Origin of the sequence: Pseudomonas sp. EZ-C24, assembly GCF_014525325.1 — a bacterium.
In the GTDB taxonomy this organism is placed as follows: Bacteria; Pseudomonadota; Gammaproteobacteria; order Pseudomonadales; family Pseudomonadaceae; genus Aquipseudomonas; species Aquipseudomonas shirazensis.
The window spans coordinates 114,132-170,840 of the sequence record NZ_JACDIU010000008.1 but is presented as its reverse complement, the minus strand read 5'-3'; the positions used below and the strand labels follow the sequence as shown (position 1 = coordinate 170,840).

The 56,709-nt window shown below is 63.0% G+C and carries 53 protein-coding genes and 1 pseudogene (2 of these 54 running past the window's edge); 23 read left to right on the top strand and 31 right to left on the bottom strand.

Going from position 1 to position 56,709, the window contains the following annotated elements; all coding sequences use genetic code 11:
* On the bottom strand, positions 1-774 hold the 5' portion of the coding sequence (locus IDM28_RS05575) for a Na+/H+ antiporter (protein WP_150570843.1). Its footprint begins 873 nt before the window's first position; 774 of the gene's 1,647 nt are visible here — the first part of the coding sequence; the start codon lies at positions 772-774; its stop codon lies beyond the left edge, outside the window.
* Between the two features lie 270 nt (positions 775-1,044).
* Here IDM28_RS05575 and IDM28_RS05570 point away from each other — a divergent pair, with 270 nt between their 5' ends.
* The 4 genes from IDM28_RS05570 to IDM28_RS05555 all read left to right on the top strand — a co-directional run bounded on the left by IDM28_RS05570 (position 1,045) and on the right by IDM28_RS05555 (position 4,159).
* Positions 1,045-1,392, top strand: a complete 348-nt coding sequence (locus IDM28_RS05570; protein WP_188035522.1) for an ArsC family reductase — start codon at positions 1,045-1,047, stop codon at positions 1,390-1,392.
* Positions 1,393-1,435: 43 nt separating this feature from the next.
* Positions 1,436-2,470 carry a 2,3,4,5-tetrahydropyridine-2,6-dicarboxylate N-succinyltransferase gene (gene dapD, locus IDM28_RS05565; protein WP_101317221.1) on the top strand — a complete coding sequence of 345 codons (1,035 nt, stop codon included), beginning with the start codon at positions 1,436-1,438 and terminating at the stop codon, positions 2,468-2,470.
* 76 nt (positions 2,471-2,546) lie between these two features.
* The gene (locus IDM28_RS05560; RefSeq protein ID WP_188035521.1) at positions 2,547-3,752 is read left to right on the top strand and encodes a cysteine desulfurase; all 1,206 of its coding nucleotides are present in this window, start codon (positions 2,547-2,549) and stop codon (positions 3,750-3,752) included.
* On the top strand, positions 3,749-4,159 hold the full coding sequence (locus IDM28_RS05555) for a SufE family protein (RefSeq protein ID WP_150570841.1): 411 nt from the start codon (positions 3,749-3,751) through the stop codon (positions 4,157-4,159). Before IDM28_RS05560 ends, IDM28_RS05555 begins: the two co-directional genes overlap by 4 nt.
* A 15-nt stretch (positions 4,160-4,174) precedes the next feature.
* On the opposite strand, the gene tcdA is transcribed toward IDM28_RS05555, so the two are convergent.
* Positions 4,175-4,996, bottom strand: a complete 822-nt coding sequence (gene tcdA / locus IDM28_RS05550) for a tRNA cyclic N6-threonylcarbamoyladenosine(37) synthase TcdA (RefSeq protein ID WP_150570840.1) — start codon at positions 4,994-4,996, stop codon at positions 4,175-4,177.
* A gap of 255 nt (positions 4,997-5,251) precedes the next feature.
* Here tcdA and IDM28_RS05545 point away from each other — a divergent pair, with 255 nt between their 5' ends.
* The 4 genes from IDM28_RS05545 (at position 5,252) to IDM28_RS05530 (ending at position 10,305) form a co-directional block, all read left to right on the top strand.
* On the top strand, positions 5,252-7,843 hold the full coding sequence (locus tag IDM28_RS05545) for a glycosyltransferase (RefSeq protein ID WP_188035520.1): 2,592 nt from the start codon (positions 5,252-5,254) through the stop codon (positions 7,841-7,843).
* 103 nt (positions 7,844-7,946) lie between these two features.
* Positions 7,947-9,098 carry a succinyl-diaminopimelate desuccinylase gene (dapE, locus tag IDM28_RS05540; RefSeq protein WP_188035519.1) on the top strand — a complete coding sequence of 384 codons (1,152 nt, stop codon included), beginning with the start codon at positions 7,947-7,949 and terminating at the stop codon, positions 9,096-9,098.
* On the top strand, positions 9,098-9,910 hold the full coding sequence (locus IDM28_RS05535; protein WP_101317209.1) for a putative RNA methyltransferase: 813 nt from the start codon (positions 9,098-9,100) through the stop codon (positions 9,908-9,910). The genes dapE and IDM28_RS05535 overlap by 1 nt, the downstream gene beginning before the upstream one ends.
* A 17-nt stretch (positions 9,911-9,927) precedes the next feature.
* A complete protein-coding gene (locus IDM28_RS05530; RefSeq protein WP_101317207.1) occupies positions 9,928-10,305 on the top strand; it encodes a hypothetical protein in 378 nt (125 codons plus the stop codon).
* An 86-nt stretch (positions 10,306-10,391) separates the two neighbouring features.
* On the opposite strand, the gene IDM28_RS05525 is transcribed toward IDM28_RS05530, so the two are convergent.
* Positions 10,392-10,601 carry a cold-shock protein gene (locus IDM28_RS05525; protein ID WP_101317205.1) on the bottom strand — a complete coding sequence of 70 codons (210 nt, stop codon included), beginning with the start codon at positions 10,599-10,601 and terminating at the stop codon, positions 10,392-10,394.
* Between the two features lie 231 nt (positions 10,602-10,832).
* On the opposite strand from IDM28_RS05525, the gene plsB reads away from it, so the two are divergent.
* The 3 genes from plsB (at position 10,833) to IDM28_RS05510 (ending at position 14,544) form a co-directional block, all read left to right on the top strand.
* Positions 10,833-13,322, top strand: coding sequence for a glycerol-3-phosphate 1-O-acyltransferase PlsB (plsB, locus tag IDM28_RS05520; RefSeq protein ID WP_181106103.1), 2,490 nt, complete (start codon positions 10,833-10,835; stop codon positions 13,320-13,322).
* Positions 13,323-13,420: 98 nt separating this feature from the next.
* Positions 13,421-13,819, top strand: a complete 399-nt coding sequence (locus tag IDM28_RS05515) for a YbaY family lipoprotein (protein ID WP_188035518.1) — start codon at positions 13,421-13,423, stop codon at positions 13,817-13,819.
* A gap of 35 nt (positions 13,820-13,854) precedes the next feature.
* A complete protein-coding gene (locus IDM28_RS05510) occupies positions 13,855-14,544 on the top strand; it encodes a DUF4197 domain-containing protein (protein WP_101317199.1) in 690 nt (229 codons plus the stop codon).
* A 54-nt stretch (positions 14,545-14,598) separates the two neighbouring features.
* Here IDM28_RS05510 and IDM28_RS05505 read toward each other — a convergent pair whose 3' ends face one another.
* From IDM28_RS05505 to IDM28_RS05485, 5 genes are all read right to left on the bottom strand, one after another.
* Complete coding sequence (locus IDM28_RS05505) at positions 14,599-17,652, bottom strand: efflux RND transporter permease subunit (protein WP_188035517.1); 3,054 nt, start codon at positions 17,650-17,652, stop codon at positions 14,599-14,601.
* Between the two features lie 6 nt (positions 17,653-17,658).
* The gene (locus IDM28_RS05500) at positions 17,659-18,759 is read right to left on the bottom strand and encodes an efflux RND transporter periplasmic adaptor subunit (protein WP_101317195.1); all 1,101 of its coding nucleotides are present in this window, start codon (positions 18,757-18,759) and stop codon (positions 17,659-17,661) included.
* Positions 18,760-19,151: 392 nt separating this feature from the next.
* Positions 19,152-20,213, bottom strand: coding sequence for an NAD(P)/FAD-dependent oxidoreductase (locus tag IDM28_RS05495; RefSeq protein ID WP_188035516.1), 1,062 nt, complete (start codon positions 20,211-20,213; stop codon positions 19,152-19,154).
* 170 nt (positions 20,214-20,383) lie between these two features.
* Entirely contained in the window at positions 20,384-21,709 is a 1,326-nt protein-coding gene (locus IDM28_RS05490; RefSeq protein ID WP_181088563.1) for an MFS transporter, read from the bottom strand.
* Positions 21,710-21,787: 78 nt separating this feature from the next.
* Positions 21,788-22,765 (bottom strand): hydroxyacid dehydrogenase, encoded by a 978-nt coding sequence (locus tag IDM28_RS05485; RefSeq protein WP_150571542.1) that lies wholly within the window; start codon positions 22,763-22,765, stop codon positions 21,788-21,790.
* A gap of 232 nt (positions 22,766-22,997) precedes the next feature.
* Between IDM28_RS05485 and IDM28_RS05480 the strand changes: the two genes are divergently transcribed.
* The 4 genes from IDM28_RS05480 (at position 22,998) to IDM28_RS05465 (ending at position 26,675) form a co-directional block, all read left to right on the top strand.
* Positions 22,998-23,675 carry an RraA family protein gene (locus IDM28_RS05480; protein ID WP_188035515.1) on the top strand — a complete coding sequence of 226 codons (678 nt, stop codon included), beginning with the start codon at positions 22,998-23,000 and terminating at the stop codon, positions 23,673-23,675.
* Positions 23,676-23,806: 131 nt separating this feature from the next.
* Positions 23,807-24,988 (top strand): MFS transporter, encoded by a 1,182-nt coding sequence (locus IDM28_RS05475; protein ID WP_188035551.1) that lies wholly within the window; start codon positions 23,807-23,809, stop codon positions 24,986-24,988.
* 279 nt (positions 24,989-25,267) lie between these two features.
* Positions 25,268-25,969, top strand: coding sequence for an IclR family transcriptional regulator (locus IDM28_RS05470; RefSeq protein ID WP_188035514.1), 702 nt, complete (start codon positions 25,268-25,270; stop codon positions 25,967-25,969).
* A gap of 64 nt (positions 25,970-26,033) precedes the next feature.
* Positions 26,034-26,675, top strand: coding sequence for a TetR/AcrR family transcriptional regulator (locus IDM28_RS05465; RefSeq protein ID WP_150571539.1), 642 nt, complete (start codon positions 26,034-26,036; stop codon positions 26,673-26,675).
* On the opposite strand, the gene IDM28_RS05460 is transcribed toward IDM28_RS05465, so the two are convergent.
* Positions 26,672-27,454, bottom strand: coding sequence for a class I SAM-dependent methyltransferase (locus tag IDM28_RS05460; RefSeq protein WP_188035513.1), 783 nt, complete (start codon positions 27,452-27,454; stop codon positions 26,672-26,674). The two genes, IDM28_RS05465 and IDM28_RS05460, sit on opposite strands and share 4 nt — an antisense overlap.
* 94 nt (positions 27,455-27,548) lie before the next feature.
* Here IDM28_RS05460 and IDM28_RS05455 point away from each other — a divergent pair, with 94 nt between their 5' ends.
* A complete protein-coding gene (locus IDM28_RS05455) occupies positions 27,549-28,169 on the top strand; it encodes an energy transducer TonB (RefSeq protein ID WP_188035512.1) in 621 nt (206 codons plus the stop codon).
* On the opposite strand, the gene IDM28_RS05450 is transcribed toward IDM28_RS05455, so the two are convergent.
* The 7 genes from IDM28_RS05450 to ppc all read right to left on the bottom strand — a co-directional run bounded on the left by IDM28_RS05450 (position 28,166) and on the right by ppc (position 35,310).
* Entirely contained in the window at positions 28,166-28,855 is a 690-nt protein-coding gene (locus IDM28_RS05450; RefSeq protein WP_188035511.1) for an extensin family protein, read from the bottom strand. The two genes, IDM28_RS05455 and IDM28_RS05450, sit on opposite strands and share 4 nt — an antisense overlap.
* Positions 28,856-28,861: 6 nt before the next feature.
* A complete protein-coding gene (locus tag IDM28_RS05445; RefSeq protein WP_101317183.1) occupies positions 28,862-29,692 on the bottom strand; it encodes an oxaloacetate decarboxylase in 831 nt (276 codons plus the stop codon).
* A 30-nt stretch (positions 29,693-29,722) separates the two neighbouring features.
* Positions 29,723-30,592: a DUF72 domain-containing protein gene (locus tag IDM28_RS05440; RefSeq protein ID WP_188035510.1), complete on the bottom strand. Its 870-nt coding sequence runs from the start codon at positions 30,590-30,592 to the stop codon at positions 29,723-29,725.
* A 3-nt stretch (positions 30,593-30,595) separates the two neighbouring features.
* Positions 30,596-30,883 (bottom strand): hypothetical protein, encoded by a 288-nt coding sequence (locus IDM28_RS05435; protein ID WP_101317179.1) that lies wholly within the window; start codon positions 30,881-30,883, stop codon positions 30,596-30,598.
* 131 nt (positions 30,884-31,014) lie between these two features.
* The gene (tsaB, locus tag IDM28_RS05430; protein WP_181088571.1) at positions 31,015-31,689 is read right to left on the bottom strand and encodes a tRNA (adenosine(37)-N6)-threonylcarbamoyltransferase complex dimerization subunit type 1 TsaB; all 675 of its coding nucleotides are present in this window, start codon (positions 31,687-31,689) and stop codon (positions 31,015-31,017) included.
* An 87-nt stretch (positions 31,690-31,776) separates the two neighbouring features.
* Positions 31,777-32,424 (bottom strand): adenylate kinase, encoded by a 648-nt coding sequence (gene adk, locus IDM28_RS05425; RefSeq protein ID WP_101317175.1) that lies wholly within the window; start codon positions 32,422-32,424, stop codon positions 31,777-31,779.
* A 258-nt stretch (positions 32,425-32,682) separates the two neighbouring features.
* Complete coding sequence (gene ppc / locus IDM28_RS05420) at positions 32,683-35,310, bottom strand: phosphoenolpyruvate carboxylase (protein WP_188035509.1); 2,628 nt, start codon at positions 35,308-35,310, stop codon at positions 32,683-32,685.
* 177 nt (positions 35,311-35,487) lie between these two features.
* Here ppc and IDM28_RS05415 point away from each other — a divergent pair, with 177 nt between their 5' ends.
* From IDM28_RS05415 to IDM28_RS05405, 3 genes are all read left to right on the top strand, one after another.
* Positions 35,488-35,832 (top strand): pilin assembly protein, encoded by a 345-nt coding sequence (locus tag IDM28_RS05415; protein WP_101317170.1) that lies wholly within the window; start codon positions 35,488-35,490, stop codon positions 35,830-35,832.
* A gap of 282 nt (positions 35,833-36,114) precedes the next feature.
* A complete protein-coding gene (locus tag IDM28_RS05410; protein ID WP_101317168.1) occupies positions 36,115-36,528 on the top strand; it encodes a DUF4398 domain-containing protein in 414 nt (137 codons plus the stop codon).
* 48 nt (positions 36,529-36,576) lie between these two features.
* On the top strand, positions 36,577-37,362 hold the full coding sequence (locus IDM28_RS05405) for an OmpA family protein (protein WP_101317166.1): 786 nt from the start codon (positions 36,577-36,579) through the stop codon (positions 37,360-37,362).
* Positions 37,363-37,503: 141 nt separating this feature from the next.
* Here IDM28_RS05405 and IDM28_RS05400 read toward each other — a convergent pair whose 3' ends face one another.
* The 15 genes from IDM28_RS05400 to IDM28_RS05330 all read right to left on the bottom strand — a co-directional run bounded on the left by IDM28_RS05400 (position 37,504) and on the right by IDM28_RS05330 (position 53,461).
* A complete protein-coding gene (locus IDM28_RS05400) occupies positions 37,504-37,830 on the bottom strand; it encodes a hypothetical protein (protein WP_101317164.1) in 327 nt (108 codons plus the stop codon).
* Positions 37,827-38,738, bottom strand: a complete 912-nt coding sequence (locus IDM28_RS05395; RefSeq protein ID WP_181106149.1) for an alpha/beta hydrolase — start codon at positions 38,736-38,738, stop codon at positions 37,827-37,829. Before IDM28_RS05395 ends, IDM28_RS05400 begins: the two co-directional genes overlap by 4 nt.
* On the bottom strand, positions 38,710-39,987 hold the full coding sequence (locus IDM28_RS05390; protein WP_101317158.1) for a flavohemoglobin expression-modulating QEGLA motif protein: 1,278 nt from the start codon (positions 39,985-39,987) through the stop codon (positions 38,710-38,712). The genes IDM28_RS05395 and IDM28_RS05390 overlap by 29 nt, the downstream gene beginning before the upstream one ends.
* Before the next feature lie 22 nt (positions 39,988-40,009).
* The gene (locus tag IDM28_RS05385; RefSeq protein WP_101317156.1) at positions 40,010-40,561 is read right to left on the bottom strand and encodes a hypothetical protein; all 552 of its coding nucleotides are present in this window, start codon (positions 40,559-40,561) and stop codon (positions 40,010-40,012) included.
* A gap of 45 nt (positions 40,562-40,606) precedes the next feature.
* Positions 40,607-41,311: a TetR/AcrR family transcriptional regulator gene (locus IDM28_RS05380; RefSeq protein ID WP_101322957.1), complete on the bottom strand. Its 705-nt coding sequence runs from the start codon at positions 41,309-41,311 to the stop codon at positions 40,607-40,609.
* 123 nt (positions 41,312-41,434) lie between these two features.
* A complete protein-coding gene (lysS, locus tag IDM28_RS05375; RefSeq protein ID WP_101317154.1) occupies positions 41,435-42,937 on the bottom strand; it encodes a lysine--tRNA ligase in 1,503 nt (500 codons plus the stop codon).
* Positions 42,938-43,011: 74 nt separating this feature from the next.
* Positions 43,012-44,107, bottom strand: a protein-coding gene (gene prfB / locus IDM28_RS05370; RefSeq protein ID WP_101317151.1) for a peptide chain release factor 2 whose coding sequence is annotated in 2 segments (ribosomal slippage) — positions 43,012-44,034 and positions 44,036-44,107 — 1,095 coding nt in all. Because the reading frame shifts where the segments join, the coding sequence is not laid out codon by codon here.
* Between the two features lie 96 nt (positions 44,108-44,203).
* Positions 44,204-45,208 carry a PleD family two-component system response regulator gene (locus IDM28_RS05365; protein WP_188035508.1) on the bottom strand — a complete coding sequence of 335 codons (1,005 nt, stop codon included), beginning with the start codon at positions 45,206-45,208 and terminating at the stop codon, positions 44,204-44,206.
* A 51-nt stretch (positions 45,209-45,259) separates the two neighbouring features.
* A complete protein-coding gene (locus IDM28_RS05360; protein ID WP_150571532.1) occupies positions 45,260-46,273 on the bottom strand; it encodes a chemotaxis response regulator protein-glutamate methylesterase in 1,014 nt (337 codons plus the stop codon).
* Complete coding sequence (locus IDM28_RS05355) at positions 46,270-48,567, bottom strand: hybrid sensor histidine kinase/response regulator (protein WP_150571531.1); 2,298 nt, start codon at positions 48,565-48,567, stop codon at positions 46,270-46,272. The genes IDM28_RS05360 and IDM28_RS05355 overlap by 4 nt, the downstream gene beginning before the upstream one ends.
* Entirely contained in the window at positions 48,564-49,229 is a 666-nt protein-coding gene (locus IDM28_RS05350; RefSeq protein WP_150571530.1) for a chemotaxis protein CheW, read from the bottom strand. The genes IDM28_RS05355 and IDM28_RS05350 overlap by 4 nt, the downstream gene beginning before the upstream one ends.
* Positions 49,226-50,491, bottom strand: a complete 1,266-nt coding sequence (locus IDM28_RS05345; protein ID WP_188035507.1) for a CheR family methyltransferase — start codon at positions 50,489-50,491, stop codon at positions 49,226-49,228. Before IDM28_RS05345 ends, IDM28_RS05350 begins: the two co-directional genes overlap by 4 nt.
* Positions 50,488-51,009, bottom strand: a complete 522-nt coding sequence (locus tag IDM28_RS05340; RefSeq protein ID WP_375139946.1) for a chemotaxis protein CheW — start codon at positions 51,007-51,009, stop codon at positions 50,488-50,490. Before IDM28_RS05340 ends, IDM28_RS05345 begins: the two co-directional genes overlap by 4 nt.
* A gap of 5 nt (positions 51,010-51,014) precedes the next feature.
* A complete protein-coding gene (locus IDM28_RS05335; RefSeq protein WP_101317135.1) occupies positions 51,015-52,637 on the bottom strand; it encodes a methyl-accepting chemotaxis protein in 1,623 nt (540 codons plus the stop codon).
* 128 nt (positions 52,638-52,765) lie between these two features.
* The gene (locus IDM28_RS05330; protein WP_150571022.1) at positions 52,766-53,461 is read right to left on the bottom strand and encodes a tellurite resistance TerB family protein; all 696 of its coding nucleotides are present in this window, start codon (positions 53,459-53,461) and stop codon (positions 52,766-52,768) included.
* A 308-nt stretch (positions 53,462-53,769) separates the two neighbouring features.
* Here IDM28_RS05330 and IDM28_RS05325 point away from each other — a divergent pair, with 308 nt between their 5' ends.
* From IDM28_RS05325 to IDM28_RS24150, 4 genes and pseudogenes are all read left to right on the top strand, one after another.
* Entirely contained in the window at positions 53,770-54,654 is an 885-nt protein-coding gene (locus IDM28_RS05325; protein WP_150571023.1) for a hypothetical protein, read from the top strand.
* Positions 54,605-55,660 carry a sensor domain-containing diguanylate cyclase gene (locus tag IDM28_RS05320; RefSeq protein WP_150571024.1) on the top strand — a complete coding sequence of 352 codons (1,056 nt, stop codon included), beginning with the start codon at positions 54,605-54,607 and terminating at the stop codon, positions 55,658-55,660. The genes IDM28_RS05325 and IDM28_RS05320 overlap by 50 nt, the downstream gene beginning before the upstream one ends.
* Positions 55,661-55,678: 18 nt before the next feature.
* Positions 55,679-56,392, top strand: a pseudogene (locus IDM28_RS24155) (PAS domain S-box protein); the annotation flags it as partial.
* A 105-nt stretch (positions 56,393-56,497) separates the two neighbouring features.
* Positions 56,498-56,709 carry the 5' end (the start) of a methyl-accepting chemotaxis protein gene (locus IDM28_RS24150; protein ID WP_401180142.1) on the top strand. It continues 235 nt past the right edge of the window, so only the first 212 of its 447 coding nucleotides appear in the window; it begins with the start codon at positions 56,498-56,500; its stop codon lies beyond the right edge, outside the window.

The window sequence follows — 56,709 nt, the reverse complement described above, 5'->3', positions numbered from 1 at the left end:
GCGCGGCAGCAGATCCAGCCAGCTCTGCATCATGCCTGCGGCTACCGCCGAAAGGATGCCCGACACACCAAGACGCTCGGCCAGCACATAGGCCGCGAACGGCAGCAACAGCATGAACACCACATGGGTGGCCGGATCATCCCAGCCGCGGGTGATCATCCACGCGCGTAGCCGCCCTACCAGCCAGCTCAACGCCACGCCGACGGCCAGCCCTCCCAAGGCCACCAGTACGAACGACAAGCTCGCGTCGGTGAGCGAAAACACCCCGGTAATCGCCGCAGCCAGGGCGAACTTGAAGGTCACCAGGCCCGAGGCATCATTGAGCAAGGCTTCGCCCTGAAGCATGTGCATCAACGGCGTCGGCAGTCGGTCCTGGGCAATGGCCGAGACGGCCACTGCATCGGTCGGCGACAGCACGGCGGCGAGGGCAAACGCCACCGGCAGCGGAATGCTCGGCAGCAGCCAATGAATGAAGTAACCCGCGCCGACCACGGTAAACAGCACCAGCCCAACGGCCAGGGCGATGACCGGGCCGCGCATGCGCCACAGCTCCCGCTTGGGGATACGCCAGCCATCGGCGAACAGCAGCGGCGGCAGGAACAGGAACAGGAACAGCTCCGGCTCCAATGCCACATGCAAGCCCAGGCTGGGCCACGCCAATAGTGCGCCTGCCGCGATCTGTACCAACGGCAACGGCAGTGGGATCAAGCGCCCGACCAGCTTGGACACGCTTACCAGCGTCAGCAGGATGAGGACGGTATAGGCTGACTGCATCGGTAAAAATCCTGTCAAATTGGAGAAGCGCTCACAGCGCTAGGACCGCAATTGAAACAATATGTTAGCGGGGAATTAAGACCACCTGCCGCTGCACGATAGTCGCAGGCTGCCGCAGAATGTGTAACAGCGTGCTACTCAACGCGCTTAACCGCGGGCATTCGGCAGCCAGCCGTGGCGCCAGCCCCAGCGATGTCGCATAATCCGCCGACTAAACAACGGGAGATATTGGGGAGGTTTTGGGTGAACCCGCCGGACCCTTTGAATTCAATGGCTTACACTCTCTACGGCATCAAGGCCTGCGACACCATGAAAAAGGCGCGTAGCTGGCTTGAAGAACACGCCATCGACTACGCCTTTCACGACTATAAAAGCCAAGGCATCGACCGTGACAGCCTGATCCGCTGGTGCAACGAGCACGGCTGGCAGGTTGTGCTCAACCGTGCCGGCACCACGTTCCGCAAACTCGACGATGCCAGCAAAGCCGACATTGACCAGGTCAAGGCCGTCGAATTGATGCTGGCCCAGCCGTCGATGATCAAGCGCCCGGTGCTCGACCTTGGCGAACGCACCCTGGTCGGCTTCAAGCCGGATCTGTACGCCGCTGCGCTGGGCTGAGCCCAACAGCGCTGCCACCCCCCTATTCGCAAGAGGTAATCGCATGTCCACTACTCTGTTCAGCCTGGCCTTCGGTGTCGGCACCCAAAACCGTCAGGGCACTTGGCTGGAAGTGTTCTACGCACAACCACTGCTCAACCCGAGCGCCGAACTGATCGCTGCCATCGCCCCGGTGCTGGGCTATGAAGGCGGCAACCAGGCCATCGCGTTCAGCAATGCCCAGGCCGGCCAGCTGGCCGATGCGGTCAAGTCGGTCGACGCTACCCAGTACGCGCTGCTGACCCGCCTGGCAGAAAGCCACAAGCCGCTGGTCGCCACCCTGCTGGCCGAAGACAGCGCACTGACCTCGACGCCTGAGGCCTACCTCAAGCTGCACCTGCTCTCGCACCGCCTGGTCAAGCCGCACGGCCTGAGCCTGGCCGGCATTTTCCCGCTGCTGCCGAACGTAGCCTGGACCAACCGTGGCGCGGTCGACCTGGCTGAGCTTGCCGAACTGCAACTGGAAGCACGTCTGAAGGGCGAGCTGCTGGAAGTGTTCTCGGTCGACAAGTTCCCGAAAATGACCGACTACGTGGTCCCGGCCGGCGTGCGTATCGCCGATGCGGCGCGCGTGCGTCTGGGCGCCTATGTTGGCGAAAGCACCACCATCATGCACGAAGGCTTCGTCAACTTTAACGCCGGCACCGAAGGCCCAGGCATGATCGAAGGCCGCGTCTCGGCGGGCGTCTTCGTCGGCAAGGGTTCGGACCTGGGCGGCGGTTGTTCGACCATGGGCACCTTGTCCGGTGGCGGCAACATCGTCATCAAGGTCGGCGAAGGCTGCCTGATCGGCGCCAACGCCGGTATCGGTATCCCGCTGGGCGACCGCAACACCGTTGAAGCTGGCCTGTACATCACGGCCGGCACCAAGGTGAACCTGCTCGACGAGAACAACGAACTGGTCAAGGTGGTCAAGGCCCGTGATCTGGCCGGCCAGACCGACCTGCTGTTCCGTCGCAACTCGCTCAACGGCGCAGTCGAGTGCAAGACGCACAAGTCGGCAATCGAGCTGAACGAGGCGCTGCACGCGCACAACTGAGAACCATCAGGTTCGAAGTGATAAGATCGGGTCTGGCGTAAAGCCAGGCCCGATTTTCATTGCAGGTCCCGCAAACATGTTTCAGCCCTCCCCCTGGCGCGCCGACTTCCCCGCGATCGCCGCCTTGCAACGCCAGCACCAGACCTACCTGGACAGCGCCGCCACTACCCAGAAGCCACAGGCGCTGCTGGGTGCATTGAGCCATTACTACAGCCATGGCGCCGCCAATGTGCACCGCGCGCAACACCTGCCGGCAGCACTGGCCACTCAAGCGTTCGAGGCCAGCCGCGACAAAGTGGCTGCCTGGCTGAATGCCGCTGATGCGCAACAGATCATCTTCAGCCACGGCGCGACCTCAGCGCTGAACCTGCTCGCCTATGGCCTTGAGCACGGCTTCAATGCCGGCGACGAGATCGCCATCAGTGCGCTGGAGCACCACGCCAACCTGTTGCCCTGGCAGCAACTGGCGCAGCGGCGCAATCTGCGCCTGGTGATATTGCCGGTGAACTCGCAAGGCCAGATTGACCTTGACCAGGCACTGCAGCTGATCGGCCCACGTACACGCTTGCTGGCGGTCAGCCAGCTGTCGAATGTGCTCGGCACCTGGCAACCGCTGCCAGCCCTGCTCGCCCATGCCCGCGCCCAAGGCGCGTTGACCGTTGTCGATGGCGCTCAGGGCGTGGTGCATGGACGCCACGACGTGCAACAACTGGGCTGCGACTTCTACGTGTTCTCCAGCCACAAACTGTACGGCCCGGAAGGCGTCGGCGTGCTCTACGGCCGGCATCGCGCGCTGCAGCAGTTGCGCCATTGGCAGTTTGGCGGCGAGATGGTCCAACTGGCGGATTACCACAGCGCCAGTTTTCGTCCTGCGCCGCTCGGCTTCGAAGCCGGCACGCCACCGATTGCCGGCGTGATTGGCCTGGGCGCCACGCTGGACTATCTGGCCAGCCTTGATGCCAACGCGGTCGAGCGCCACGAAGCAAGCCTGCACCAGCACCTGCTGCGCGGTCTGGCTGATCGCGAGGGCGTTCGCGTACTGGGCGCACCACAGACCGCGCTGGTCAGCTTTGTCGTCGACGGCGTACACAACGCCGACATCGCCCATGTACTGACCGAGCAAGGCATCGCCGTGCGCGCCGGTCATCACTGTGCAATGCCCCTGCTCAAAGGTCTCGGCCTTGAGGGCGCGATCCGCGTGTCGCTGGGGCTGTATAACGACAGTGACGATCTGGCGCGCCTTTTCGAAGCGCTGGATCAAGGCCTGGAGCTGCTGCGATGAGCCTGCCCGAACAAGCTCGCGAGGCATTGGCGTGCTTCACCGAAGCCCGTGGCTGGGAGCAGCGCGCACGCTTGCTGATGCAGTGGGGCGAGCGCCTGGCGCCACTGGATGACACCGAGAAAACCGAAAGCAACCGTGTCCACGGCTGTGAAAGCCTGGTCTGGTTGGTGGCCGTAGTCGATGATGGCCAATGGCGTTTCAAGGCCACCAGCGATGCGCGTCTGTTACGCGGTTTGCTGGCGCTGTTGCTGGCGCGGGTACAAGGGCTGGCCAGCGCCGAGCTGGCCCAGCTCGACCTGCGCGGCTGGTTCAGCGAGCTGGGGCTTGAACGCCAATTGTCGCCGTCGCGCAGCAACGGCCTGCATGCGGTACTGCAGCGTATGGCGCAGCTCGCCAGCGAAGCCTGAAGCGCTGACCGCTGCTTACAGATCAGCCGCCGGCGCGACCACCCGTTCCGACGGCCGGCGCGCACCGGCCACCAGTTTTTCGATGGCTTTGCTCGCCGCCACCATGCCGAACGTGGCGGTGACCATCATCACCGCGCCAAAGCCGCCGGAGCAATCCAGGCGCACGCCCTCACCGACAAAGCTCTTTTGCAGGCAAACGCTGCCGTCACCCTTGGGATAACGCAGCTGCTCGCTGGAGAACACGCACGGCACGCCGTAATTGCGCGAGGTGTTGCGCGAGAAGTTGTAGTCGCGGCGCAGGGTCGAGCGCACGCGTGAGGCCAACGGGTCGTTGAAGGTCTTGTTCAGGTCGCCGATCTGGATCTGCGTGGGGTCGATCTGGCCGCCGGCGCCACCGGTGGTGACCACGGCGATCTTGCGCCGCCGGCACCAGGCAATCAACGCCGCCTTGGCCATCACGCTGTCGATGCAATCGATGACGCAGTCCATCTGCTCGGTGATGTGCTCGGCCATGCTGTCACGGGTGACGAAGTCTGCCACTGCATGGACTGTGCAGGCCGGGTTGATTGCCAGCAGACGCTCGGCCATGACCTCGACTTTAGCCCGCCCTACCTGGCCTTCCAGCGCATGCGCCTGGCGGTTGGTGTTGCTCACGCAGACATCATCGAGGTCAAACAGGCTGATTTCGCCAACACCGCTGCGCGCCAGCGCCTCGGCCACCCATGAGCCGACCCCGCCGATGCCGACCACCGCCACATGGGCGTCGCGCAGGCGTTGCAGGCCTTGGTCGCCGTACAAACGGGCAACGCCGGCGAAGCGTGGATCTTCTGTGCTCATGCTCGCTATCCGCAAAAAACCGGCGCGCATTATATGCCAGCTGGCGGGTTGCCGGGCCGCACGGCGCTGTTAGTTGGTAAAAAACCTACCAATCCTGCTTTAATATCCGATCAGAGAGTCAGACTTGGACGACAACCGAGTGGGACCAGAGCTTCACCCTCTGCGCCGAATGGCACTGCTGCTTTCTTGTCCAAGCGTAGAACGCAGCCCCAGCTGGCACCCGCCCACTCCCCTCTTCGGAACCTACAATCGCTTATGTCATCACGCAAATTCGGCCTCAACCTGGTAGTGGTGCTGGTCATCGCCGCGCTGTTCACCGGGTTCTGGGCGCTGATCAACCGCCCGGTGTCCGCGCCGGCCTGGCCGGAGCAGATTTCCGGCTTCTCCTACTCGCCGTTTCGCCTGGGTGAAAGCCCGCAAAAGGGCCAATACCCGAGCGAGGAGGAGATGCGCCAGGACCTCGAGCAGTTGAGCAAACTGACCGACAGTATCCGTATCTATACCGTCGAAGGCACCCAGGCCGAAGTCCCGCGGCTGGCTGAGGAATTCGGCCTGCGCGTCACCCTGGGTATCTGGATCAGCCCGGACCTTGAGCGCAACGAGCGCGAGATCAGCAAGGCCATCGAGCTGGCCAACAGCTCGCGCAGCGTGGTGCGGGTGGTGGTTGGCAACGAGGCGTTGTTCCGCAAAGAGGTCACCCCCGAGGCGCTGATCCAGTACCTGGATCGGGTCCGCGCGGCGGTCAAGGTGCCGGTGACCACCAGTGAACAGTGGCATATCTGGAAAGAAAACCCGGAGCTTGCCCCCCACGTCGACCTGATCGCCGCGCACATCCTGCCGTACTGGGAATTTGTGCCGATGCAGGATTCGGTCGAGTTCGTGCTTGATCGCGCCCGTGAGCTCAAGCAGCAGTTCCCGCGCAAACCGCTGCTGCTGTCGGAGGTTGGCTGGCCGAGCAACGGCCGCATGCGCGGCGGCGCCGATGCCACCCAGGCCGACCAGGCCATCTACCTGCGCACGCTGGTCAACACGCTGAACCGACGCGGCTACAACTACTTCGTCATCGAGGCCTACGACCAACCGTGGAAGGCCAGCGACGAAGGTTCGGTGGGCGCCTACTGGGGCGTGTTCAACGCCGAGCGCCAACAGAAATTCAACTTCGAAGGGCCGGTGGTGGCGATTCCGCAGTGGCGCGCCCTTGCGGTCGCTTCGGTGGTGCTGGCGATGCTTGCCCTGACCATCCTGCTGATCGATGGCTCGGCGCTACGCCAACGCGGGCGCACCTTCCTCACCTTCATTACCTTCCTCTGTGGCTCGGTGCTGGTGTGGATCGCCTACGACTACAGCCAGCAATACAGCACCTGGTTCAGCCTGATCGTCGGTTTCCTGCTGGCGCTGGGGGCGATTGGTGTGTTCATCGTGTTGATGACCGAAGCCCATGAACTGGCCGAAACGGTGTGGACGGCCAAGCGCCGTCGCGAATTCCTGCCGGTGCAGGGCGACAGCGCCTACCGGCCGAAAGTGTCGGTGCACGTGCCCTGCTACAACGAGCCACCGGAGATGGTCAAACAGACCCTCGACGCCCTCGCCGCGCTCGACTACCCCGACTATGAAGTGCTGGTGATCGACAACAACACCAAGGACCCGGCCGTGTGGGAGCCGCTCAAGGCCCACTGCGAGCTGCTCGGTGAGCGCTTCAAGTTCTTCCACGTTGCGCCGCTGGCCGGCTTCAAGGGTGGCGCACTCAACTACCTGTTGCCGCACACGGCAAAGGACGCCGAAGTGATCGCCGTGATCGACTCGGACTACTGCGTCGACCGCAACTGGCTCAAGCACATGGTGCCGCACTTCGCCGACCCGAAGATCGCTGTGGTGCAGTCGCCGCAGGACTACCGCGACCAGCACGAAAGCGCCTTCAAGAAGCTCTGCTACAGCGAATACAAAGGCTTCTTCCACATCGGCATGGTCACCCGCAACGACCGTGACGCGATCATCCAGCACGGCACCATGACCATGACCCGGCGCTCGGTGCTGGAAGAACTCGGCTGGGCCGACTGGTGCATCTGCGAAGACGCCGAGCTGGGCTTGCGCGTGTTCGAAAAAGGCTTGTCTGCCGCCTACGCGCACAACAGCTACGGCAAGGGCCTGATGCCCGACACCTTCATCGACTTCAAGAAGCAGCGCTTCCGCTGGGCCTACGGCGCGATCCAGATCATCAAGCACCACGCCCGCGCCCTGCTGCAGGGCAAGGGCAGTGAACTGACCCGCGGCCAGCGCTATCACTTCCTCGCCGGCTGGTTGCCGTGGGTCGCCGATGGCATGAACATCTTCTTCACCGTCGGTGCGCTGCTGTGGTCGGCGGCGATGATCATCGTCCCGCACCGGGTCGATCCACCGCTGATGATCTTTGCCATCCCGCCGTTGGCGCTGTTCTTCTTCAAGGTCGGCAAGATCCTGTTCCTCTACCGTCGTGCGGTCGGCGTCAACCTCAAGGACGCCTTCGCTGCCGCCCTGGCCGGGCTGGCGCTGTCGCATACGATTGCCAAGGCCGTGCTGTACGGTTTCTTCACCAGCAGCATGCCGTTCTTCCGCACGCCGAAGAACGCCGACAGCCATGGTTTGCTGGTGGCGATTTCCGAGGCGCGCGAAGAGCTGTTCATCATGCTCTTGCTGTGGGGCGCTGCCGCTGGCATCTACCTGGTGCAGGGCTTGCCGAGTTCGGACATGCGCTTCTGGGTAGCCATGCTGCTGGTGCAATCGCTGCCGTACCTGGCCGCGCTGATCATGGCCTTCCTGTCGTCGCTGCCCAAACCGGCAAGCGATGCAGCACAAGCCTCGACTGCCTGACCACAAAGGCCACCCGCTGGCACCCTGAAGGTGCCCGGCGGGCGCATTTGATATAAGATAACGCGCCTGTTTTTTCGTCCTTGCCTTGCCCCCGGAGTTCCCCATGACGGCCCCCGCCGAGCTCTCGCCTACCCTTCAACTGGCCTGCGACCTGATCCGTCGTCCCTCGGTGACCCCGGTCGATGCCGACTGCCAGACCCAGATGATGAACCGCCTGGGCGCTGTCGGCTTCCAGCTTGAACCGATGCGCATCGAAGACGTCGACAACTTCTGGGCCACCCATGGCAGCAAGGACGGCCCGGTGTTGTGTTTTGCCGGCCACACCGACGTGGTCCCGACCGGCCCGGTGCAGCAGTGGCAACATGAGCCGTTCCAGGCACTGATCGATGCCGACGGCATGCTCTGCGGCCGCGGCGCTGCCGACATGAAGGGCAGCCTGGCATCGATGGTGGTGGCCAGCGAGCGCTTTGTGCACGACTACCCCAACCACCGCGGCAAGGTCGCCTTCCTCATCACCAGCGACGAAGAAGGCCCCGCCCATCACGGCACCAAAGCCGTCGTCGAGCGCCTGGTCGCACGCAACGAGCGCCTCGACTGGTGCATCGTCGGCGAGCCATCGAGCACCAATTTGCTCGGTGACGTGGTCAAGAACGGCCGCCGCGGTTCGCTCGGTGCCAAGCTGACCGTACGCGGCAAGCAGGGCCACGTTGCCTATCCGCACCTGGCGCGCAACCCGATCCACCTGGCCGCGGCAGCGCTGGCCGAACTGGCAGCAGAGCATTGGGACGAAGGCAATGCGTTCTTCCCGCCGACCAGCTTCCAGATCTCCAACCTCAATTCCGGTACCGGCGCGACCAACGTCGTGCCTGGCGACCTGACTGCGCTGTTCAACTTCCGTTTCTCCACCGAGTCGACCGTCGAGGGCCTGCAGGCGCGGGTGGCGGCGATTCTCGACAAGCATCAGCTGGACTGGTCGATCGATTGGGCGCTGTCGGGCCTGCCGTTCCTCACCGAGCCAGGTGAACTGCTCGACGCGGTAGCGGCCAGCATCAAGGCCGTCACCGACCGCGATACCCAGCCATCGACCAGCGGCGGCACCTCCGACGGCCGCTTCATCGCCACCATGGGTACTCAGGTGGTCGAGCTCGGCCCGGTCAACGCCACTATCCACCAGGTCGACGAGCGCATCCTGGCCAGCGATCTCGACCTGCTGACCGAGATCTACTACCAGACCCTGGTGCGGTTGCTCGCCTGATGCTCATCTGCCCTCTTTGCCAGGCGGCCCTGGCAGCGCTGGACAACGGTGTCGCGTGCAGCGCCGGCCATCGCTTCGACCGTGCTCGCCAGGGTTATCTGAACCTGTTGCCGGTGCAGCACAAGAACAGCCGTGATCCAGGTGACAATCAGGCGATGGTCGAGGCCCGCCGTGACTTTCTCGACGGTGGCCACTATGCCCCGGTCGCCGAGCGCCTGGCGCAGCTGGCTGCCGAGCGCCAGCCCGGCGCCTGGCTGGATATCGGCTGCGGCGAAGGCTATTACACCGCGCAGCTCGCCAATGCCCTGCCGGCGGCCCAGGGTTACGCCCTGGATATTTCCCGTGAAGCGGTTAAACGCGCCTGCAAGCGCGCGCCGCAGGTGACCTGGATGGTCGCCAGCATGGCCCGCGTGCCCCTGGCCGATGCCAGCTGCCAGTTCATCGCCAGCGTTTTCAGCCCGCTCGACTGGCAGGAGGCCTTGCGCCTGCTCAGCCCCGGCGGCGGCCTGATGCGGGTCGGCCCGACCAGCGGTCACCTGATGGAGCTGCGCGAGGTGCTTTACGATGAAGTGCGTCCGTATGCTGACGACAAGCACCTGGCACTGGTGCCAGCGGGAATGGTCCATGCTCACAGCGAAACCCTCGAGTTTCGCCTCAGCCTGGCCGCACCCAAGGCTCGCGCCGACCTGCTGGCGATGACCCCGCACGGCTGGCGAGCAAGCGCTGAAAAGCGCGCACTGGTGATCGACCAGGCCGCGCCGTTCGAGGTAACCGTTTCCATGCGTTATGACTATTTCCTGCGCCAATCCTGAGCACACCGGAGCCCTTTATGCGTCAACCTGATATCGAGATTTACCTGAAGGACACCGACGTCGACCACAAGCAGATTGCCCAGTGGTTGGTCGAGGCCTTGGGCCCGTGCACCGAATGGACCCAGAAAGGCCTGACCTGGAAATGCCAGGCCGGTAACATCCCGGTGACCTGGTTACCGAAGGCTGTAGGGAAATGGAACAGCCTCTACCTGGAAAGCGACCAGACCCCGTGGGAGGACGACATTGCCTGCGCACGCGCAGCCTTTGCCGCACTCAACGTCGAAGTGCGTTGTGCACCGGGCAGCTGGAGCGAAGAACACGGGGAAGAGGATGCCGACCGTTGGGTCCGCATCAGCGCCGATGGTGAAGAGGAAATCACCTGGCGCACGCAGTAATACTGCGAGAGGGATGTAACACGAGCAATCGCATCAGGCTGCAAGTTCCACGGACAACTTGCAGCTTGAGGCTTGCCAACCAGCGCTTACAGGCCCACTACATCCTCGGCCTGGAGACCTTTCTGGCCTTGGGTGAGGTTGTATTCAACCTGCTGCCCTTCAACCAGCGAGCGATGCCCTTCACCACGAATCGCCCGATAGTGGACGAATACATCGGCCCCATCTTCGCGCTGAATGAAGCCATAACCCTTGGCATCGTTGAACCACTTTACATTCCCAGTCTCACGAGACGACATCTGAACTACTCCAGTTTTTTTATTGTGAAGATCGCCTTGCAGGCACTGGGCTTCCCCGTGCCGACGCCGCTTGCTGAAATATCCTGCAAGGGGCGGACCGAGTATATGACAGAGAACAAAGAAAATTCATGACAGGCCTGTTCAATGCAGTTTTTTGCTGAACTTGCGCAGATACGGCAGACTCACTGACTGCAAATCGATCCGAAATTCTTCCCAGGGCCCACACATCACATGACCCGTTCCCCCCTGCGCCGCTTGATCTTCGGCGCCCTGCGCCGCGTGCTTTACCTGTGGGTACGCTCCGAGACCATCAATCAGTCATCGCTGACCCTAAAGCTCGACCGCAGCCGCCCGGTGTTCTATGCCCTGCCCTCGCCGTCGCTGACCGACCTGGCGGTGCTCGACCGCGAATGCACCAAAGCGGGGCTGCCGCGGCCAGTGTTGCCCGTTGTGGTTGGCCCGCTGCACGAGCCTGCGGCGTTTTTCTATCTGACCCCGGAGCCGGACTGGCTCGGCCGCCACGACAAACGCGGCGCGCCGCCGACCCTGGAGCGGCTGGTCGAAGCAGTCAGCCAGCATGCCGAAGAAGACGCACAGATCATCCCGGTCAGCGTGTTCTGGGGGCAGACCCCGGCCAGTGAATCGAGCCCATGGAAGCTGCTGTTTGCCGACAGCTGGGCGGTAACCGGACGCCTGCGTCGCCTGCTCACCATCATCATGCTCGGGCGCAAGACCCGCGTGCAGTTCTCGGCGCCGATCCACCTGCGCGAGCTGGTCGAGCACAACAAGGGCCATGCGCGTACCGTGCGTATGGCCCAGCGCCTGATGCGCGTGCACTTTCGCAACCTCAAGAGCGCGGTCATCGGCCCGGACATTTCGCACCGGCGCAACCTGGTCAAAGGCCTGATCCACGACCAGCAGGTGCGTCAGGCCATCGCCGAGGAGGCAGAACGCGAGCAGATTCCGCTGGCGAAAGCCGAGGCGCGAGCGCTGCGCTACGGCAACGAAATTGCCTCGGACTACACCTACACCGCGATCCGCTTTCTTGAAGTGGTGCTGAGCTGGTTCTGGAACAAGATCTACGACGGCATCAAGGTCAACAACATCGAGCAGGTGCAAGGCATCGCTCCCGGTCACGAGGTGATCTATGTGCCCTGCCACCGCAGCCACATCGACTACCTGCTGCTGTCCTACCTGCTGTTTCGCAACGGCCTGACGCCACCGCACGTAGCCGCGGGCATCAACCTCAACATGCCGGTCATCGGCAGCCTGCTGCGCCGTGGCGGGGCGTTCTTCATGCGCCGTACGTTCAAGGGCAACCCGCTGTACACCGCGGTGTTCAACGAATACTTGCACACGCTGTTCACCAAGGGCTTCCCGGTCGAATACTTCGTCGAAGGCGGCCGCTCGCGCACCGGGCGCATGCTGCAGCCACGTACCGGCATGCTGGCGATTACCCTGCGCAGTTTCCTGCGCTCGTCGCGCACACCGATCGTGTTCGTGCCGGTGTACATCGGCTATGAGCGGGTGCTCGAAGGCCGCACCTACCTGGGCGAGCTGCGTGGGGCGAGCAAGAAAAAAGAATCCATCTTCGACATCTTCAAGGTCATCGGCGCGCTCAAACAGCGCTACGGCCAGGTGTCGGTCAACTTCGGCGAGCCGATCCGCCTGGCCAGCTTCCTCGATGAGCAGCGCCCAGGCTGGCGCGAAGAGGATCACGGCGAGCAGTTTCGTCCGGCCTGGTTGAACGACACCACCCACCGCCTGGGCGAAACCGTGGCCCGCCATCTCAACGAAGCCGCGGCGGTCAATCCGGTCAACCTGGTCGCGCTGGCATTGCTCTCGACCAGCCGTCACGCGCTCGACGAAAGCGCCCTGGTGCGGGTGCTCGACCTATACCTGAGCTTGCTGCGTGAAGTGCCCTATTCGGCGCATACCACCCTGCCTGAGGGCGATGGCATGGCCTTGATCAGCCACGTCAAAGGCATGAACCTGCTGTCCGAGCAGAACGATGCCATGGGCCGCATCCTCTATCTGGATGAAGCCAACGCGGTGCTGATGACCTATTACCGCAACAACGTACTGCACATCTTTGCCCTGCCGGCGCTGCTGGCGAGCTTCTTCCAGAGCAGCTCACGGATCAGCCGCGAGCTGATCGGCCAGTACGTCAAGGCGCTGTATCCGTACCTGCAAGCCGAGCTGTTCCTGCGCTGGACGCCCGAGCAACTCGACGAAACCATCGATCACTGGCTCGACGCGCTGGTTGCCCAAGGCCTGCTGCGGGTGGAAAAAGGCGTCTACCTGCGCCCGGCACCGAGTTCGCGTGCGTTCGTATTGCTGACGCTGCTCTCGCGGACCATCACCCAAGCCCTGCAGCGCTATTACATGGCGACCTCACTGTTGGTCAACAACGGCCAGCAGACCCTGACCGCCGAGGAACTGGAAGACCTCTGCGTGATGATGGCCCAGCGGCTGTCGATCCTGCATGGCCTGAATGCTCCGGAGTTCTTCGACAAGAGCCTGTTCCGCCACTTCATCCAGACCTTGCTCCAGCAAGGCGTGCTGCGGCCCGCCGGCAACGGCAAGCTCAGCCATCACGACAAGCTCGGCGAGCTGGCCGAGGGTGTGGCCAAGCGCGTGCTGTCGGCCGAGCTGCGCCTGTCGATTCGCCAGGTGGCGCTGCACCGCGAAATAGAAGGTGTGGAGCAAATCCCCACCTGAGTGCAAACCCTTGGCCGCGACTGCCGCGACCTTGGCAGGAAAATCCGCTACAGTCCCCGGGGTTGGTCACAAGCCGACCCCAGGACTACGGAGAATCCATGAAAAAGCTCTTTATGCTGTGCTGCGCCTCTCTGTTTGCAGCCTGCTCCAGCAACAGCCCGGCACCACAGGCCAGCCTTGATGGCGAAGTGTTCTACCTGCAGCGCATTGCCCTGCCGCCAGCCGCTACCCTCAGCGTCAGCTTGCAGGATGTATCGCTGATGGATGCCCCAGCCGTGACCCTGGCCAGCCAGGCCGGCCCGATCCAAGGCAACGTGCCGCTGCCGTTCCACCTGAGCTATGACCCTGCTCAGGTCAAACCGGGACACCGCTACGCGGTCAGTGCCCGCATCGAGTATCAAGGCCAACTATTGTTCATCAGCACCGAACAGCACAGCGTCGCGCTCGACGGCAGCGACCAGCAGCCGCTGCGGATCAAAGTCGACCCGGCTCGCTGAGCCCTGCACCTATTCACTGTCATAAGGAATAATCCATGATTCGCTCCTCCCTGCGCTTCGGCGGCCTCTGCGCTGGCCTGCTGTTGTCCGCCAGTGCGCTGGCCCTGTCGCTCGGCGACCTCAGCCAGCAGGACGCTACCGGCGGCCTGAAAGACGCCCTCACCCAAGGCGCCCAAGTGGCGATCAAGCAACTCGGCACCCCCGGTGGCTTCAGCAACAATCCCGACGTGCGCATCGAGCTGCCAGGCAACCTCGGCAAAGCCGCCAAGGCGATGAAGATGTTTGGCAAGGGCGACCAGGTGCAAGCGCTGGAAGACAGCATGAACAAGGCCGCCGAAGCCGCCGTACCGCAGGCTCAGGCGATCCTCGTCGATGCGGTGAAGAAGATGACCGTGACCGATGCCAAGGGCATCCTCAGCGGCGGTGAAGACTCCGCCACGCAGTACCTGAACAAGAGCAGCCGCGAGCAGATCCGCGCCAAGTTCCTACCGATCGTCAAGGCCGCCACCGACAAGGTCGGCGTCGTCCAGCAGTACAACAGCTTCGCCGGTCAAGCCTCGGCCCTGGGCCTTGGCAGCAGCAAGAGCGCCAACGTCGAAAGCTACGTCACCGAGAAGGCCCTCGATGGCCTGTTCGAAATGATTGCCAAGCAAGAGCAGAGCATTCGCCAGAACCCGGCGCAGGCCGCTACCAGCCTGGCCAAGAAAGTCTTCGGCGCCCTCTGAGGCCCTTCGCTGGCGCGCCTGCTGCAGATTGGCAGCAGGTGCGCCCAGCGCCTCTTACGCTTCCTTCCTGACCTTGAACCATGCCGCATACAGCGCCGGCAGGAACAGCAGCGTCAGCACCGTGGCGACGATCAGGCCGCCCATGATCGCCACCGCCATCGGCCCGTAGAACACGCTGCGTGACAGCGGAATCATCGCCAGCACGGCGGCCAGTGCAGTCAGCACGATTGGCCGGAAGCGCCGCACCGTGGCTTCGATGATGGCTTGCCAGCGCTGCATGCCCGCGGCGATGTCCTGCTCGATCTGATCGATCAGGATCACCGAATTGCGCATGATCATCCCGGCCAGGGCAATGGTGCCGAGCATGGCGACGAAGCCGAACGGCTGGCGGAAGATCAGCAGGAACAGGGTCACCCCGATCAACCCCAGCGGTGCGGTGAGGAACACCATCACCGTGCGCGAGAAGCTGCGCAGCTGGATCATCAACAGGCTCAACACCACCACGATGAACAGCGGCATGCCGGCATTGACCGACTTCTGCCCGCGCTCGGAGTCCTCGACAGTGCCGCCGACCTCAAGCAGATAGCCGTCCGGCAAGCTGGCACGCACCTGCTGCAACGATGGCTCGATCTGCTTGACCAGCGTCGCCGGCTGCTGCTTGTCATAAATATCGGCGCGCACGGTCACCGTTGGCAAGCGATTGCGATGCCAGATAATGCCTTCCTCGAAGCCGTACTCAAGAGTCGCCACCTGCGACAGCGCCACGCTCTGGCCGTTATCGGTCGGCACTGCGAGGCTTGCCAGGTTACCCAGGTCGCCACGCGCCTCGGCCGTGCCCCGCACCAGGATCTCGATCAGCTCGTTGTCTTCGCGGAACTGGCTGACCGAGCTGCCGGTCAACGAGCTGCGCAGGAAGCTCGCCAGCTGGGCAGTACTCACCCCCAGCGCCCGCGCACGCTCCTGATCGATTTGCAGGAACACCGCCTTGCTCGGCTCTTCCCAGTCCAGGTGCACGTTGACTACGTGCGGGTTCTCCAGCACTTTGCTCGCCACTTCCCGGGCCAGCGCGCGGACCTTCTCGATGTGCTCGCCGGTGACCCGGAACTGCACCGGGTAACCTACCGGCGGGCCGTTTTCCAGGCGCGTGACGCGGGAGCGCAATTGCGGGAACTGCTCATTCAGGGTCGCGATCAACCAGCTACGCAGGGCCTCGCGATCTTCCAGGGATTTGGCCAGCACCACGAACTGGGCAAAACTGGCCGCCGGCAACTGCTGGTCCAGCGGCAGGTAGAAGCGCGGCGAGCCGGTGCCGATGTAGGCCACATAGTTGTCGATGCCGTCGTGGTTCTTGAGCAGGCCTTCGAGGCGCTTGACCTGTTCGGCGGAATTACTCAGCGAGGCGCCTTCGGCCAGCTTGAGGTCAATCATCAGCTCCGGCCGACCCGAGGCTGGGAAGAACTGCTGCGGCACGAAACGGAACAGCAGGATGCTGCCGACGAACGCGGCGATGGTCAGCAGGATCACCGTCTTGCGCCGGCGCACGCACCATTCCACCACTCGCCGCACACGTTGGTAAAACGGCGTCGCATAGGGGTCAGTGTGGCCGCGAGCGGCATGCAGCTTGGCCAGATCCGGCAGCAAACGCTCGCCCAGGTACGGCACGAACAGCACCGCCGCTACCCAGGAGGTCAGCAGGGCGATGGTCACCACCTGGAAAATCGAGCGAGTGTATTCGCCGGTACTGGAGGCCGCGGTGGCGATTGGCAAAAAGCCCGCCGCGGTAATCAGGGTGCCGGTGAGCATCGGGAACGCCGTGCTGGTCCAGGCGTAACTGGCCGCCTTGAGCCGGTCGTAGCCCTGCTCCATCTTGATCGCCATCATCTCCACAGCAATGATCGCGTCGTCGACCAACAGACCCAGGGCCAATACCAGCGCACCGAGGGAAATCTTGTGCAAGCCGATGCCGAAGTAGTGCATGGCGGCAAAGGTCATCGCCAGCACCAGCGGAATCGCCAGCGCCACCACCAGCCCGGTACGCAGCCCGAGCGAGAAGAAGCTCACCAGCAGCACGATCACCAACGCTTCGACCAGCACTTGCACGAACTCGCCGACCCCGGCCTTGACCGCCGCCGGCTGGTCAGACACCTTGCGCAGCTCCATACCAACTGGCAGGTTGTGCGCCAGCCGAGCGAACTCGACCTCCAGCGCCTTGCCCAGCACCAGGATATCGCCGCCGTCCTTCATCGCCACGGCCAGGCCGATGGCGTCTTCACCCATGAAGCGCATGCGCGGCGCCGGTGGGTCATTGAAGCCACGGTGCACCTCGGCGACATCGCCGATACGGAAGGTGCGCTCGCCGACCCGGATCGGGAATTGGCGGATCTGCTCGACACTGTCGAAGCGGCCACTGACGCGCAGTTGCAGGCGCTCGCTCGGGGTCTCGAAGAAGCCCGCGCTGCTCACCGCATTCTGCTCTTGCAGCGCCTGCTGCACGGCGGCCAGCGGCACGCCAAGGGTAGCCAGCTTGAGATTGGACAGCTCGATCCAGATCTTTTCATCCTGCAGGCCGATCAGCTCGACCTTGCCCACATCCTTGACCCGTTGCAGCTGGATCTGGATGCGGTCGGCGTAATCCTTGAGCACGGCGTAGTCAAAGCCTTCGCCAGACAACGCATAGATATTGCCGAAGGTGGTGCCGAACTCGTCATTGAAGAACGGCCCCTGGATCTCCGGCGGCAAGGTATGGCGGATATCCGCGACCTTCTTGCGGATCTGGTACCACAGCTGGGGGATGTCCTTGGAGTGCAACGAGTCGCGCGCCATGAAGGTGACCTGCGACTCGCCTGGGCGCGAGAACGAAACGATCTTTTCGTACTCGCCGGTTTCCATCAGCTTCTTTTCGATGCGCTCGGTAACCTGGCGCGACACCTCTTCGGCGCTCGCACCCGGCCAGATGGTACGGATGACCATGGCCTTGAAGGTAAACGGCGGATCCTCGCTCTGCCCCAGCTTGGTGTAGGACATCGCACCAATCGCGGCCAGCAGGATCATCAGGAACAGTACGATCTGGCGATTGCGCAGCGCCCAGGCGGAAAGGTTGAAACCCATCGGGACTTACTCCTTGGCCGCCAGATCCACATCACGATTACTGCGGTCGACCGGCCGCACCTGCTGGCCCTCGCGCAATACATGACCACCGGCAGCGACGATCCAGTCGCCCGGCGCCAGCCCGTCCAGCACCGGCACGCTGTCGGCGCCATAGGCACCCAGGCGCACCGCAACGCGCTGCAGGCGTTTGTCCTTGTCAACTCGCCACACGTAGGCCTGGCCCTGCTCAGCGGTCACCGCCGACAACGGCAGCGCCAATGCCGGCTGGCCTTCATGGGCGACGAACACTCGGGCGCTTTGGCCCAGCTCAGCCGGGGCCTTGCTCGAGTCAAAAGCGATGCGTGCGGCAAAGGTCCGCGAGCGCGGGTCGGCTGCCGGGGACAGTTCGCGGATGCGCGCGGGGTAACGCTGATTGGGCTGCGACCACAGCTCGACACTGACGGGCTGGCCGACGGCAAAGCGCGCGAACTGCTGCTCAGGCAGGCCGATGACCACTTCACGTTCGCCATCTGCTGCCAGGGTAAACACCGTCTGCCCTGCTGCGACGACCTGGCCGACCTCGACCTGACGCTTGGAAATCACCCCCGCCTGCGGCGCACGCAGCACTGCATAGTCGGCCTGGTTACCGGCCACATCAGCTTCGGCCTGAGCCTGCTTGAGGCGGGCGAGGCCTGCGCGGTAGAGGTTTTCGGCGTTGTCGAACTGCGAGCGGCTGACCATCTGCCGGTCGAGCAATTTCTGATAACGCTCACGTTCGGTCTGCACCAGCGCCAGGTTGGCCTGCGCGGCGGCAAGCTGGGCACGGTTGGCTTGCAATTGAAGGCGTACATCCTGTGGGTCGAGCTCGGCCAGTGGCTGATCGGCCTTGACCCGCTGGCCCTCTTCCACCAGGCGCTTGCTGACTTTGCCGCCAATGCGGAAGGCCAGCTCAGGCTCGAAGCGGGCGCGTACTTCGCCGGGGTAGCTGTCGGCGGCAGCGCTGGCCGGCTGCGGCTGCACCACCAGGGCCGGACGCGGCGCGGCGGGCGGCGCGGTCTCCTGACCACAGGCGGCCAGCAGCAAGGCTGCAGCGGCGGGCAAAGCAATTGACCAGGCATGACGCAACATGATGGGGGACCGTCCGTGTAAGGCGCTTCTAATATTTATACTGGCGAGTATATTAAATCAGCTGTGCGGTGGCGGGAAGTCGGTGAAAGGTAGAAATTATTGGGTGGTGGTTAGTGTATGTGGATGCTGGGCATCTGGCTGCGCGGGGCCGGATTGCGGCTATGAGAGGGTGGACTTATCCGATTCATTAGTGATGGTTCCGGCCCCTTCGCTGCGCTACGGAATTCCCTCGCTCCGGTCTTGCTCCTGAAGTCGCAGGTTGATCAAGATCAAGAGCGAAAGTCAAAAGCAGCGGCCCAAGAGGCCCAGTACAGCGCGGTCCTCCCGGGAGCAAGACCGGAGCGAGGGAACCCCGCAGAGCAGAGCAAAGGCAACCACCATAAATCCCGAAGCTAACCAAAGCGCTCAAGCCTACAAGCCGCCAGATCAGCAGCCTCCACGCCACTCACAATCTCCGCCCCCACCAAACGCCCCACGGTAGCAGCCAAAGTAACCCCAGGGTGCATCACACAAACGTACACACCACCGATGCCCGGCACATATCCAACAAGCGGCGCACCATCACTCGGCACAGGCCGCAAACCAACACAAGCCTCCACAACGTCGAGCGAAGCAACGCCATGCAACTCACTCTTGATCGCCCCAGCGGCTCTGAGCGCAATCGCCCCAGGCCGGTTATCGACCGCATCATCCAGATAATCCTCCGCCGCCAGCAGGCTCCCATCCTTGCCCTGCCGCACCTCCATCGCCGCATTGGACACAATCCCCCTGACAAGCCGACTGGGCGACCTGTAGCGGATATAGATGGCAGGTGAGGCCTCCAGCGCAAGCGAGTAACCCAAAGAGCCCATCAGCGCCGTAATACCCGTACCAGCTGCAAGCACCACTAGATCAGCATCGATTACCCCGCTGCTGGTTCGCACACCCGAGACGCGATCAGCGCTTTCGGTGAACCCCAGTACCTGGGTCCCTTCCATAAGCCTGGCACCATGACCCCGAGCACCTTCAATCAGCGCCCAGGTAACATCGACCGCGTTCAGTGCCCCCTCCTCTGCTGCATAAACAGCCTGAACAGGTGGATGCTTGAGATTCGGCTCCAGAGCCAGAATCTCAGCACAAGAGACTGTTGCGACCCCAGCAGACTTGGCACAAGCAGCCGGCATCGGCGAAATGCCATAGGTCAGCGCCCCTGTCCACTGCACATTCACCCCCGGCAACTCCGCCTCGAGGCGGCGGTAGTCAGCGATGGCAGCGGCTCGCAGCGGTGCGACCGGGTCTGCGCCGCTGCAGCAGGTATTGATCCATGCAAAGGACGTCGATGTCACACCAGACGCCACCCGCCGTGCTTCCACTATGGTGACCCGCACACCCAGCCGTGAGAGATGATAAGCCACGGAGGCCCCCACAATACCCGCCCCAACCACCACAACTGTCATCGCCGAACCTGTGTTCATCGTGCTCTCCTTGTCACCCGTGCGCATGACTATGTCTCACTAGCAGAACAGGATCTACAGCTGGTCCGCGGGCGCTGCTACAGCTACGGCCACAATGACGCATGCCGGGAAACGACGATGCCCACGCTCCTCAGAGAGAAACGCGGGCATCGGGGAACAGCTGAGGTAAGTTACTTGGCGACGACCGCACTGCCCGCCTGTTTCTCGAGTTGACGTTTGCGGCCGATTACCAGGACCGCGATGCCAGCCACACTACACAACGCCGCCAACGGCATCAGCGCCAGCGCGTAGCTACCTGTGGCATCGTGAATGGCCCCGTAGACGTTGACCATGATGCCGCCACCGATCAGGTTGGCCATGGCCCCCACCGCCGCCAGCCCTGCAGCCGCGGTTGACGAGGACAGCCAACCCGATACCAGCGCCCAGAACGGCCCTTTCATCGAGTACGCCCCGACCAACACCATGGTGAGCATCACCACTGTTGCTGGCAAGGATGATGTGAACAAGGTCATCAGCAAGCCTGCGGCGATCAACAGCATGGTCATCGCGGTGTGCCAGCGACGCTCGCCGGTACGGTCGGAGCTGCGCCCCCAGATGATCATCAGGACCGAGGCAACGCCGTAAGGGATGGCATTGACCAGGCCGATTTCCATGGAAGTCAGGCCAAAGGTCTTCAGCAGTTGCGGCGCCCACACACTCATGGTGCTGCCTGCAGCAGATGCTCCGGAATAGATAAGTGCCAGCACCCAGATATCTTTGTGGCGCAGCAGTTTCCACAGCGAAATGTGGCCGATAGCCGTCTTTTTCGAGGCTTCATCTGCCAGCCGCTGGATGAGCCAGCCGCGTTGCTCGTCACTCAGCCATTTGGCCTGCTCGGGACGGTCGGTCAGCACGAACAGACAGGCGATGCCCAGCAGTACCGCTGGAATGCCTTCAAGGATGAACAGCCAGTGCCAGCCGCGCATGCCCATCCAGCCATCCAGACTCAACAGCAGGCCAGACAACGGTGAACCGATGAAGTTGGCCGCCGGGATCGCCACCATGAACAACGCAACCATGCGCGCGCGGTAAGCCGATGGCAGCCAATAGGTGAGATACAGCAGCACCCCCGGGAAGAAGCCCGCCTCGGCGGCGCCGAGCAGAAAGCGCATCACATACAGGGAGTTGGCACCCTGGACGAACGCCGTACCTGCCGAGATCAGGCCCCAGGTGATCATGATTCGAGCGATCCAGATCCGTGCACCATAGCGTTGCATGGCAAGGTTGCTGGGCACTTCGACCAGGAAGTAGGCAAAGAAGAACAGGCTGCTGGCGAAGCCGAAGATCTTCGCGGTGAGCTGCAGGTCTTCGTTCATCTGCAGCGAAGCCATGCCAATGTTGCCGCGGTCGATGATCGCGATCAGGTAGCAGACGATAAGGAATGGCAACAGGCGCCAGGCGACACGACGCATCGTACTGCGTTCGAGTTCATCGGGCTGGAACGTGGTTGAAGTCATGGTGCTCTCCAATTGTTTTTTTTCTGGAGCGTGGCGGATGCGGTCCTCTTCAGCAGAGGGCCACACAGGTGTCAGCAATCAGTGGGCGAACAGGTGGCTGTTGACTACGCAGCGCGGGTCCAGCGCATCACCCGCCCATACATCCAGAACCTGTTTGAGTGCTACCAGACCCACGCGGTCACGCGCTTCGCTGGTATTGGCGCCGACATGCGGCGTGGCAACCAGGGTAGGCAGGCCCCAGAGCGGGCTGTCGGCCGGTGGTGGCTCGGGATTGAAGGTATCCAGACCAGCGCCGGCGATGCGCCGTTCGCTGAGGGCCTTGACCAGTGCCTTGGTCTCAATCAACTCGCCACGGGCGGTGTTGATCAGGATGGCGTTGGGACGCATGCGCTCGAGCTGAGCGGCGCCGATCAGGTTATGGTTGGAGTCGGTCAGAGGGCAATGCAGGCTGATGATATCGCTCTCGGCCAGTAAGCGATCGAAGTCCTCTTCACGCTCGACATGCGAGCGCTCTGGCAGCTGCTTGAGGTAGGGATCGAACACCTTGACCTTCATCCGCAGCGGAGCCACCAGATCCATCAGGATGCCACCGATCGAACCCAGGCCAATCAGACCCAGGGTCTTGCCCGCCAGCTCGATACCGTTGGCCGAGGCCTTGTCCCAATGCCCATCGCGCATGCGCGCATCCAGTAGCGCGGTTTGCCGGGCCACGCTGAACATCAAGGCGAAGGCAAGCTCAGCCACGGACTGGGCATTGGCGCCTACGGCAATCGATACCGGAATGCGGCGATCCGCAGCGGCCTGGATATCGATGGTGTTGTAACCCACGCCATGCTTGGCAATCACCTTGAGGTTGTCCGAAGCCTCGATCATGGCGCGGGTCAGTTCGCCTTGGCGGACCACGATGGCATCGGGCTGTTCAGCACGAATGATGGCTTCCAGCTCGTCCGCCGGCAGATAAGGCGTGGTGGGGACGATTCTGACGCCCTGTTCGGCGGCGAGGTTCATGGCATCGAGGGCAAGCTCGGGGCCGGTCAGCAGAATAGTACGAGACATCGTGGATACCTTGTTCTTGTCGGGGGCAGTCCAGCAGCAGTCTGCCGCTGAGGTGCGGCATGCCTGAACACTAGCATAATGAAATGCCGTTGCAAGAAAATTAAAACAACCCCATTGAAACCAGCATTAGAGCCATCAAAAATGCATTGCGGATTATTAAATGCAATGCCATTCTAAAAAACGATTCGACAGCAGTCGATGACACCTAATAAATCCAAGAGAGGTATGTCACATGAGCGTTGGCTTCCAAGTGCTTGAGCGCGCACGCAAAGTCGGGGATGAGTGGGTCGCACGCTACCGTGAAGTGCCGGTAGCCAACGTCAGCGACTCGATGAATCGCATGACGGCTGGCGGTGCCCGCCTGCGCCCGATGCACCGCGAAGGCGTGCTGTGCGGCCCTGCCCTGACCGTCAAGGCCCGCCCTGGTGACAACCTCATGCTGCATTACGCCATCGACATCGCTCAGCCAGGCGACGTGATCGTGGTCGATGCCGGCGGTGATCTGACCAACGCCCTGATCGGCGAGATGATGGTGGCTTATGCGCTCAAACGCGGCGTCTCCGGTATCGTCATCAATGGCGCCATCCGTGATGCAGCCAACATTGGCGCAGGTGATTTCCCGGTATTTGCCGCAGGCATTTCGCACCGTGGCCCGTACAAGGACGGCCCAGGCGAGATCAATGTGCCGATCGCCATCGATGGTATGGTGATCAAGCCCGGTGACCTGATGATTGGCGATGACGATGGCTTGCTGTGCGTGCCCTATGACCATGTCGCTGACGTCTACGCTGGCGCCACCGCAAAGCACTCTGCCGAAACTGCACAAATGGAACAAATTGCCCGAGGCACCAACGACCGCTCCTGGGTTCTGGCGTCCTTGAAAAACAAAGGTTGCCTGCTGCCAGGCTGATTGATCATGGGCTGCGTACCTTGCGCTGGGGTGCGCAGCAGCTGAGAGGTCGGTATCGGTGGCGGGTCTACTGAGGATTCGCACACTTGTCCGATTCACCATCAGCGCATCGCCAGCGCTGGCCCGCCGCCGTGCGGGCACTCGCGCATCGCAATTTCCAGATCTATTTCGCCGGCCAAGGCGTCTCCACACTTGGCAAATGGGTCCAACAGGTCGCGTTGGCCTGGCTGGCCTATCATCTTACCGGCTCCGGCGTGCTGCTGGGCCTGATCACCTTTCTCTCGCTGGCGCCGCAGTTGCTCATTGGCCCGTTGGCTGGCGCATGGATCGACCGGCACGACAAGCGCCGCCTGCTGATCATCGTGCAGTCGCTGTTGATCGTGCAGTCGCTGGTGCTGGCGGTTGCGACCTGGCTTGACTGGGTAGACGGCCCCTTCATTGCTGTCATGGCCTTGTTGCTCGGCCTGCTCAATGCTCTGGAAACACCTCTGCGCCAGGCACTGATCGGCAGTTTCGTCGACGACAAGGCCGACCTGCCGAACGCGCTGGTGCTCAATGCCATGCTGATCAACGCCGCGCGCTTCGTCGGCCCGCCATTGGCCGGCGGGCTCATCGCCCTGGCCGGCGAAGCCGCCTGTTTCGCCCTGACGGCCGTGACCTTCGTGGCGCTGCTCGCGGGCTTGCTGAAGGTGCGCGGCAGTGACAGCCCCAAGGCCAGCGGCTCCACCACGCAGGTGTTTCGCGAAGGGCTGGCGTACATGTGGCAGACGCGCAACGTCCGCCAGCTACTGATCAACGTGATCATGGTCAACCTGCTCGCGTCTTGCTACGCAGCGCTGCTGCCGATTCTGGCCCGAGCAGTGTTCGCGGGCGATGCGCAGGTGCTTGGCTGGTTATGGGGCGCTGCCGGCGCGGGCGCGTTCGCCGCCACGCTGGTGCTTGCCGTGGGCGGCACCCTGCCACGCCTGCGCCAGTTCACCAATGCCGGGGCTCTGCTGTGCGCGGGCGCGCTGATCTGTTTGTGGCTGGCTGGTTCGCTACCGCTGGCCCTGCTGGCGCTGGGGCTGTTGGGCTTTGGCATCACCTTGAGCAATGTCAGCACCAACATGCAGCTGCAAAGCGACGCACCCGGCCACTTGCGCGGTCGGGTGATCGCCTTCTATATCGCCATGCGTTTCGGTTTTGAGGCCCTGGGCGGCATGGCCGCAGGCCTGATCGCAGCACGCTGGGGAGCTCCGGCGACCCTGGGGATCGCCGGAGGTGTGCTGGTGACGGCGTTGATAGCTCAACACAGCGTGGCTCGCCGCAAGTGAGCAGTCAGGCTGCCTGAGCCTGGCCGTGAGATGCCCGCCGCTTGGCGGGATCGCCCGGCCAGAGCAGCATCAAAACGCATAGATTGCGCCAGCAGCAGCCCGCCAGCCCGACGACAGTCAGCCATTGCTGATGACCAGCAGTGCAGACATCGCTGGCAGGCTCTTTTCATCTGGCGCACTGCGCGTGTTACGTTGGCGAGGGCCGGCCGTTGTTGGATAATCCGGTTTTCCGCCCTTGGGTATGACTCAAGGGTCTTCAATGATTGTGAGGATTCACAGATGGTTAAAGCGCGGCCGCGGCCTGCGGTGAATGGTGTGGCATCGGCAGACCGTGTTTTGACCGTGTTGACTGCGTTTCAGATAGGCGATAGTGCGCTGACCCTGGTGGAGCTGGTCCAGCGCACCGGACTCATCAAGAGCACGATCATGCGCTTGATGGTATCGCTGGAGAATCACGGCTTCGTTAATCGCATGGCTGATGGACGCTATCAGCTGGCGAGCGAAGTGATGCGCCTGAACACGGTCTATCAGGAGGCTCTCGACCTCGAAAGTCACGTGTTGCCGCGCTTGCAGTATCTGGCTGAGCAATCGGGCGAAACCGCATCGTTCTATGTGCGCCACGGTGCCTATCGCATGTGTCAGTACCGCATAAACTCTTCGCACCGCCTGCGGCTGAATCTACAACCAGGCGACATGCGCCCGATGGACGAAGCAGCGGGTGCGCAGGCCCTGCGCGCTCCGTTCAAGGTTGGGATCGCGCTGAAGAAACCCTACTTTTCCAAAGGCGCCACCGACCCGCATGCCGCTTCCGTGGCATTGCCGATCTATGGTGCGCAGCAGGAGCTTATGGGTGCTCTGGTCATTTCAGGGCCGGCCAGCCGCTTGACCGTGGACTATGCCGAAAGCCTGGAGCCGATGTTTTTCGAAGTCGCTCATGACCTGATGCGCAGCCTGGGCTACAAGCCTGACGGCTCGGCTTGACGATTGATCGACCACTACAGCCGTAGCGCCTTTGAACCGGTAAGATGGCTTCCTGTTCACCAAGATGCAGACCCTGATGCCAAACGACGCACCCATCGGCCCTGGCCGGCCGAAGGACCTAGCCAAACGCGAGGCCATCCTTGAAGCTGCCAAAGCGCTATTCCTGAGCCTTGGCTACGCCAACACCAGCATGGATGCGGTCGCCACGGCGGCAGGTGTTTCAAAACTGACGGTCTACAGCCATTTCACCGACAAGCAGACCCTGTTCGGCTCGGCGGTGATGGCGACCTGCCAAAGCCAATTGCCGGAGCTGATATTCGAGCTGCCCGACGGTGTGCCGATTGACCAGGTGCTGCTGAACATCGCGCGAAACTTCCACGCGCTGATCAGCAGCGACGAGTCGGTCAAGCTGAGCCGGCTGATCATGGCCCAAGGCAGCCATGACCCAAGTTTTGGCCGGTATTTCTATGAGGCCGGGCCCAAACGGATTCTTGCCGAAATGGAAGCACTGCTACGCAATGCCGCTGACCGTGGCTTGTTGCGCGTCGACAGCCCGTGGCGAGCGGCCGAACACTTCTTCTGCCTGATCAAGGGCGCGCCGGATTATCGCTTGCTGCTCGGCTGCGCGCCGCCGTTGGTAGGCGCAGAGGCCGAGGCGCATGTGCGCGAGGTAGTCGAGCTGTTTGTGCGGGCGTACGCGCCTTAGGCCTTGAGGGCTTTTTTCGGGTAGATGTCGTAGCGACTCGATTTGCCTTCCAGGCTGTGGCTGGGCTTGGGCCCGTCAATGATCGGCGCCTTGCGCGGGCGCTTGACCACTACGCGATGGCTGGCCAGTGCCAGCGCGGCAGCCAATAACGCCGGAGCATCGAGGTCGTCGCCCACCAGCGGGCGGAACACACGCATCTCTTTTTTCACCAGCGCGGTCTTCTCTCGATGGGGGAACATCGGGTCGAGGTAGATCACCTGGGGTGGCTCCCCTTGCCAGGCGTGCATGGTGTCGATGGCGTTGCCGACCAGCAAGCGCATGCGCTCGACGATGGACCCGACTTCATGGTCGTCACGCGCGCGCTGCAGGCCGTCGGCGAGCAACGCGGCAACCAGCGGCTGGCGCTCGATCAGGGTCATCTGGCAACCGAGGCTGGCCAGCACGAAGGCGTCCTTGCCCAGGCCGGCAGTGGCATCCAGTACCTGCGGGCGCACGCCCTGGGCCACGCCGACCGCCTTGGCGATCATCTGCCCGCTGCCGCCGCCAAACAGGCGCCGGTGCGCGGCTTGACCTTCAACGAAGTCGACCCGCACCGGCCCTGGCGCCTGCGCTCCGAGCTGCTGCAGTTGCAGGCCGTCGGCGCCGATCTGCAGCGCCACGGCGGCGCTGTCGTCGTTCAGCGGCAAACCCAGTTGCACAGCCCACTGCTGCGCCTGGGCCTGGTACTCGGGCGCCAACGCCTCGACTGTGATGCCCGTGCCCTGCTCTTGCTCTACCATCCGATCCTGCACCCGAAAAAATTAATGAAACCCCGGCCACGGCCGATACACGCAGTATCCGCTATTGTGCCAGAGCTGAACCGCCGCGACTGCCATGACAGACACTCTTCCCATCGGCTTGACCTACCTGTCGCCTGTCGGCAACTACGGTCGGCAGAATACCCAGGCACTCGGTGGCGTCAGCCATCTGTGGCAGGATTTCTTCGCCCGAGCGATGGCCGACCAAAGTGCTGTCGAAGTGGACCCGGTCAGCCAGGCGCTGCAGCAGCATGACCAAGTCAGTGGTGAGCCCACCGGCGGCGCCCGCGCCTTGGCATTGATCGACCTACAGCGTAGCTGTCAGGTCAGCGACACCGAGGTCAAGCCACCCGAGCCGCTGTTTCTGCCCAAGGCGGAGCTTGAAGCCGCACTGCTCGAACCTGCACCAGAGCCGTTCAGCGCCGCCGAGATGATCGAGCAGCAGCGCGATATGGACCTTACCAACAGCTGGTTACGCCCGGTCGTCATGCACCAGGGCCAGCCGCTGCCAACGCCTGGCGCCGCCCCCGCGCCGCGCCCGCTGTACCTGCCGATTGCCGAATTCGACATGGACTTGCTCGACCCGGCGCCGGAGCCGTTCGATCAGCCGACCCTGACGCTGCAGCAGCACGACCTTGAGTTCGACATGCACTGGGCACGCCCGGTGGTGCTGAACAACGTGCGCGTACATGCCTAACGGCAGACCTGCCAGACGCCCATGTCCAGGTGAAAATGATTGTGATGAGCAGCGTTGTAGTCCGGGCCTAGCACCGTACTGAAGCTGGCACATGCAGCCTTGCGCACCTCGCGCAGAAACTCAGCCTTTTGCCCGCCAACCTGCCAGTCCTGCGCCAGCACGATGCGCTGGCCATCCTTGAGCCGAAAAGCGCTGATATCGAGGGCGTTGGCCGTCGCATGCTGGCTCAGGCGCCCTTCCTTGCGGTTGTACACATTGCGACAGGCAAAGCTGCCAAGGTGCTCGACCCTTGTCACCGGCTGGCCAAACACGCGCTGCGCGGCCGGCTGCAAGCCATGGGTCTCGAACAAGGCATAGGCCACCGCCAGCGGGCAGCTGGCGAGGAAACTGCTACTCAGGCTGGCCTGGCCTGCCTCGACCCGCCACACATTGCTCAAAGGGCAGCGCGCGCTGGCCGGGCTGTCGGCCTGGGCGCGATAACGCAGGCCGGAGCTTTGCAGGGCTTGTTCGCACAGGGCTGGATCCTGGCGCAGCCGCGACAGCTTGTACGCGGTCAACCAGTTAGGCGGCTGGCGTACGTCGAGCGCTGCCCATGGGTTCCAGGCGGCAGGCGGGCGCCAGCCCAGGTACCAGGCTTGCGCCGCCGCCAGAGAGAGGATGACCAGCAGCCAACCGAGCCAGCGCATCAAGGCTTAGCGACGGAACAGATCGTTGAGCTGAGCAAACGGCATGCTCTGCTCGGCGTAACTGAAGGTGCCCTGCTCGCGGATTTCCAGCGCTGCCCGCTGCAGCGCGCCAAAGGCCGCGCGGGCCAGTGACGAGCCGACGCTGATGCGGCGCACGCCAAGGTCCTGCAGCTGGTTGACGTTCAATGGCACGCCAGCCAGGCCCATCAGCACGTTGACCGGCTTGGGTGCCAGCGCCTGCACCACCGCGCGCACTTCGTCGGCGCTGCGCAGGCCTGGTGCGTAGAGCACATCGGCCCCCGCTTCGGCGTAGGCCTGCAAGCGCAGGATGGTGTCGTCGAGGTCCATCCGCTCATGCAACAGGTTTTCCGCGCGGGCGCACAGGGTGAAGGTGAACGGCAGGCTACGCGCGGCCTGGGCGGCGGCACGGATCCGCTCGACGGCCAGGCCCATGTCATAGATGGGGGCATCGCTGCGGGTAGTGGCGTCCTCGATCGAGCCGCCCACCAGGCCCGCCTCGGCCGCGCGCAGGATCGCCTGGGCGCAGTCTTCAGGCAAGTCGCCAAAGCCGTTTTCCAGGTCGGCGGCGACTGGCAAGGCGCTCGCATCGACGATGGCGCGGGCGTTGTCCAAAGTATCGTCCAGGCTCAGCGCACCCTCGGCATCGGCGCGGCCGAGGCTGAAGGCAAGGCCGGCACTGGTGGTCGCCAGCGCTTCGAAGCCCATGCTGGCCAGGAGTTTGGCCGAGCCGGCGTCCCAGGGATTGGCCATGACAAAGGCACCGTCACGCTCATGCAGCGCCTTGAAGGCCTCAGCTCGCAGGGTTTGTACATCCATGATCACTGGCTCCGGCAGATTGACGAGTGGTCAGAGTAGACCCAGCTGTTCGACCTCAGGCGCTCGTGGCAATTCCGCCAGTGCTGGCAACCCCGGCAGACGCTCGCTCAAGCGCTGGTGAAAGTGCTGAGCCAGGGCCGCCGCTTGCTGGTTATCGGAAGTATGCAGAAACACATAAGGGCTCAGGCCGGCTTCGATCCACTCGGCGACCTTGCTCACCCATGGCGTCAGGAACGGCTCGTTGCCAATCACTTCAGGCTGGCCGATGAAGCGCACCTGTGGGTGCTGGCTGAAAGCAGCCGGACGCGCTGGTACGCGAGGCTTCTTGCTCTGCGCATGCAACACGGCAGGCTCGCGTGAGGTGCAGCTGAACAACGCACGCGAGTCCAGACAGATGCGCTCGACACCCATGCCATGCAGCAGACGATTGAGCGACCGCTCTTCTTCGCCGCGAGCGAAAAAAGCGTCGTTACGCACCTCGACTGCAACCGGCACGCCGATCTCTTGCAGAAAGTACGCAAGCTCGGGCAACCGCGAAGGGCCAAAGGTGGCCGGCAACTGCAGCCAGTACGGCGCGACCCGCTCACCCAGCGGCGCCATCAGCCGGGTAAAGGCCAACCCTGCCTCAAGTTGCTCACGTAGATCACCGCCATGGCTGACTTCACGCGGGAATTTGGCGGTGAAGCGAAAGCCGGGCGGCATGATCTGCGCCCAGCGTTCTACCGTGGACGGTGCCGGGCTGGCATAAAAGGTGGTATTGCCTTCGACGGCGTTGAAGACCTGGCTGTACAGCGCGAGGTAGTCAGTGACGCGGGCATCGGCGGGGTAGAGATAGTCGCGCCAGGCGCTTTCGCTCCAGGACGGGCAACCGAGAAAGTATGGCAGGGGCGATGGCTTCATCCATCAAATGTACAGATCAAGCCCCAACACTTCCATATCCCAATCGGTGAATCCTGCAGTCGCCATGTAGCTGGCCAGAGCGGTTGCAGTGCGCCGGTCGCGGGCGCGGGGAAAAACCATGTCCTGCTGGCGGGCGGGCAAGCCACCCGCGCTGCGGCGAGTGCGGGTCTCCTGCGCGACCTCGGACTCTTCGATCAGCTCGGCATCTTCGACTGCTTCGTCACGCACCGGTGCCTTGCGCGGAGCGCGCTTGATCGGATAGGACTGCGGTGAGAAGCCGTCGATACGCATGAAATGAACACTCAGGATCAATGATGGCAATTTAGCAGCATCAGAGATCCATCGCTAATGCCGTTGTGATAACTGGACCACAGTTCTCACCAAAGGTTTAGCGCAAAAGTAAGCAGCCGACGAACAGCCGCTTAAACCGCCTTGGGCGTGGCCACGTTATCGCGCAGATAAACCGGTTGCGCCTGGTCGGCGGCGACCGCTTCACCGCGGGCCCAGGCAAACCCGGCCAGGCTCAGCACATCGAGCGCGCTGGGTAGCAAGCTGGTGTCCATGGCGCTGACCGGTACCGCCAGGCGCTCGTGGTAAACCCAGCCAGTGCCGGCGCCGAACCAGTCGCCGCTGCTACCATCCGGCAGCGCTACCCGCTCCGGCGGCAGCACCGCTTCGCGGCCAACCAGGCGCATCTCGCCAGCAGTGGCCTGATAGCAGCCCCAGTAGACTTCATCCATGCGCGCATCGATGGCTGCGGCAACCTGAGCGATGCCACGCTCACGCAACACGCCTTGGGCCAGCGCGGCGAGGTTGGAAACCGGTAGCACCGGCCGCTCCAGGGCGAAGGCCAGGCCCTGGACCACGCCAATGGCAATGCGCACGCCGGTGAAGGCGCCAGGGCCGCGACCGAAGGCGATGGCGTCGACAGCGCTAAGCGCCACGCCCGCGTCGGCCAGCAACTGCTTGATCATCGGCAGCAGCTTTTGCGCGTGCAGACGCGGGATGACCTCATAGTGGCTGGTGACCTTGCCGTCATGCAGCAATGCAACGGAACAGGCTTCGGTGGCGGTATCCAGGGCCAGCAAGGTGGTCATCGAACGGGTTTCCAGACGCAAGAAAAAGAGCGCCAGTATAAACGACAACGGCCCGCAAGCGGGCCGTTGTCGTATGCAAGGTAACGATCAGCTCAGGGCTGCGAGGACCTTGGCAGTGATTGCTTCAACCGAGCCGACACCTTCGATGTGGCTGTACTTCGGCTTGCCGTTGGCAGCGCCAAGCTTCTGGTAGAAGTTGACCAATGGCTTGGTCTGGTCGTGATAGACCGACAGGCGATGACGCACGGTTTCTTCGGTGTCGTCTTTACGCTGGACCAGATCTTCGCCAGTCACGTCGTCTTTGCCGGCAACCTTTGGCGGGTTGTAGACCACGTGATAGACGCGACCCGAGCCTTCGTGGACGCGACGGCCAGCAATGCGCTGAACGATCTCTTCATCTTCCACAGCGATCTCGACCACAGCGTCCAGCTCGACGCCGGCAGTGACCAGCGCTTCAGCCTGCGGAATAGTGCGCGGGAAGCCGTCGAAGAGGAAACCGTTGGCGCAGTCTGGCTGGGCGATACGGTCCTTGACCAGGTTGATGATCAGCTCGTCGGAAACCAGCTTGCCAGCGTCCATGATCGCCTTGGCTTCGATGCCCAGGGGGGTGCCAGCCTTCACTGCGGCACGCAACATGTCGCCGGTGGAGATCTGTGGGATCGAGAACTTTTCGGTGATGAATTTTGCCTGAGTACCTTTACCGGCCCCGGGAGCTCCCAGCAGAATTACGCGCATCTTGTGCTCCTCATATTTTTTTATGCAAATCAACGGAGTCGGCGTCAGGGCCAAGTCCGGAAAATCAGGTGTCGACCAGAAAATCGGTCAAAAGGCTGATCAAGATACACAGCGCCCGGCGACCAGACAAGCGTCCCAAAGTTGCGATAAACCGCCACTTGCGACCTGCCGTGGCAAGGGTTGCCCTCGGTGCAACCCTGTTCTGCCGTGCACTATCGTAGCCCGCCCCCGCCCACCTGAGCCTCCTTTGGAGGCACCCTAACCGGTGTTGCGCAGGCCGGCGGCAATCCCTGCCACAGTGACCAGCAGCGCCTGCTCCAGCGGGCTGTCCAGAGCGGCTTCACGGCTGCGCGAGCGCTCCAGCAGCTCGGCCTGAAGGCGATGCAGCGGGTCCAGATAGGTGTTGCGCAGGCTAATGAATTCGAGGGTCTCAGGGCTGTGTGCGAGTAGCACCGGCTGCCCGGTCAGGCCCAATACCACCTGGCATGACTGCGACAATAGGTCGCGCAGGTGCGCACCCAATGGCAGCAGCTCGGGTTGCACTAGACGTTGGTCGTAGGCCTCGGCAATTTGCGCATCGGCCTTGGCCAGGACCATCTCGAGCATGTCGATGCGGGTGCGGAAGAACGGCCACTGCTCGCGCATCTGCGCCAACAGCTCACCCTGGCCGCGCGCCAAGGCATTGTTCAGGGCGCTTTCCCAACCAAGCCAGGCCGGCAGCATCAGCCGTGTCTGCGTCCAGCCGAAGATCCATGGAATTGCCCGTAGACTTTCGATACCGCCCGCGCGGCGCTTGGCCGGGCGACTGCCCAGCGGCAGGCGGCCCAGCTCCTGCTCGGGAGTCGACTGGCGGAAGTACTCGACGAAGTCAGGGTTCTCGCGCACCACCCCGCGATAGGCCTTGACGCCATCGGCGGCGAGTTGGTCCATCACCTCGCGCCAGGCCGGCTCAGGCGGCGGTGGCGGCAGCAGGGTGGCTTCGAGCACGGCGGCCAGATACAGGTTGAGGTTCTGCTCGGCGATGCCCGGCAAGCCGAACTTGAAGCGGATCATCTCGCCCTGCTCGGTGGTACGGAAGCGCCCGGCGACCGAGCCGGGTGGCTGCGACAGGATCGCCGCATGGGCCGGGCCACCGCCGCGGCCGACGGTGCCGCCACGGCCGTGGAACAGCAGCAGTTCGACCTGATGCTCGCGGCAGATCTGCACCAGGGTTTCCTGGGCGCGATACTGCGCCCAAGCCGCCGCCGTGGTGCCGGCGTCCTTGGCCGAGTCGGAGTAACCGATCATCACTTCCTGCGGGCCGCGCAGGCCGCTGCGGTAACCCGGCAGGCCGAGCAGCCGTTGCATGACCGGGCCGGCGTTGTCCAGGTCGGCCAGGGTCTCGAACAACGGCACCACGCGCATTGGCCGGGTCAGGCCGGCTTCCTTGAGCAGCAGTTGCACGGCCAGCACATCCGATGCCGCGCCGGCCATGGAGATGACGTATGAGCCAAGTGACGCCGCCGGCGCGGCGGCCACCTCGCGGCAGGTATCGAGGACCTCGGCGGTCTCGGCCTGCGGTTTGAAATGGGCCGGGAGCAACGGCCGGCGATTTTTCAGTTCAGCCTGGAGGAATTCGATGCGCTGCTCTTCATCCCAGTCGGCATAACGGCCAAGGCCGAGGTAGTCGGTGATCTCGCTCATCGCATCGCGATGGCGAGCAGCGTCCTGGCGCACGTCCAGGCGCACCAGGAACAAGCCAAAGGTGACGGCGCGGCGCAGGCAGTCGAGCAGCGGGCCATCGGCGATCACCCCCATGCCGCACTCGTGCAGCGAGCGGTAGCACAGCTCCAGCGGGTCGAGCAGCTGGCGGTTGTCGCTGAGTACCTGGGCACCAGGCGGTTGGTTGCTGGTCAGTGCGGCCTGGGCCCAGCTGCGAGTCGCACGCAGGCGCTCGCGCAGCTGCTTGAGCACACTGCGATAGGGTTCAGCGCCCTCGCCTGCCTGTTCGAGCAGTTCAGCACTGGCCTGCTGCATCGACAGTTCGGCGGCCAGGCTATCGATATCACGCAGGAACAGGTCCGCGGCCATCCAGCGCGCCAGCAGCAGCACCTCGCGGGTCACGGCGGCGGTGACGTTGGGGTTGCCATCACGATCACCGCCCATCCACGAGGCGAAACGGACCGGCGCCGACTCTAGCGGCAGGCGCAGGCCGGTTGCCTCGAACAGCGCCTTGTCGACTTTGCGCAGATGGCTGGGCACGGCCTGCCACAGTGAATGTTCAATGACTGCGAAGCCCCATTTGGCTTCGTCCACCGGGGTCGGCCGGGTGCGGCGGATTTCCTCGGTGTGCCAGGCCTCGGCGATCAATCGGCGCAGCTTGTCGCGCACCTGCTCGCGCTCGGCGGGGGTCAGGTCGCGGTGATCCTGCACGGCCAATTGCGCGGCGATGGCGTCGTATTTCTGGATCAGGGTGCGCCGCGCGACCTCGGTTGGATGCGCGGTCAGCACCAGTTGGATATCGAGCTTGGCCAACTGCCGAGCGAGGGCATCGTCGCTGTGCCCTTCCTGCTTCAGGCGGGCCAGCAGCTCGGGCAAAACCCGGCTCTCGAACGGCTCGGGCTGGTCGGCAGCGCGGCGGTGGATGAGCTGATACTGCTCGGCGATGTTGGCCAGGTTGAGAAACTGGTTGAATGCCCGCGCCACCGGCAACAGCTCGTCATCGGCGAGGTCGTCGAGGGTCGAGCTGAGCTGCTCGGCCGCGCCGCGGCGGTCGGCCTTGGCGCTGTGGCGGATGGCTTCGATCTTCTGCAAAAACGCATCGCCATGCTGCTGGCGAATGGTTTCACCCAGCAGTTCCCCCAACAGATGGACATCCTCACGCAAGCGTACATCGATATCGGTCATCAGGCCTTTCTCCAGCGCGGCTCGTCCGCGCATCCATTCAGGAACCAGCAGCCCCAAGAGTGCCCACAGCAGCGCGCTCAAGGCAAGCCTGACACCGCCAAAGCAACTAAAGTTGAGCAGAGCCACTCCCAATCAGTGCATGGCATCACGCCCTATCCAAGCTGCACAGAGGTCATCATGAAAATCCGCGAACTCGCCCAACACTGGGAACAGAACGCCGCAGGCAGCCTGAGCCCGACCAGCCACATCCTGCATCTGGACCTGGAATCGGAGGCGCGCCTGGCCGCGCTGATCGATATGTTCCCCAAACGCACCGCCGAAGAACTGCTCGGCGAACTGGTCGCCTCGGCCCTCGAAGAGCTGGAAGCGAGCTTCCCCTATGTGCAGGGCCGGCAGGTCATTGCCACCGATGAGCAAGGCGACCCCATGTATGAAGACGTAGGCTCTACGCCGCGCTTTCTGGCGCTGTCGCGGCAGCATCTGCAGACGTTCACAAGCACCGATCAAGACCCTGCCAAATAACGTGCTGACGACCGCGGGGGGGCCCGTGCGCCCCGCCGCAGTTACCCTGCCCTACCCCTGCGCGAGCTGAAAGTTCCGCAGTTTCTCGCTGACCGTTCAGTCAGAAAATACTTGTAACGGCTTGCTATTTTTTTCGGAACTATTCGAAAAACGCTCCAGTCCGAGCCAATAGCCATCACGCTAAAACCCTGCACACAGTGGTAGTGCACAGTTCAGCTGAAGCGCGCACTGTCAGGGAACGAGCGATGGACTGCCACGGACATTGTCATCAGGAGTGATCCAATGGAGCTGACCAACATGAAGAGCCGCACTATGCCAACATCATCCACCCGCATGCATGGCCTGAAACTGGCCGCGCTGGCCCTGGGCAGCACGTTTGTCCTCGCTGGTTGCGCCGGCAAGCCGCCAACCGAGCAGTACGCCGTGACCCAATCTGCGGTCAACGCGGCGGTGAGCTCCGGTGGTACCGAGTTCGCTGCGGTGGAAATGAAAGCGGCGCAGGACAAGTTCAAGAAAGCTGAAATTGCCATGCACGACAAAAAGTACGAAGAAGCCAAGGTGCTCGCCGAGCAGGCTGAGTGGGACGCCCGCGTAGCAGAGCGCAAGGCACAGGCTGCCAAAGCGCAAAAAGCCGTGCAGGACTCCCGCCAAGGCGTCCAGGAACTGCGTGAGGAAGGCCTGCGCAGCGCTGAATAAGCCTGCCCGCCTCCCCCAGCCTTCGTTACTGATTAAAGGAAGAACACTATGCGCAACTACGTCATGATCCCCGCTCTGCTGGCCCTGAGTGTTGGCCTTGCTGCTTGCTCGCATGATCCAAACGCCAACCTCGAGTCTGCTCGCACCAGCTTCTCAGCGCTGCAGAGCGATCCACAGTCGACCAAACTGGCCGCCCTTGAGACCAAGGACGCGCAGGATTGGCTGAACAAGGCCGACAAGGCCTACATGGATCGCGAAGACACCAAGAAAGTCGACCAGCTGGCCTACCTGACCAGCCAGCGCGTTGAAGTCGCCAAGCAGACCATCGCCCTGCGCGCTGCTGAAGGCGAGCTGAAGAACGCTTCGGCGCAACGTGCCCAGGCTCGCCTGGATGCCCGTGACGCCCAGATCAAGAAGCTGCAGGACAGCCTGAACGCCAAACAGACCGACCGTGGCACCCTGGTGACCTTCGGCGACGTGCTGTTTGACTTCAACAAGGCTGAACTGAAGAGCAGCGCCCTGCCCAACGTGACCAAGCTGGCGCAGTTCCTGGCTGAAAACCCAGAGCGTAAAGTGATTGTCGAGGGCTACACCGACAGCGTCGGTTCGGCCAGCTACAACCAGAGCCTGTCCGAGCGTCGTGCTGGCGCTGTGCGCATGGCCCTGGTACGTGCCGGTGTAGATCCAGCGCGTATCGTCTCGCAGGGCTATGGCAAGGAATACCCGGTTGCTGACAACACCAGCAACTCCGGCCGTGCCCAGAACCGTCGTGTGGAAGTAACCATTTCCAACGACAACCAGCCGGTTGCACCGCGTACTGCTGCCAACCAGTAAGGGTTGCCAGCGGGGCTGCCTGGCAGCCCCGTCGCGACAAACAAAAACCGCGTGAAGCCTTTGGGCTCACGCGGTTTTTTTGTGTTCTGCTTTGGCGGGAGTTTCAGAATTGCTGGGGCCGAGCAGCGGCCCCGATGCGATTCACTGCACTTGCCGCGGCGTCTCCTCGCCAACACAGCGCACCGCACGCTTGCGATTGTCGACCAGCACACCGGTCAGGCCCTTCTGCTGCATATCGATCAATACCAACACCCCATCCATGCACTGCGCCACCTGCGCCGCAGGCTCCAGCGAGACCTTGTAATCCTCGCCCGGCACCGTCTTGAGCATGGTGAAGTCCTGCAGCAACAGGGCATCCTCAGGCTTGGCAAAATGCAGGTAGCCGTAATACCAGAGGGCCCCTACCGTCACGATGATGCTACCGACGCCGGTCAGAATCAGCGGGATGGCGTTGCGTTCTTCACTCATTGCTTGTTCTTCTCATCAGGGAAATTAGGCACTTCGGCCAAGCGCCGCAGGCCGTTGAAATGGGTCGGATCATCCAGGAAGCGGATCATCACCTGGCGCCAGGTCGGGTCGGCAAAGGTCTGCACGTGGCCGCCGCGGGTCAGTTGCAACACCCGTGGTGGTGGCGCATGACGGTACAAGTCCAGACCGTTTTCCAGCGGCACCAGGGCATCGTCGATGCTGTGGAAAAACAACTTCGGCGGGCTGTCCAGGCGCTCGATCGAACGGATCGCGCTGTCGCCGTCGGGCACCAGCCATGACAACGGCACCTGCAGCGGCCAGGTCAGCCAACCGGTACCCAGCGCGTATCGCCCGACCGAGCGATAACTGGCCGGCACGCCATCGAACACCAGCGCACTGAAGCGCTGACGCTGCTCAGGGTGGCCCGCCAGGTAATGAATCGCCATCGCTCCGCCCAGGCTCTGCCCCAGCAGCACCAGTGGTTTGCCCTGCACCTCAGGCGCCCGTTCAAGCCAGCTCATGGCCGCAGCTATGTCTTCGTACACCTCAGGCAGGCTTGGCTTGCCTTCAGACAGGCCATAACCGCGATAGTCGATCATCAACACCTGGTAGCCCTGCTCCGGCAGCCAGTAGCTGCCGCCGAGGTGCCCAGGCAGGTTGCCGCCGTTGCCGTGCAGGTGCAGCACCGTACCCTTGACCTCGACGCCATCCTTGGCCGGCAGCCACCAGCCGTGCAAGCGCACGCCATCACTGGTGGTCAGGGTCACATCGCGATAGGCCAGCTTGGCCCGCTCGGGGGTGAATGCCTGGCCCGGCTCGGGATAGAACAGCAGGCTGCTGCAGCCGCCGAGGGTCAGCGCCAGTGTCAGCGCCAGGCCTTTACAGAATGTTCGCGTAGTCGGCTTCAATGCGATCAAGGCTCAGGTGATTGAGGAAGTTGGAGAAGCACATCCAGGCAGACAGCGCATTCAGGTCGCGAAACTGCTCGGGCAGGTATTTGGGCGGTTCGACCAGGCCTTCTTCGACCAGCTGACGCAGGGTGCGCATGTCCTCCAGAGTGGTCTTGCCGCAGAACAACAACGGGATCTGCTCAAGTTTGCCCTTCTTCACCGCCAACTGAATGTAGTTGTAAACCATGATGAAGCCCTTGAGGTAGGACAAGTCCTTGGTGAATGGCAGGCCGTTCGGCACCGAGCCGCGGAACACTCGGCTGGCGTTGCTGTAGCTCTGGCCGATCTCGAAGCCCTGGCCACGGAAGAACTCATACACCTGCATGAAATCGGCGCCCTGCTCGACCATGTGAATGGCCCGCGTGCGGTTGGTCAGCTTGCGCAGGCGACTCGGGTACGAGGCAAAGGCGATCACTTCCATAAGGATGGCCAGGCCTTCCTGGGTCACAGTCGACGACGGCGGCCCCTTGGCGAGGAAGGTGCAGATCGGCTGGTTAAGCCCGTTGAGCGTGGTACCAACATGCACCAGCCCTTCATGAACCTCCAGCGCACGCACATCACGGCTGTTGAACATGGCATCGGCGCGCACCTTGATGTAGTCGGCGCCCGCCGCTGCATCGGCCACGATACCGTCGGACTCGAACACGCGGATGGTGCCTTCGGCCTCGCCGAACACCGTATTCAGCCGGCGCTGGAGGATATCCACCGCTTGCTTGGCCGTGAGGTTCTTCGGCTCGTCCTTGAGATCGCCGCGGCCATCGATGTTGTTCAGGTAATCAGAAAGCATCAGGCCAAGGTCGGCCAGGGTCGGGTCGCCGGCATGAAACGCATCGGAAGCTGCACCATACAGCTCCTGCGAAATCAGGCCGAAGTCCTCGGTGCCGCGCGCTTCCAGCATGCGCACCACCATGCGGTACTCGCGGCACATGCGCCGCATGATCTGCCCGACCGGGTTGAACTGGCCAAGCTGGCGAGTGATATCGCGCTCGATGCTCTGAAACTCGGCCTTCAATGCACTCGAATCGAAGCCCAGGGGGCGCGACTGGTAATAGGCGCGGTCCACGGCAGGCGGCTCTTTGCCCTTGCCGTTGATGAAGGCCTGGCGGATGTTATCGTCCCACTTCACCGCATCGAGCACGCGGATCGGCGTCTGCGCCACGACAATGCGGTCGGACAACGCGCGAATGGTCTGCTGATACTCGTCCACGGCTAATTCCTTGTAGCGGCTATTACTTGCCGACGCGCTGGAAGCGCGCCACTTCGACGAACAGGTCAGAGTTGGCCGGGTCATCCAGATAGGCCAGCACTCGCTCGGTCGGGCTGTCGATCAACACGCCCGGACCGTTGTCTTCCGGCACCTCGATACTGCGCCCGCTGAGTTCCTTGCGCGTGAGCGCCTCGTGCACCTGATCGACGTCCAGGTTGTACACCACCAGTTCCTTGCCGTCGGCGCTGACCTCGAAGCCGCCAATCAGGAAGTTGCCGCCCAGGCGCTTTGGCACCCCGGCCGACAGGTACCAGCGGCTGCCATGACGGGCCACGGTAAACACGTAGTCTTCAGCCGGCTTGCCTTTGGCAGTGGCCAGCGCCTTGTAGCTGTTGCCAGCCGCGCGGCTGATGCTCAGCTTGAGCGGCTCACCCCAGGCATCCTTGCTGCTCCACTTGCCCAGTAACGCCTTGGGTGCGGTCTGGTTGGCCGGCAGCGGGTCGCCAAAGGTCACCAGACAACCGCCCAGCATCAGGAATGACAACGTCAACAACACCATACGCCAGGCTTTCATCAGGCTCTCCTAGATAGATCGGTGACAGCGCAAACCGCTCGCAGCTCAGACCGATGCCAGCACCAGGTGCAGGTAGCGGGTAAGAATAGCGAGCATCTGCCCATCGGCCTGCCCGTTCGTTTGTTCAAGCAGGCCTTGATATTCCATCTGCTCGATAATCGCCGTCAACATCTGTGCGTCCTGCTCGGGATGATGCGAGCCGATTACCTGGAGCATCTGCCGCGCGCCTTGCGCGAGGATCCGTTCGTGCGCGCGCACAAGCTCGGCCAGCCGCGGGCAGAGCAAGGCCTCCTGGCGGAAGGCCTGCTCGGCCATGAGAAAGTCACGCCGATTGCTCAGTTGCCGGCTGACGTAGTCGGCGGTCATCCGCGCGATTTCATCGACCAGCCGCGTCCGTGATGCGGCGCTGCCATCGTCCTGCGCGAGCAACTGGCGCAACACCCCTTCACTGGTCGCCCACAGCTTGGCCATGTAGTCGGCGCTGCGCTCGACGTACTGGGCAAAGGTATCGGTGAGCAGGTCTTCGATGTCCTTGAAGTAGTAGGTGGTGGCCGACAGCGGCACACCGGCCTCGGCGGCTACGGCGCGGTGGCGCACGCCGCGCACGCCGTCGCGGACGACGATGCGCATCGCTGCATCGAGAATCAGCTGGCGGCGTTGTTCACTGCCCTGGCGGCTGGTCTTGCGCCCTTGGTACTGCACGCTTTCAGCAACGGCGCTGGCTACGCCGGCTGCGCCTTGTTCGGCGATTGCTGGGTTCACGCTGAATACCTCGTGGAATTGATCGTCGTACAGCACTGCTGTCACCCAGCGGCCGAGCCGCGGATGACAGCCAAGAAAAAGCCGCCTCGAAAGGCGGCTTGTTCACAGCACTCAGGCCTGTGGGCGCATATGCGGGAACAGGATCACATCACGGATCGACGGCGAGTTGGTCAGCAACATCACCAGGCGGTCGATACCGATGCCTTCACCGGCAGTCGGCGGCATGCCGTATTCCAGCGCACGGACGAAGTCGGCGTCGTAGTGCATGGCTTCGTCATCACCGGCGTCCTTCTCCGCCACTTGGGCCAGGAAGCGCTCGGCCTGGTCTTCGGCATCATTGAGCTCGGAGTAGGCGTTGGCGATTTCGCGGCCACCGATGAACAGCTCGAAGCGGTCGGTGACGTTCGGGTTGGCGTCGTTGCGGCGGGCCAGCGGCGACACTTCGAACGGGTACTCGGTAATGAAGTGCGGCTGCTCCAGCTTGTGCTCGACCAGCTCTTCGAAAATCATCACCTGCAGCTTGCCCAGGCCTTCGTGGCCGAGCACCTTGGCACCTGCCTGCTTGGCAATCGCGCGGGCCTTGTCGACGTCCTGCAGGTCGGCGGCGGTCAGCTCGGGGTTGTACTTGAGGATCGAGTCGAACACCGACAGGCGCACGAACGGCTCTCCGAAGTGGAACACCTTGTCGCCGTAAGGCACGTCGGTGCTGCCCAGCACCAGCTGCGCCAGCTCGCGGAACAGCTCTTCGGTGAGGTCCATGTTGTCTTCGTAGTCGGCGTAGGCCTGGTAGAACTCGAGCATGGTGAACTCGGGGTTGTGCCGGGTCGAAACACCTTCGTTACGGAAGTTGCGGTTGATCTCGAAGACCTTCTCGAAGCCACCCACGACCAGACGCTTGAGGTACAGCTCAGGCGCGATCCGCAGGAACATCTGCATATCCAGCGCGTTGTGGTGGGTTTCGAAGGGCTTGGCCGCCGCGCCGCCTGGGATGGTCTGCAGCATCGGCGTTTCCACTTCGAGGAAGTCGCGCTTGGCAAGGAAGCTGCGGATGTGCGAGATCACCTGCGAACGCACACGGAAGGTGTGGCGGGTCTCTTCGTTGACCATCAGGTCAACGTAGCGCTGGCGATAGCGCTGCTCGGTGTCGGTCAGGCCGTGGTGCTTGTCCGGCAACGGACGCAGCGATTTGGTCAGCAGACGCACGCTGGTCATCTCGACGTACAGGTCGCCCTTGCCGGAACGCGCCAGGGTGCCTTCGGCGGCAATGATGTCGCCCAAGTCCCAGGTCTTGACCGCAGCCAGGGTCTCTTCCGGCAGGGTCTTGCGGTTGACGTAGACCTGGATGCGCCCGGTCATGTCCTGGATAACCATGAACGAGCCACGGTTGAGCATGATACGACCGGCAACCTTGACCGGGATCGCTGCAGCTTCCAGCTCTTCCTTGGTCTTGTCGACATACTGCTTCTGCAGGTCGCTGCAGTAGCTGTCGCGACGGAAGTCGTTGGGGAAGGCCTGGCCCTTGGCACGCTCGGCGGCAAGTTTTTCCTTGCGCAACGCGATCAGGGTGTTTTCTTCCTGTTGCAGGTCTTGCGGGTCGAGTTTGAGATCGCTCATGTCGTCAGATTTTCCATCAAGGATTCATTGCCCTCGCCCGCAGGCGAGGGTCTTGCAGCTCAGCAGCCGAGAAGTTACAGGCCTTGCTTGAGGCTCGCTTCGAGGTATTCGTCGATATCGCCGTCCAGCACCTTGTCACAGTCGCTGCGTTCGATGTTGGTGCGCAGGTCTTTGATTCGCGACGCGTCGAGCACGTACGAGCGAATCTGGTGACCCCAGCCGATGTCCGACTTGCTGTCTTCCAGAGCCTGCGAGGCTGCGCTGCGCTTTTGCATTTCCAGCTCGTACAACTTGGCCCGCAGCATTTTCATGGCGGTGTCCTTGTTGGCGTGCTGAGAACGTTCGTTCTGGCAGCTGACCACGGTGTTGGTCGGCACGTGAGTGATCCGGACCGCCGAGTCGGTGGTGTTGACGTGCTGACCACCGGCACCCGAGGAGCGGTAGGTGTCGATACGCAGGTCGGACGGGTTGATGTCGATCTCGACCTTGTCGTCGATCTCGGGCGAGACGAACACTGCCGAGAAGGAGGTATGACGACGCGCGCCGGAGTCGAACGGGCTCTTGCGCACCAGGCGATGAACGCCAATCTCGGTACGCAACCAGCCGAACGCGTACTCACCCTTGATGTGCACGGTGGCGCCTTTGATGCCGGCGACTTCACCTTCGGACAGCTCCATGATGGTGGCGTCGAAGCCACGCTTGGAGGCCCAGCGCAGGTACATGCGCAGGAGGATGTTGGCCCAGTCCTGTGCTTCGGTACCGCCGGAACCGGCCTGGATATCCAGGTAGGCGTTGTTCATGTCCATCTCGCCGCTGAACATGCGACGGAATTCCAGCTTGGCCAGGGACTCTTCGAGTCCTTCGAGCACTTCGACAACGTCGTTGACCGCCGCTTCGTCGTTTTCTTCGACGGCCATGTCGAGCAGCTCGCGCGAATCGGCCAGGCCACTGGACATCTCGTCCAGGGTGCCGACGATCTGCGCCAGCATGGCGCGCTCGCGGCCCAGCTCCTGGGCGTACTCGGGTTTGTTCCACACGGCCGGGTCTTCCAGCTCGCGGTTGACTTCGATCAGGCGCTCAGCTTTCAGATCGTAGTCAAAGATACCCCCGAATCGATTCGGAACGTTCGGTGAGGTCTTTGATGGTGTTGAGGATCGGTTGGATTTCCATTGGGCAGGCTACTCGCGCGAATTCGGTGAAAAGCCGGTGAGTATAAACCAGTCCGAGCCACGGCGGCAGACCCGCCGGGCAGGCGCAAGGCGCTTATCAGGCAATACCGGCCTGATTGCGCCCATTATTCTTGGCCAGGTACAGGCCCTTGTCGGCGGCCGAGATCAGTTGCCGGCAATGGCTACCGATGGCCGGGGTCAAGGTAGCGATGCCCAGGCTCACGGTCAGCCGCGCATCGGCCTCGGGTGCGGTGTGGGCAATGCCCAGGGCGTAGACCGACTGGCGCAGTTTTTCGGCAATCAGGCGGGCGCCGCCCGGCGAGGTGTTAGGCAGCACCAGAGCGAACTCTTCGCCGCCGTAGCGCGCCGGCAGGTCGCTTGGCCGTGAGCATGAATTGCGAATCGCTGCAGCCACCTGGCGCAGCGCCTCGTCACCGGCCAGGTGGCCGAAGCTGTCGTTGAAGGCCTTGAAGTAGTCGACGTCGATCATCAACAGCGACAGCTGCTGCTGCTCACGCATGGCCCGGCGCCACTCCAGTTCCAGGTACTCGTCGAAGTGGCGGCGATTGGACAAGCCGGTCAAGCCATCGGAGTTCATCAGGCTCTGCAGCATCAAATTGGTGTCGAGCAGTTGCTGCTGGCTGACGCGCAGTGCGCGATACGCCTCGTCGCGCTGCAACAGGGTCATGTAGGAGCGCGAGTGGTAGCGAATTCGCGCCACCAGTTCGATGGTGTCCGGCAGCTTGACCAGGTAATCATTCGCCCCGGCGGCAAACGCGGCGCTCTTGACCAACGGGTCTTCCTTGGTCGACAGGACGATGATCGGGATGTCCTGGGTGGCCGGGTGGTTGCGGTATTCGCGCACCAGGGTGAGGCCATCCAGGCCCGGCATGATCAGGTCCTGGAGGATCACCGTCGGCTTGATGCGCATGGCCTGGGCGATGGCCTGATGCGGATCGGCACAGAAGTGGAAGTCGATATTCTCTTCATGGGCCAGCCCACGCCGCACCGCTTCGCCGATCATTGCCTGATCGTCCACCAGCAGCACCATCGCCGAGTTTTCGTTGGCGGTCACAAGACCTGCGCTTGGTAGATCAATCATGCCTGTTCACCTGGTCACGACCGTCCAGGCGGTGTGACTCAATTGCTGATGTCATTTGGTAAAAAACTCCGTCAATCGCCCGGCAATGCGCTCGAGCGGGCGGATCTCCATCGCTGCATCAATCGCCGCAGCGGCCTTGGGCATGCCATATACAGCACTGCTCTGCTGGTCCTGGGCAAGGGTCAAAAAGCCCTGCTGGCGCATCATCTTCAAACCCTGGGCGCCATCGCGGCCCATCCCGGTGAGCAGAACGCCCACGCCGGGCGCATTCCAATGGCGTGCCACGCTCTCGAAAAACACATCGATCGAGGGTCGGTAGATTTCATTGACCGGCTCGGCGGTGTAGGCGAGCTGGCCGTTTTTCAGCAAGCGGATATGGTGGTTGGTGCCTGCCAGCAATACCTGCCCGGCCTGCGGCGGCTCGCCTTCGCGGGCAAGCCGTACGACCTGGCCGCAGGTACTGCTGAGCCAGTCGGCCATACCTGCGGCAAACACTTGGTCAACATGCTGCACCAGCACGATGGCCGCCGGAAACTGCTTGGGCAGGCCCTTGAGCAAAACTTCAAGCGCGGCCGGGCCGCCAGCAGACGAACCAATCGCCACCAGGCCGGTACGCTGCGAGACTTCGCGCACAGCGGCGGGCACGCTGCTTGGCGCCGAAGTGCGCTGCTGACCGATCAGCCAGCCGATATTGAGGATCTTGCGCAACAATGGCGCGGCCGCTTCGCGCGGATCACCCGCGCCCAGCGCCGGCGTATCGACTACGTCCAGCGCGCCGTGGCCCATGGCCTCGAACACGCGGTGCACGTTCTGCTTGCGGTCGACCGTGACGATGACGATAGCGCAGGGCGTTACCGCCATGATTCGCCGGGTTGCCTCGACGCCGTCCATCACCGGCATGATCAGGTCCATGAGGATCAGGTCCGGGATCTGTGCGGCGCAGCGCTCGACCGCCTCCTGGCCATTGCCGGCGACCCAGATCAGCTCATGCGCCGGCTCCAGCGCAAGCGCCCGGCGCAGCGCCTCGACGGCCAGGGGCATGTCGTTGACGATGGCAATTTTCATCCTTGTGCACCTCCGATCAACTCGACCACTGCATCCAGCAACGCGTCATCGTGGAAGCTGGCCTTTGCCAAATAGTAGTCGGCGCCGGCATCCAGGCCACGCCGGCGGTCTTCTTCACGGTCCTTGTACGACACCACCATCACCGGCAAGCCTTGCAGGCGCTGGTCGCGGCGCACCAGGGTGACCAGCTCGATGCCGTCCATGCGCGGCATGTCGATGTCGGTGATCAGCAGGTCGAAGTCATCGCCGCGCAGGGCGTTCCAGCCGTCCATACCATCCACCGCAACGGCCACGTCGTAGCCGCGATTGCTTAGTAGCTTGCGTTGCAGCTCACGCACCGTCAGCGAGTCGTCCACCACCAGCACGCGCTTGCGGCTGACGCCTTTGGCACTGGCGCCGTTGCGTTCGATGCGCTCCAGGCGGCCGGTAGTCAGCAGCTTTTCCACCGAGCGCAGCAGGTCTTCGACGTCGACGATCAGTACCACCGAGCCATCGTCGAGCAACGCTCCGGCAGAGATATCCTGAACCTTGCCCAGGCGCGCATCGAGCGGCATGACCACCAGCACGCGCTCGCCGATCAGGCGCTCGACGGCAATCCCGTAGAGCTGCTCGCGCTCGCGAATGACCACAACCCGCAGGCTGCGCTCATCGCCCTGCCCTTGCGGGCGATTGAGCAACTGATTGGCCGAGACCAGGCCGATATGGCGCTCCTCGTGCCAGAAGTGTTGACGCCCTTCGATCTGGACGATGGCCTCGGCGGGCACGTCAAGGGTGCGCTCGATATGCGCCAGCGGAAAGGCATACGCCTCGCCGCCGACCTCAACCACCAGGCTGCGTACCACCGACAAGGTCAGCGGCACCTGCAGATGGAAGCAACAGCCTTGGCCAGCAACCTGGGTCAGCTCGATCGAGCCGCGCAGCTCGCGCACCATATGCTGCACTGCGTCCAACCCCACCCCGCGACCGGATACCTCGGTGACCCGATCGCGCATGCTGAAACCGGGCAGGAACAGGAACGTCAGCAGCTCGGCTTCGCTCATCTGCGCCACGGTCTCGGCCGGTGACAAGGCCCGTTCGGCAATGCTGCAGCGCAGCTGCTCAAGGTCGATGCCGGCGCCATCGTCACTCAGCTCGACAATCAGCATCCCAGCCTGGTGGGATGCACGCAGGCGGATCACGCCATCGCTGGGCTTGCCCGCCAACAGGCGTCGTTCGGGCAGTTCGATGCCATGGTCGACGGCGTTGCGCAGCAGGTGAATCAGCGGGGCTTCGAGTTTTTCCAGGACATCGCGATCGACCTGGGTTTTCTCGCCCTCGATCTGCAACTGCACCTGTTTGCCCAACGAGCGGCCCAGATCGCGGACCATCCGGCTCTGCCCGGTAAGCACGTCGGCGAATGGCCGCATGCGGCAGGCCAGCGCCGTGTCATACAAGTTTTGCGCGCGCTGGCTGGCTTGCCAGCCGAACTCGTCGAGCTCGGCTGCTTGCTGTTGCAGGATGGCCTGGGTTTCGCCGAGCAGGCGTTGGGTCTGGGCCAGCGCATCGAGTACTTCAGGGCTCTGGCCGCTGCTCTCAAGCTGGCTCTTCAGCCCGTCGAGGGCACGCATGCCCTGCCCGTGCATGCGCTTGAGCCGCTGCAGGCTGGCCAGGTAGGGCTTGAGCCGCTGGGTTTCCACCAGCGACTTGCTGGACAGGTCGAGCAGGCTGTTCAAGCGATCCGCCGTCACCCGCAATACTCGCTCGCCGGTCTGGCTGCTGCGTTTGCCTGGCCGCGGTGCAGGCTCGACATCGGCTTGCGCCTGGGCGGCCAGCGCGGGTACTTCGGCGCTGGCCACCGACGGCGCGGCCAGCAACGCCTCACTCACTGCTGCAGCAACCAACTGCGGCGCCGCACTGAAAGCGGCAGCGGGGTCGAGCAACGCCGTCATCTGCGCGACAAAGCCCGGCACTGCCAGCTCACCGGCGGCATCGCCCGGCGTAGCGATGCGCATCAGCAGGTCGGTGCCTTGCAGCAAGGCATCGATGTGTTCGCCACGCAAACGTAGCCGACCTTCCTGGGCCGCGACCAGGCAGTCTTCCATGACGTGGGCGACGCTCACCCCGGCGTCGACGCCGACGATCCGCGCCGCGCCTTTGAGCGAGTGCGCGGCACGCATGCAGGCTTCGAGCTGATCGGCCTGGGTCGGGTTGCGCTCGAGCGCAATCAGGCCAGTGTTGAGCACCTGGGTCTGGGCTTCGGCCTCCAGGCTGAACAGCTCCAGCAAAGACGCATCACGCATTTGCTCAGGGGTCATGACAGGCTCCGCTTGACAGCCGATAGCAAGTGGGTCGAATCCAGTACGCGCACGCTGCGCCCGCGCCACTGCAGCACGGCGGCAGTGAAGCGCGCAGTGTCCTGGCCGTCTTCACAGGCATCGATATCAAGCCGATGAATGCCATCGACTTCATCCACTGGAGCAACTACCGGCCCGCCTTCGGCGGCCAGAATCAGCATGCGTGGCATTACCCGACCATTGATGGGGCTGGCCGGCAGGCTGTCGGCCCCCAGCAGCGCGGCCAGTGACAGGCACGGCACCAGGGCGCCGCGCACATTGGCTACACCTTGCAGTACCCGCGAGCGCTGATGCGGCAGGGAATGCACGGATTGCACCGGAGCGATCTCGGCGAGGCTGGCAGTCGCCAGCGCCAGCCATTCTTCACCCAGGCGGAACACCAGCATCGAACGCCCGGTGCATTCGGTCAGCGGCGCGGCGGCGACAGGCTCTTGGTCCTGCTGCAGGGCGTAGCGATCGAGCAGGCGCGTGGCGGCTGCGGCATGCACTTCGCAGTTGCGGCAGTGAATATGCTGTTCAAGCAAAGGGCATTGTTTGTTGCCATGCACGCCGATGCGATTCCAGCAGTCGTCGATCGGCGCGTGGTCTTCGCTGACCAGCAGCAGCTCATGAATCTCGCTCATCGTTGCGGCTCCCGACCGGCACGCGCGGCGCGTTCCTGCAGACGCCGCGCACCGGCCTCATCGCCTTGTGCGGCGAGCAGCGTGGCCAGTTGCAGCAGCGCCTCGGGGTGTTGCGGCTCAAGGTACACGGCCTTGCGGTAATGGATAATGGCGTTGTGGCTGTCGCCTGCGGTGTCGCTGAGCAGGCCCAGCCAGTAGTACAGCTGCGCCTTGGGTTCGAACTGGCGCAGGTAGCGCTCGCAACTGGCCAGCGCGGCCTGACTGTCGCCGGCGTTGGCCTGGCGGGCGATTTGCGCCAGCAGCTCGCTCTCGCCGGCCTGCCCGGCAGTGGCCACTAGCGACGGGGCGGGCGCTGGGCGCACGTGCCGCGGCGCTGGCGGCACGCTACGCGGCACAGGCGGCTGGCTCCATGGCGCAGACGCCAGGGCCGGCCGTGCAGGCGTCGGGGTAACTACGGGCACGGCTTGTTCCGGCTGGCGCACATAGGCGAACGACTGCGGGATGCCCAATGGCCGCATGCCCAGGCGCGCCAACAGGCTGCCTTCGGCGGGGCCAATGAACAGCACACCCTGGGCATGCAGCAATTGCTTGAGCACCGCAAACACCCGGTGCTGGGTGGGCACGTCGAAGTAGATCAGCAGGTTGCGACAGAACACGAAGTCATAATGCCCGTTGCGACTAGCCAGGGCTGGATCAAGCACGTTGCCGACCTGCAGATCGACCTGGTGGCAGACTCGCTCATGCAACTGATGGCCCTCACCGGTAGCGCTGAAATGCCGCTCGCGAAAGGCCACATCACTGCCACGAAAGGAATTGCGCCCGTACAGCGCCTGGCGTCCACGGGCGACCGAGTTGGGGCTGATGTCCAGCCCATCGACACTGAACGCGGCGGCGCTCATGCCGCTGTCGAGCAGCGCCATGGCAATCGAATACGGCTCTTCGCCGGTCGAGCACGGCAGGCTGAGGATGCGCAGCGGCCGCACACCGGCCAGTTCGGCCAAGCGCTTGTGCGCGAGGCCGGCCAACGCGGCAAACGACTCGGGATAACGGAAAAACCAGGTTTCCGGGACGATCACCGCCTCGATCAGCGCTTGCTGTTCAGCCGTCGATTGCTGCAGCAGCAGCCAGTAATCGTTCAAGTCGTGGGCTGCCAGCGCAGCACTGCGCTGACGCAGGGCACGCTCGACCATGGGCACTCCGACCGACTCGACATCCAGGCCGATGCGCTCTTGCAAGAATCGAAAAAACTGCTGTTCGATCATGCCGGCACCTGCGCTGGCGCATCCGGGAACAGCAAGCGACGGACCTCGTCACTGAGCAACTGGTCGATCTCGATGCGCTGCAACATGCCTTGGGCATCCTGGCGCACCGGGCCCAGATAGGGCGCCTCGCCGTTGTCCAGCCCATACGGCTGGAACTCGTCAGGCTGGCAGCGCAGGGTCTCGGTGGCCTGCTCGAGGATCAAACCCAGGTGCAGCGTGATAGCGCTGGCAGCCGGGTGATAACGCACCACCACCAGCCGCGTGCTGGTGCGTGCTGCGGCCGGCCTGGCAAAGCTCAGCGCGGCCAGGTCGATCACCGGGATCAGCGCACCACGATGGCTGAGAATCCCGCGCACCCACCCCGGGGCCTGAGCGATAGGCTTGAGCGTACGCAGCGCCAGCACTTCCACCACCTCACGCACATCCAGGGCGAAGCGCTGGTCGTTGAGGCGAAACTGCAGGTACAGCACGCCTTTGCCGGAGCCGGCTGTGGGTTCGCGCTGAGGTAGATCCTTGATTGTCATCAGACTTTGAAACGCGAGACACCGCCACGCAGGCCAGCCGCGACCTGGCTCAGCTCATCGATGGCGAAACTGGCCTGGCGCAGCGATTCGACGGTCTGGGTGCTGGCGTCGCTGAGCTGAGAGAGCGCCTGGTTGATCTGCTCGGCACCGGTGGCCTGGGCCTGCATGCCGTCGTTGACCATCAATACCCGCGGCGCCAGCGCCTGGACCTGATGGATGATCTGGCTGAGTTGCTCGCCAACCTGCTGCACTTCGAACATGCCGCGGCGGACTTCTTCGGAAAACTTGTCCATGCCCATTACCCCGGCCGAAACCGACGACTGGATCTCGCGCACCATCTGCTCGATGTCGTAGGTCGCCACGGCGGTCTGGTCGGCCAGGCGGCGCACTTCAGTGGCCACCACGGCGAAACCGCGGCCGTATTCGCCGGCCTTCTCGGCCTCGATCGCAGCGTTCAGCGACAGCAGGTTGGTCTGGTCGGCAACCTTGACGATGGTCACCACCACCTGATTGATGTTGCTGGCCTTCTCGTTGAGGATGCTCAGCTTGGCGTTGACCAGATCGGCCGCGCCCATCACCTGGTGCATGGTTTCTTCCATGCGTGCCAGGCCTTGCTGGCCGGAGCCGGCGAGGATCGAGGCCTGGTCAGCAGCCGAGGTGACCTCGGTCATGGTCCGCACCAGATCACGCGACGTGGCGGCGATCTCACGCGAGGTGGCGCCGATTTCGGTGGTGGTGGCTGCGGTTTCGGTGGCCGTGGCTTGCTGCTGCTTGGAGGTGGCGGCGATTTCGGTAACCGAGGTGGTCACCTGCACCGACGAGCGCTGGGCCTGGGCGACCAGGCTGGCGAGGGATTCGGCCATTTCGTTGAAGCCGGTTTCGATGGCGCCAAACTCGTCCTTACGGTCCAGGTCCAGGCGCATGCTCAAGTCACCCGAGCGCAGCTTATCGAGGGCATGTACGATGCGTTGCATGGGCGTGGTGATCGCACGCATCAACAGCAGCCCGCAAATGCCGGCAGCGATGATGGCCAGGATCAGCGAAACGATCATGCTGCCCTTGGCGGTGGCCACGGCGCTGACGATGTCTTTGGTGGCTACATCGGCCGCTTCCCGATTGCGTTCGATCACGGTGTTGAGGTGCTTGCGCCCTTCAACCCAGGCGGGTGTCAGCACGTCGGTGATCAAGCGCTCGGCTTCGGCGTAGTTCTTCTGCCGGTAGGCCTCGAGTACCAGTTCGATGTCGGCGATGTAACGTTTTTCCATGTCGACGAAGGCGTCGAAGCTGGTCTGGTCTTCGGTATTACGAATGGTTCCCTGATAACTGGCCATGTGCTGGCGCAGGCGCTCTTCAAAGCTCTTGAACAGTTCGATATCCGCAGAGGCGATATCGCGATGCTTGCTCAGGCCGACCAACTGCTGGCTGGTGACGTAGCTGTCGACCCAGGCGCTGCGGATCATCGAGCTGTAGTAGACGCCGGGGATGGCATCGGAACCGACCGCTTCCTCGCTCGCGGAAATGGCGACCAACCTTGAGTAGGCTGCAACGATCATCAACAACATGATGGCGATGATCACGGCAAAACTTGCCAGGATCCGTTGGCGCATGGTCCAGTTTTTCAAAATCAGCCCTCAAGAATTCAGTACGAGCGGGGAAATCGCTCGAGTATAGCCCAGGCATGAGCCGGGTTTCTCAGCTGAATGAGCGGCGTTTGCGGCATCCCTGCCGGCAAAGGTGGCAAATAGCCAGATTACTGACCGGCGGCAAGCCTGGCCTGGGCTTCAAGCTCCTGGCGCAGCGCCGGATCCAGGCGCAGCTGGCGCGACAGCTCATCGAGGTAGGCGCGCTCCATGAAGTTTTCCTGATCGACCATCATCAGGCTCGCCAGGTACATCTCGCCGGCCATTTCCGGGGTTTGCGCGGCGCGGGCGACTTCTGCCGGGTCGAGCGGTTTGTTCAGCTCGGCGTGCAGCCATTGCTGCAGTTCGCGGTCGCTGTCCAGACGGGTGAATTCACCTTCGATCAGCTCACGCTCACGCTCATCGATATGGCCATCGGACTTGGCTGCCGCGACCAGCGCACGCAGCACGGCCTGGCTGTGCAGCTCGGCTTCAGCCGGTGGCAGCCGGTCGAGCGTCTGCGGCTCGCGCACCTGGCCAGTGGCCTGCTGCGCCTGCCAGTTATTGAAGGCCTTGTAGGCGATCACCCCCAGCGCTGCCAGGCCGCCGTAGGTCAGCGCCTTGCCGCCTAACTTGCGCGCGCTCTTGTTACCGAGCAACAAGCCCATGGCGCCACTTGCCAAGGCGCCGCCGCCCATCCCGGAGAGCAGCCCACCGAGACCGCCTGCACCGAGCGACGGCTTGCCGCCAGCGCTTTTACCGGTTTGTTTGCTGAGCATTTCCTGGCCGGTCTTGAACAGTTGATCGAGCAAACCTCGGGTGTTCATGCGCACGTCTCCACGCTACAGAAAGGAAAACCCAGAGTAAGGCTTGGCCTGTCGTTCGCCATGGAAGTATTTGCTTCGGGATGTTGCACAAGCCGACCAAGTGCGCTGGCAAGGCGGCACGCTCGGCCTGATCATCGAATAGCCGCCAAGGGTCCAGCTCCATCGACCATGCATGGCCAGACCTTGCCCCGCGGTCAACCTTGCAACATTTTTGGGGCCATCCTGAATTTGCTCCGCGAGACCGCATAATCGGCGCTGAAACGATAATGGCCATGTGCAGCCATTGATATTAGGTGATGTTGCTAGCCATGAAACGAGCCGAACTGCTGGACTACCTGCATTTGACGATCAGCAACTTCTACCGGCTTGATTCCGATGCCGCGCTGGACCACCACCTGCAGTTGATGCTTGAGCAATACCGGCGCAAACCGTTCTTCTTCAAGAGCTTGCTCAAATACGACCGCCTGATGGTCGTGCTGTCGCTGTTCGCCTTTCATTTCCACGACCCTATGACACCGTTATCGCGGGTCAAGGCATTTTGCGAGCGGCGTGGCTACCTGACGCGCAACACCCTGGAGTCGTATTTCTCGTTCTTCCTGATATCGGGCTATATGCACGTATCGCCCCACCCGGATGATGCTCGGCAACGCATCTACAGACCCAGCAAAACCGCTATCGATCTGGCCACACAACTGATCAGCGCATACCTCATACCGGCCCAGAAGCTGATACCCGATGCCCAGCCTTGGCAGCGCACCGAGCCAACGGCGTTCCTGCGTCAATACTTCAGCGGATTCGCTCACCTGCTGGATGCGGACGTGCTGCTGGACGGGCTGCTGCCGGGGGCCAAGTGGATCATGAACCGCGACGGTGGTCATCTGCCGATGCTGAGCTTGTACCTTGATACCCGGGGCTTTCGCTCAAACGACGGCGGCTACAAGGTCTCCAGCTATGCCGAGCTGTCCTCCCGGCTCGGGGTATCCACCATGCACGTGGCACGGCTGGTCAAGGAAGGCGAAAGCAAAGGCTACTTCCGCACCCAGGGATCACTGGTCGAGATGCGCCCGGCGTTCGCCGAGCTGGTCAGGCACACCATGGCGATCTACTTCGCCGTCACGCGGGTCAGCATGGAGCTTGGTAGTTATGCCCTTGAATCGGAAATACCCCAGCCTGGAGCTGGATGTCTCGGCTGATCATCGCCCGCGCATCAGGCTGCTGCTGCGCGAAGGCATCATCGCCGTGCAACTGTTGGTTATCGCCAGCTGGCTTGCCGTTCACCTGGTGCTTGACGAACGCATCGCCACCCTCGGCGCCTGGGGACCGCTATTGATGATGATGGCTCTGTTCATCATCCAGACACGGACAAACTCGGACAACGTATGGCGGTATTCAGGCTTGCTGTTCATGCTGACGGTGGTGCTCGGCTTCAAGCTGATCTTTCTCGACTACCCGCCATTGCATCGCCAGTTCTCTCTGGCCATGACCGTTCTGGCGGTGGTCGGCGCATCGCTGCTGATCCGTGGGCCAATGGATTATCTGCTGGTCGCCGTGTTGAGCTGGGTGCTGGTGATGCCCCACATCGGTCACGATGACGTGAGCGACTACCGCTGGTATCTGGCTATTTTTTTTGCCTTCTCGATCAGCCTGGGCTGGATCAACAGCCGCACCTACCTGCGCGCACTGAGCATCACACTGCAGATCGAGCAGCACTATCGCACCCTGTCGGAAACCGACTACCTGACTTCGCTGTACAACCGACGTGCACTGATGGACCGCTTCGAGCGCGTCATCGAAAGCCACTGTGGCGGTTTCTTCATGATGATCGATATCGACGACTTCAAGCGGATCAACGACCAACTTGGCCACGCCGCCGGCGATCAGGTGCTGCGCGTGCTCGCCGCACGCCTGCGCAACATGGCCGGCAGCCACTGTGCCGGGCGGCTGGGTGGTGAGGAATTCGGCGTCATCATCGATGCCCAGAGCCCAGCCATCGCCCTGGCCATCGCCCAGCGCCTGCTGGAGGCGGTACGCAACAGCCGCGAAGCTCCCGCCCGCTTCACCTTCAGCGCTGGGCTGGTGCCCTTCAGCCACGATCAAGCCCTAGCCGACATCCTTATCCACGCCGACCGCTGCCTGTACAAGGCCAAACGCGCCGGCAAGGACCGGGTGCATTTCGGTGCAGGCGAGCATTTATCCTGACAATTACTGGAGTTCGCCGTGTTCAACCGCCGCTGCACGCAGGCACTGCTCGCTTGCCAACAACAACTGGACAGCCTGCAAGCCGTGCTCGCCCAACTGGAACAGCAACTGCTCAGCGCTCGCCTCGATGCCAACGGCTGCTTCACCGAGGTCAATGCGCCGTTCGCCAACGCGCTGGGCTTTTCCGCCGCGCAACTGCTCGGGGTCAAGCTCGAAGCCCTGCTTGAACCAGGCTGCAGTTTGCCGGCACCACTGACAGGCTCGCCGTCGCTCAGTTGCCGGGGCGCCGACGGTCGCCCGGTGCTACTTCAGCTATGCTGGTTGCGCGACGCGCTGGGCCAACATCACGGCTACGGCTGCGCCAGCCCCGGCACCAGCCGCCGTGACCGGGACGGGCTGGAGTTGTACAACGCCCTTGACCATTCCACCGCCATCATCCAGTTCAACCTCAACGGCATGGTGCTCGACGCCAACAAAGCCTTTCTCAACACCATGGGCTATGGCCTGACGCAGATTCTCGGCAAGCACCACCGCATGTTCTGCTCTGCCGAGGACGCCGCCTGCGCCGACTACACCCAGTTCTGGCAAGCGCTCAATCGCGGGCAGTTCGTGGCGGGGCGCTTTCGTCGTATCGACGCCCGCGGCAATAGCGTATGGCTTGAAGCGACCTACAACCCGATCAAGGACCAGCACGGTCGCCTCTACAAGGTGGCCAAGTTCGCCAATGTGGTAACCGAACAGGTGGAAAAGGCCGACCTCGTGCGCCGCGCTGCCGACCTCGCCCATGATGTTTCGCTGACCACCGAGCACAGCGCACAGCAAGGCCTGACAGTAGTCATGCAGGCCGCGTCGGCCATGCAATCCATCGCCGGGGAAATGGCCAGCGTTGGCCAGGACATGCAAGCGCTGCAGGCGCAGTCGCTGAACATTGGTGCGATCGTCGAGATCATCGGCGGGATCGCGGCGCAGACCAACCTGCTGGCACTCAATGCGGCCATCGAGGCCGCCCGTGCCGGCGATCAGGGCCGCGGCTTTGCTGTGGTTGCCGA

Excerpts from the sequence above, each read along its gene's own strand:
- IDM28_RS05345 (WP_188035507.1), bottom strand. The coding sequence starts at position 50,491 with ATGATCGAACAGCAGTTTTTTCGATTCTTGCAAGAGCGCATCGGCCTG.
- IDM28_RS05325 (WP_150571023.1), top strand. The coding sequence starts at position 53,770 with ATGAAACGAGCCGAACTGCTGGACTACCTGCATTTGACGATCAGCAAC.
- IDM28_RS05415 (WP_101317170.1), top strand. The coding sequence starts at position 35,488 with ATGAAAATCCGCGAACTCGCCCAACACTGGGAACAGAACGCCGCAGGC.
- adk (WP_101317175.1), bottom strand. The coding sequence starts at position 32,424 with ATGCGCGTAATTCTGCTGGGAGCTCCCGGGGCCGGTAAAGGTACTCAG.
- IDM28_RS05330 (WP_150571022.1), bottom strand. The coding sequence starts at position 53,461 with ATGAACACCCGAGGTTTGCTCGATCAACTGTTCAAGACCGGCCAGGAA.
- IDM28_RS05470 (WP_188035514.1), top strand. The coding sequence starts at position 25,268 with ATGGTTAAAGCGCGGCCGCGGCCTGCGGTGAATGGTGTGGCATCGGCA.
- IDM28_RS05350 (WP_150571530.1), bottom strand. The coding sequence starts at position 49,229 with ATGAGCGAGATTCATGAGCTGCTGCTGGTCAGCGAAGACCACGCGCCG.
- IDM28_RS05460 (WP_188035513.1), bottom strand. The coding sequence starts at position 27,454 with ATGGTAGAGCAAGAGCAGGGCACGGGCATCACAGTCGAGGCGTTGGCG.
- lysS (WP_101317154.1), bottom strand. The coding sequence starts at position 42,937 with ATGAGCGATCTCAAACTCGACCCGCAAGACCTGCAACAGGAAGAAAAC.
- IDM28_RS05505 (WP_188035517.1), bottom strand. The coding sequence starts at position 17,652 with ATGGGTTTCAACCTTTCCGCCTGGGCGCTGCGCAATCGCCAGATCGTA.
- IDM28_RS05400 (WP_101317164.1), bottom strand. The coding sequence starts at position 37,830 with ATGAGTGAAGAACGCAACGCCATCCCGCTGATTCTGACCGGCGTCGGT.
- IDM28_RS05480 (WP_188035515.1), top strand. The coding sequence starts at position 22,998 with ATGAGCGTTGGCTTCCAAGTGCTTGAGCGCGCACGCAAAGTCGGGGAT.
- ppc (WP_188035509.1), bottom strand. The coding sequence starts at position 35,310 with ATGACCGATATCGATGTACGCTTGCGTGAGGATGTCCATCTGTTGGGG.
- IDM28_RS05405 (WP_101317166.1), top strand. The coding sequence starts at position 36,577 with ATGCGCAACTACGTCATGATCCCCGCTCTGCTGGCCCTGAGTGTTGGC.
- IDM28_RS05545 (WP_188035520.1), top strand. The coding sequence starts at position 5,252 with ATGTCATCACGCAAATTCGGCCTCAACCTGGTAGTGGTGCTGGTCATC.
- IDM28_RS05555 (WP_150570841.1), top strand. The coding sequence starts at position 3,749 with ATGAGCCTGCCCGAACAAGCTCGCGAGGCATTGGCGTGCTTCACCGAA.
- IDM28_RS05365 (WP_188035508.1), bottom strand. The coding sequence starts at position 45,208 with ATGATTGATCTACCAAGCGCAGGTCTTGTGACCGCCAACGAAAACTCG.
- IDM28_RS05410 (WP_101317168.1), top strand. The coding sequence starts at position 36,115 with ATGGAGCTGACCAACATGAAGAGCCGCACTATGCCAACATCATCCACC.
- IDM28_RS05570 (WP_188035522.1), top strand. The coding sequence starts at position 1,045 with ATGGCTTACACTCTCTACGGCATCAAGGCCTGCGACACCATGAAAAAG.
- IDM28_RS05495 (WP_188035516.1), bottom strand. The coding sequence starts at position 20,213 with ATGAACACAGGTTCGGCGATGACAGTTGTGGTGGTTGGGGCGGGTATT.
- IDM28_RS05455 (WP_188035512.1), top strand. The coding sequence starts at position 27,549 with ATGACAGACACTCTTCCCATCGGCTTGACCTACCTGTCGCCTGTCGGC.
- IDM28_RS05510 (WP_101317199.1), top strand. The coding sequence starts at position 13,855 with ATGATTCGCTCCTCCCTGCGCTTCGGCGGCCTCTGCGCTGGCCTGCTG.
- IDM28_RS05445 (WP_101317183.1), bottom strand. The coding sequence starts at position 29,692 with ATGGATGTACAAACCCTGCGAGCTGAGGCCTTCAAGGCGCTGCATGAG.
- IDM28_RS05515 (WP_188035518.1), top strand. The coding sequence starts at position 13,421 with ATGAAAAAGCTCTTTATGCTGTGCTGCGCCTCTCTGTTTGCAGCCTGC.
- IDM28_RS05385 (WP_101317156.1), bottom strand. The coding sequence starts at position 40,561 with ATGAAAGCCTGGCGTATGGTGTTGTTGACGTTGTCATTCCTGATGCTG.
- tcdA (WP_150570840.1), bottom strand. The coding sequence starts at position 4,996 with ATGAGCACAGAAGATCCACGCTTCGCCGGCGTTGCCCGTTTGTACGGC.
- IDM28_RS05560 (WP_188035521.1), top strand. The coding sequence starts at position 2,547 with ATGTTTCAGCCCTCCCCCTGGCGCGCCGACTTCCCCGCGATCGCCGCC.
- dapE (WP_188035519.1), top strand. The coding sequence starts at position 7,947 with ATGACGGCCCCCGCCGAGCTCTCGCCTACCCTTCAACTGGCCTGCGAC.
- plsB (WP_181106103.1), top strand. The coding sequence starts at position 10,833 with ATGACCCGTTCCCCCCTGCGCCGCTTGATCTTCGGCGCCCTGCGCCGC.
- IDM28_RS05500 (WP_101317195.1), bottom strand. The coding sequence starts at position 18,759 with ATGTTGCGTCATGCCTGGTCAATTGCTTTGCCCGCCGCTGCAGCCTTG.
- IDM28_RS05450 (WP_188035511.1), bottom strand. The coding sequence starts at position 28,855 with ATGCGCTGGCTCGGTTGGCTGCTGGTCATCCTCTCTCTGGCGGCGGCG.
- IDM28_RS05355 (WP_150571531.1), bottom strand. The coding sequence starts at position 48,567 with ATGACCCCTGAGCAAATGCGTGATGCGTCTTTGCTGGAGCTGTTCAGC.
- IDM28_RS05440 (WP_188035510.1), bottom strand. The coding sequence starts at position 30,592 with ATGAAGCCATCGCCCCTGCCATACTTTCTCGGTTGCCCGTCCTGGAGC.
- IDM28_RS05360 (WP_150571532.1), bottom strand. The coding sequence starts at position 46,273 with ATGAAAATTGCCATCGTCAACGACATGCCCCTGGCCGTCGAGGCGCTG.
- IDM28_RS05490 (WP_181088563.1), bottom strand. The coding sequence starts at position 21,709 with ATGACTTCAACCACGTTCCAGCCCGATGAACTCGAACGCAGTACGATG.
- IDM28_RS05530 (WP_101317207.1), top strand. The coding sequence starts at position 9,928 with ATGCGTCAACCTGATATCGAGATTTACCTGAAGGACACCGACGTCGAC.
- IDM28_RS05485 (WP_150571542.1), bottom strand. The coding sequence starts at position 22,765 with ATGTCTCGTACTATTCTGCTGACCGGCCCCGAGCTTGCCCTCGATGCC.
- dapD (WP_101317221.1), top strand. The coding sequence starts at position 1,436 with ATGTCCACTACTCTGTTCAGCCTGGCCTTCGGTGTCGGCACCCAAAAC.
- IDM28_RS05465 (WP_150571539.1), top strand. The coding sequence starts at position 26,034 with ATGCAGACCCTGATGCCAAACGACGCACCCATCGGCCCTGGCCGGCCG.
- IDM28_RS05535 (WP_101317209.1), top strand. The coding sequence starts at position 9,098 with ATGCTCATCTGCCCTCTTTGCCAGGCGGCCCTGGCAGCGCTGGACAAC.
- IDM28_RS05435 (WP_101317179.1), bottom strand. The coding sequence starts at position 30,883 with ATGCGTATCGACGGCTTCTCACCGCAGTCCTATCCGATCAAGCGCGCT.
- tsaB (WP_181088571.1), bottom strand. The coding sequence starts at position 31,689 with ATGACCACCTTGCTGGCCCTGGATACCGCCACCGAAGCCTGTTCCGTT.
- IDM28_RS05525 (WP_101317205.1), bottom strand. The coding sequence starts at position 10,601 with ATGTCGTCTCGTGAGACTGGGAATGTAAAGTGGTTCAACGATGCCAAG.
- IDM28_RS05320 (WP_150571024.1), top strand. The coding sequence starts at position 54,605 with ATGCCCTTGAATCGGAAATACCCCAGCCTGGAGCTGGATGTCTCGGCT.